Here is a 48,414-nt window from a genome sequence, read left to right as displayed (position 1 = left end):
GCGGCACTAGCTCAGTTGGTAGAGCGCGACCTTGCCAAGGTCGAGGTCACGAGTTCGAGCCTCGTGTGCCGCTCCAATTTCTCACCAAAGAAATTGAAGTATCGAATAAAATATAAAGCGGCACTAGTTCAGTTGCCAGAATGTAGGACGCGACCTGTCGCGCACCAACGGACAAATTACTGACAATCTATAAAGCGGCACTAGTTCAGTTGCCAGAATGTAGGACGCGACCTGTCGCGCACCAACGGACAAATTACTGACAATCTATAAAGCGGCACTAGCTCAGTTGGTAGAGCGCGACCTTGCCAAGGTCGAGGTCACGAGTTCGAGCCTCGTGTGCCGCTCCAATATCTCTAAATATCCCACTAAAATAAACACTTCTTTAAAACAATATTTTGATCTGATTTATACCTACGAAAATTATTTATAAATATTAAACGCACGAGTGGCCCCATGCCGCCGCGCGATATAAAGGGTTTTAAATAATGCGAAGTGACGTGGTAAAAGCTAGGGAGGGGAGGTCAATACAAGGTTAAAAGGTTTCGCCTTGCAAGGTCGCTATAATACGTCTTGCACCGCCAGCGTCGCGATGCTCGCCTAAGTAAATACCTTGCCATGTACCTAGCGCTAAGCGCCCATTGTTTATAGGAATACTTAATTCACACCCTAACGTACTGGTTTTTATATGGGCTGGCATATCATCATCACCTTCGTAATCGTGACGATAGTAAGGTTGGCGCTCGGGAACAAAATGGTTAAAGTGGCTTTCCATATCCATGCGCACTGTAGGATCGGCGTTTTCGTTTATGGTTAAACTTGCCGATGTGTGCTGAATAAACAAATGTAATAGGCCAACTTTATAATTAGCCAGCTCGCTCAGCTGCGCGAGTATTTCATCATCAATTAAATGAAACCCTCGAGCACGCGGTTTTAAGGTTATTTGAGTTTGTTGCCAGCTCATAACTTATCAAAGCTAACTTCTATATTTGCATCGCCTGCATCACAGCTAAATGGCATGATTATTTTTTTGCCTTTACTTTTATGTGTGATGGTGTGGCCTTTACCTGCAACTACAATTGGCGTAGCCATATCAAAGTCATAGCCTTTTTCGCCGAGTAAGTTTTTAGCTCCACCGGTAACCATATTAGTAATTTCCCCAACCATATCAGTTACTTCATCGTCTATGTTGTCAGGGCGCTCACCAAGCATGCGTTCCATGATGGTCAGAGCTAAGTTTTCATCAAAGGTAATTGAAAATGAGCCACGAGTTTGCGCGCCCACCATGCCAATTAAACCAGATACATCGCCACAGGCGACTTCGTCTGTTTTAATACGCGGCTTACCTGGTTTTAACTCGGTTTGTGCCATTGTAGATAACACATTGATCAAAGAAGATAAAAATGGATTAATGAACTCAACATTCATGTTAGGTACTCTTAAAATTGGTGCTAAAGTGGCTATCTAAATATGAGTATAGCTTTAAAACAAACTTTGGGTTTAGCTTCTACAAGACTCACACTTACCGTGTGCTTCAATAGTTTGCCCTGATACAACAAAGCCGCTTTCTGCTGCTAAGTTGTTTAGCTCGTGAGAAATAACCGTAGAGTGCAGCTCTTTTACAAAGCCACAACTGTCACAAATTAATAGCTGCACAGGATGAATATGATCAAAGTGATGGCAAAGCATAAATGCATTGGTGCTTTCTATTTTGTGAATAAAGCCCAGCTCTGATAAAAAGTCTAGCGCACGGTAAATTGTTGCAGGCTTTGCGCCTGTTTCTGTTACTTTTAATTGCTCAAGTAAATCGTACGCCCCAACGCCGCCTTGGGCGCTAGCTAATAGGCGAAATACTTTTTCGCGGATAGGCGTAAAACGCGCACCACGGTTGTCACAAACTTGTTTTGCTTTACTTACGAGTGATTCTATATTCATCATTCTCTTATCCTTACGCTACCATGATATACTAACATACTGTGTTGTACTTGCAGCGTTTTTATTAAACACTTTTTATCTAGGAACCCCATTAATGCATGAACTGGTAGCTATATTTATTTTCTTTTTTGCGGTGATAGACCCTATAGGTACAGTGCCTGTATTTATTGCTGTGACACGTGGGGAAGATGAAAAGTTTAAACGAAAAGTTGTTTTTAAAGCCGTGGGTGTATCCGCTGTGGTTTTACTCTTTTTTGTTATTGCCGGTGAGCAGCTATTAAATGCAATAGAAATACCGCTGTCGGCGTTTCAAATAGCTGGGGGCATAGTCCTGCTTATTTTTGCGCTTTCAATGATTTTTGGTGAAAGTAAGCCCGAGTCTGAGATTAAAAGTGTGCGCGACAGCACAGAAACCGCTATTTTTCCGCTAGCCATCCCCTCTATAGCAAGCCCAGGCGCCATGCTTGGCGCAGTACTGATGACCCGCAACGAAGAATACACGTGGGTTGAGCAAGTTACTACATCGTCGATGATGTTGGTTGTATTAGTTGTTGTGCTTGTGCTGTTGTTACTCGCAAATCATGTGCATAAATTAATAGGCGACAGTGGCGCAAGTATTATAAGTAGAATCATGGGGTTAATTTTAAGCTCTGTGGCAGTTACAAATATACTCAACGGTATCGCGCATTATTTTGGTTTACAAATATACAGCTAACATTGATGCTAATCAGGCTTTTGTGTAAAATACAGCGCCTTTTTATGGGCGCATTTACTTATAATCCCCGAGGCTTTTACATTGCAAAAACGCACATTAGATAATCCAACGTTAAACAGACGTTTTTCTGTTGCACCCATGCTTGATTGGACTGATCGTCATTGTCGCACTTTTCATCGTAAGATGAGTAAGCACGCTGTTTTATACACTGAGATGATCACCACGGGGGCGATTTTATTTGGTCGCGGCGATTACCTACACTTTAATCAGCACGAGGGGCCGGTTGCTTTGCAGCTGGGGGGTTCTGATCCCGAGGCGCTAGCAAAGTGTGCAAAGCTTGCTGGTGAGCGCGGTTACGATGAGATTAACTTAAATGTAGGCTGCCCTTCAGATAGAGTACAAAACGGGCGCTTTGGTGCATGCCTAATGGCCGAGCCTGAGCTGGTTGCACAGTGTGTTGCGGCAATGAAAAGCGAAGTTAGTATTCCTGTTACGGTAAAAACACGCATCGGTATTGATGAGCAAGACTCGTATGAGTTTTTATGCGCATTAATTGAAGCCAGCCATAAAGTTGGCTGTGATGACTTTATTATTCATGCCCGTAAAGCGTGGTTAAATGGTTTAAGCCCTAAAGAAAATCGTGAAGTACCGCCTCTTGATTACCCACGCGTTTACCAACTAAAAAAAGACTACCCACAGCTCGATTTAAGCATTAATGGCGGCGTTAAAACAATTGAAGAAAGCCTAGCGCATTTAGCGCATATAGACGGCGTTATGATTGGTCGCGAAGCATATAGTAATCCATTTATGCTTAATGAGGTGGATGAAAAGATTTACGGTGAGGTGGCTAATACTCAGACTCGTCACGATGTGGTGCGCGCTATGTATGATTACATAGAAGAAGAAATGCGTTTAGGTGCTAACTTTTGGCATATAGCACGCCATATGCTGGGGATTTTTCAGGGGCAGCCAGGGGCGCGCGGATTTAGACGTCACCTTTCAGAAAATGGTCACGGTAAACAGGCTGATTTGTCGGTAATGGATAAAGCATTAAGTTTTGTGCCTGAGTAATACTTAAGCGCTGAGCAGTTATAAAAAAACCACTTTTTAAAGTGGTTTTTTTATAACTAAAATTTAGTCAAAAGATAAATAAATTAGTGATTTTCGCTTATTAACATTCAGTTTTTAGTCAGTTTAAAATAACTTATTAGCTGTCTAACTGATTGAATTTAAATGCTTATAAATAACTTTTTGTTACTTGGCATAACTCTTGGAATCTTGTTGTTGTTATCAATTAAAAACAACAGGACAAAACAATGAGTATATTTAATCGCGTAAATGATGTTATCCAATCCAATATTGCTGCCATGCTGGATAAAGCAGAAGATCCAGAAAAACTCCTCAACCTTATGCTAAGTGAAATGCAAGAAGCGCTTAACGAATGTAGAAGCACAGCCGCAGCCTTACTGTGCGAAGAAAAAACGCTTAAACGCCAAATTGCACAAAAACAAAAAGACTTAACTTTGTGGCAAACAAAAGCTGAGCTGGCAGTTGCTAAAAACCGTGACGATTTAGCCAAGTCTGCGTTAGTAGAAAAACAGCGAGTAGATGAGCAAATTGCAGCAAAAAACACTCAGCTAAATACTCTAAAGGAGTCGATAGAGAAAATCACGGCAGATTGTGAGCGTTTACAGCAAAAAATGGCGCAAGCTAAAAGCAAACAAGCACAATTAATAAAACGCCACGATATTGTTGCTGCACGTGAAAAAGTGAACATGCAATTACACAGCGACAACGTCGCAAATGCTTTGTCTCGCTTTGAAATGATAGAGCAAAAAGTGGAAGGCATAGAAGCACAGGTTGATGCTTATGAACTTACAAATACAGCGCAATCAACCGCTGAGCAAATTGAGTCTTTAGTTAAAAATGAAAAAATAGATGCAGAGCTGGCTCGTTTAAAAGCCAGTGTTAAGCAAAGTAATACCAATACAACTGCGCCAAGCGCTTAAGGAGTAGAGTATGAGTAACTTTAAAACACAGCGTAGTTGGTACAAAGATTCACTGAATAAAAAAATATCGGGCGTATGCAGTGGGTTAGCGCGTCGCCTTGATTTTCCAGTGTGGTCAACACGCTTAGTAACAATTTTATTATTTATAAGTTTTCCGTTTGCAGTAGCGCTTGGTTATTTGATTGCTCACTGCTGCCTTGAAGAGCGTGCGTATTAGGAGAGGGATATGAAAACCTTAGCAATATGTGTTGTCGTATATGTGTTACTTTTTACTGATACTGTGTCGCTAATACATTTTGATTCATGGCAGTTTCCACTGTGGATTGCAGATATGAGCTGGGTAGGACTGGAGCTGGCTGGTGTATTAGTCGCTATTATTGCAGTGGTAGCCGTAATGGCTTTAGTGACCATGGGGTTAATAGGCGCCGGGATTGTCGCGCTGGTTGGCACCATTTTGGCACTGTTATTTGGTTCAGTGATGATAGCCTGGCCATTATTATTTGTAGCTGTACTGTGCTGGTTGGTGCTCGATAACAAAAAAGTAACCTCTTAAGCCTTAATTTAACTGACTATTATTAGTTAACTATGTTAAATTTAAAGTGAAATTTTATGCTTTCACAAGGAATAAAGCGATGATGAAGCAGTGCTTTTTTATGGCCTCGGCGTTAATGATTAATGTGTTTTCGTCATCGGTTGCTGCACATGCTGGGCACAGCCACGATACAGACGAAGCTAAGCTTGAAGTAAGCCATGCACAAGTAAGGGCGTTTTTGCCTGGTAGTAAGTCGAGTGTTGGCTATTTAACAATTTCTAACCACGGTGGTGGTGTTGCTAAATTAACTAAAGCAACCATCGAAGGTTTAGGGCGTGTAGAAGTACATGAGCACAAACATGTCAATGGCATGATGAAAATGCAACAGGTTAAAGCCGTTACTATTAAGGGTCATGAAAGCCTAAGCTTTGAGCCTGGTGGTTACCATTTAATGGTATTTGATCCACAAGAGCCACTAAAAGTAGGGCAAGAACGTAAACTCACGCTATATTTTAGTGACGGTAACCGCTTGTTTACTAATGCCCAAGTGGTTTCGCTTGAAGCGCAAGCTGCGCATTCAAAGCCATCTAAAAAACAACACGCTCATCACTAGGAGGATAAATGTCGCAACATAAAGGAAAAATAGCTGGTGCCTTGGTGGTACTACTTATTATTTTTTACGCTATTGCAGTTTATTGGAGCATTGAGCCGGCACGTTTTAACGTAGTAACTAATGCAAAAGAAACCGCGCAAGCACGCAGCGAAAAAATGGTAACAGGCTATACAACCACCTCAACGCTTATTACCGTTGCTAGCACATTACTTGATAAGCAAGGTGGGTATTTATCAAACGATGTAATGCCGCCAAGTGTGATAATGGATGACATGCCTGCGTGGGAATATGGCGCGCTTGAAATGGTGCGTGATTTAGCGCTATCAATGCGTAAAGACTTTAGCCGTTCACAGTCGCAATCTACCGAACATGAAGCCCTTAAAAAAGCGCAGCCACAATTTAATATTAGCTCTGAGGCTTGGGCATGGCCAAGTGCCGAGGGAGAGTACCAAAAGGGAATAGACTATCTTCTTGTGTACCGCTCACAAATTGCTAACGAGCATGAGCGCGATAGCCAATTTTATTCACGTGCAGACAATCTACGTAGCTGGTTAAAAGAAGCCGAAAAGCGCTTAGGCAGTTTAAGTCAGCGTTTAAGTGCAAGTGTTGGCCAGGACAAAGTAAATACCGATTTAGCCGGTAATTCTTCAAACACGCAAGCGACCTACACACCACTTCAGCAGCAAGTAAGAACGTCGTGGTGGGAAATAGACGACGTGTTTTACGAGTCGCGCGGTGCAACGTGGGCGTTATTACACTTTTTACAAGCAGTTGAGTATGACTTTGCTGATGTATTAGAAAAGAAAAATGCGCGTGTAAGCTTACAGCAAATCATACGTGAGCTTGAGGCAACACAAGAAACCGTGTGGAGCCCAATTATATTAAACGGGAATGGTTTTGGCTTTGTGGCAAATCATTCTTTAGTTATGGCAAATTATATTTCAAGAGCCAATGCGGCTTTAATCGAACTTAGCGAACTACTAGCTCAAGGATAAAAAATGAAAAAGTATTGTTTAGCAGCTGCCCTTTCAATGGCATGTTTAGCCCCTGCAGCACAGGCAGACACTCTATTAGGTTTATATGTAGGTGTTGATGGCTGGCAGTCAGATAACGACGGTCAGTTTTCTTACAAAGATAACGCACCACAAGATTTTAATTTTGAAGACGAAACCTTTATTAGCTACTACGCGGCACTAGAGCACCCAGTGCCATTAGTTCCTAACCTAAAGCTTAAATACACTGAGCTTGAGCTTAATGGCTCAGCAACCCTTACTGATACGTTTAGCTTTAATGGCTCAGATTACGTAGTTGGTACAACTGCAAATACATTAAGTGATTTAACTCACATTGATTACATTCTTTATTACGAAATTTTTGATAACGATTTAATTTCAATTGATTTAGGTTTAAACGCAAAGCAGTTTGACGGTGACATTGTTGTAACTGGTACCACTCAACAAGGTGGCACTAACTTCTCTGAGACTAAAGATTTTTCGGGCTTTGTGCCACTTGCGTATGGCCGTGCTGAAGCAGGCTTACCATTTACGGGTTTAAGTGTGTTTTTTGAAGGCAGCTTTTTGGCTATCGACGATAGTAAAGTACAAGACTACCAAGTAGGCGTAGCGTATGAACTTATTGATAACCTAGCGGTAGATGTAGCTATTAAAGCAGGTTACCGCTCAATGACCTTAGAGCTAGATGATGTTGATGATATTAATACCGATATTGACGCATCAGGCCCATTTGCGGGTATTCAAGTTCACTTTTAATTAGTGAGCTTACAGCGTGGTGTGTTATTTATTAACATGCCACGTTAAATCAAATTCTCCCTCCAATGCATTATTAATTAATTGCTTATACACCTTATTTACAGGGTAATTTATAAGCTTAGAAAGCTCATCGCCAGTTTGGGTAAACTTGTAATAGCTTAATACTAAGTCACTGCTTTTAGCTTTTAACGTCACTTTTTGCGATAAAAACGACAGGGTGAGCTCTTGGCCTGCTTTTAATACCGCCGATTCTATTTCTTTTCTGTAGAGTAAATTAAGATCCATTAGCGTTAAAATATCAGGAAAGCTGATCCCCGTTTTTCCTAAATTAAGCGATACCTTATTGCCTTTTCGTAGTAAGTCGAAAAGCGAAGGCTTTTTATAAAACCCTAATAAAATAAAGTGACTGTCGTCTTTAGCGTTGTAGCTACTCAGCGATACACACTTTTGTAATGCATCAGCTTCGCGTTGAGTCATATGCTTGAGTGTTTGTAAGCTTTTTATAGAAAATGTACCGGGGTTGAGGGTCTCGCCAGTTAAAATTTTAGCCCACAGTGTTTGCATCGATTCATTTGAGGTGTCTTCACATAGGGCAATAAAGCGTTCTATCCAGTCGGCATCTGGTTGCTTATTGCTTGCCACATCGGGGCAAAATCCCATTGCTTTAGCTAAAATGGTTTCTATATTTTGCTGCTGTTTTATAAGCAGTAAATCTTGGCGCTTTTGGGCGCGCGCTAAAATAGGGTTATCGCTATTTATGTGATAAAGCGGGTTTAGATCGCCTTTAGAGCCGTAACTTTGATCTGTACTTGGTTGCCCAGTATTTGTGGTTATTTTTTTTACGGGGTAGCCAAGTAAAGACTCAATTATATTGGCGAGGTTAATTCTCGCTTGGGCTGATTTTACTGTCATCGTTATCCAGCTGTGTTTTTTGGTCGCGTAATTGCGCCACTGTTTGTAAGTTATTTAAGCCAAGTGACACTGTATTGCTTAATACATACTCGCTAAAAATTGATAGATAACCCGAAATTAGCGGGGTATTGGTTTGGCCATTAATATTACACGTTACATTTACCACACCTTCTACTTCGGTAAATGTAATTTCACCTTCAATAATATGCTCATTTTTTAAAAGTGCATTAAAGGTCATTTTATTTTGCGAAAGCGAAGTAATGGTCATTTCTCCATACCCCCAGTCGCTTTGCCACGATTGATGCGCGCCTATGCCGCGACTAGGTTCGCCTAAAGTAAAAGTGATAGACGGATCTACTTTCCCCCAGGGCGACCATGTATGCCAAAGGCTAAAGTCAGACACCAGCGATTTAACGGTCGCTACATTGGCATTTATTTGTATGTTTTTATTTACGCTGTAATTTTGCGGCAGGGTTAAACCAATCAAAATAGCCACTAAAACTAACAATAAGAGCGTTTTTATAAGGATTTTAAAAAATTTAATAGGCACACCTTTTACGAGTTTTTTAGTTTGAAATATAACAACTTTTTATTAATCGACTATAGTATGAATTAGCCTATAAACCAAAAATATATTTTTAGCACATAGGTATGAGCTTATATAAGTATTAAAACTGATAAAGGGTAGATAATGTCGTCAGAGCAAAGCGATTTTTTATTTTTAGCGCCAGACAGCGAAGAAGAAATAACCCAAGAATTATCTGATTTCTGGGATGTTTTGATCGTTGATGACGATCCTGAAATACATTCAGTGACTAAGCTTGCGTTATCGGGCGTAGAGTTTTGGGGGGCAGGGCTGCGTTTTCACGATGCGTACTCTGGCAGCGAAGCCATCGAAATACTCAAAAACAATAATACAATTTCCGTTATTTTTTTAGATGTAGTGATGGAGTCTGATGATGCGGGTTTGCAAGTTGTAAAACGCGTACGCGAAGAGCTTAACAATCAGCATGTGCGAATTATTTTACGAACCGGCCAAGCGGGCAACACCCCAGAAGAAAAAGTAATTCGCGAATATGACATTAACGACTATAAAACAAAAACAGAGTTAACTCGTTCTAAATTAGTAACTTCTTTAATTACCGCTATTCGCTCGTACGAGCAAGTATGCCAACTTGAGTATCAAAGTGATGCGATGAACACCATTGTTTCGGCTTCAAAGTCTATTTTAGGGCTTACCGATATTAAAGTGTTGTGCAAAGAGATTATTAAACACTTGGGCATTATTTTAGAGTGTCAACAAGTTGGGTTGGTATGCAGTAAGCTAGATGGCGATAATTTTATTCAAGTATTGGGTGGTAGTGGTCATTATGAGAGCTACTTTGGTGAAAAGCTTGCTAATGTTGATAGCGTTGCGCTTGAACAAGTAGATCAGTGTTTTGAGTCGGCTCAGCATTGCCAAACTGATTCGAGCGTAACTTTTATTGTTAAAAGTAAGCACCGCCAGGCTGCTATTTATTTAGAGTGCGAGCATAAACCGAGTGATGCGCAGCTGCAATTTGCAGAGATTTTTCTTACTAATGTGAGTGTAGCCCTTGATAACGTAAGGCTGTTTGTAAAGCTAAGAGATGCGGCCTACAAAGATGTACTGACCGGTATTTCTAATCGTACTAATTTTATTGAGCGGGTGGTGCGTTATCAAAAACCACACGTTAATGACTACGTTTTTGTATTAATTGATGTGATTGGTTTTGCAGATATTAACAATGGCTTAGGACAAGAAATTGGCAATCATTTGTTAATTGAGATTGTAAAGCGGCTTAAAGATGCTTACCCAGACGCAAAGTTATTGTCGCGTATTGGCGCAGATGTATTTGGCTTTATTATTCGCCAAACGGAGTTTGACCTTGAACAATTTAACGACGTGCTAAGTGTGCCTTTTAGTGCTGGCGAGCATATTTTGCCTGTCGATTTTAGAATTGGTTTATGTCAGCAGCAAGACTTTCAAAGTACTGGGTTAGATACACTAAAAGTTGCCTATATTGCATTAAACCAAGCTAAAAAGCTTAAATGCAAAGAGGGTATTTACTACGATATTGATATGCAAGACAAAATGGCTTGGCGCTTAGGTATTATTAGGCAGTTACGTCATGACTTTGCTCGGCAAAAGCTCCAAGTGTGGTATCAGCCTCAGCTTTCACTCGATGATTTGTCTTTGATTGGCTGTGAAGCATTGCTGCGCTGGCCATCAGAAGATGGCTCGTTTATATCTCCTGCGGTGTTTGTGCCTTTAGCAGAGGATGCCGGTTTAATTGTTGATATTGGCCAATGGGTTTTAGAACAAGCTTGCCAACAGCAAAAACGCTTAGAGGCACTCGGTGAAGAAATTTGCATTGCTGTAAATGTATCTGTGCCGCAATTTAAGGTTAAAGGCTACGCTACAACAGTAAAAAACACCTTACAAAAGTACGATGTTAAACCCTGCAATATAGAGTTAGAAGTGACTGAAAGCGTGGTAATGGATGAATTAGAAACCGTGATCAATACCCTAAAAGAGTTAAAAGAATTAGGCGTAGAAGTGGCGATTGATGATTTTGGAACGGGCTTTTCTTCGTTAAGTTACTTACAAAGTTTACCGCTTGATAGGCTTAAAATAGACCGCGCATTTGTAAAAGATTTACCCGATAACGATACCGGTGCTATTGCTGCTTTAGTGGTGTCGCTTGGTGCCAAACTAGGATTAAAAACAATTGCTGAAGGTGTAGAAACACAGCAGCAGGCAGAGTTTTTGAAAAACTTAGGGTGTGATGAAGTACAAGGTTTTATGTACGCTAAGCCAATGCCTGAGCATGAACTTTTAGAGTTTATTAAAGAGCGAAATAAAAAAACTTAATATCAACAGACTTTACAGTAGGCGCGATATCTCTAGGTAATGTTGTATAAATAAGCAATGTATTAGGATATAATTCGCGCCTTTTGTTATTCTACGGCCAAAACTATGAGCTCCCTTAAAGCTGAACGCGCGCTATTTTCATACCCCAAATATTGGGCTGAATGTTATGGCACCGCCCCATTTTTACCTACCACTCGCGAAGAAATGGACGCTCTTGGCTGGGATAGCTGCGACATTATAATTATTAGCGGCGATGCCTATGTTGATCACCCTAGTTTTGGTATGGCGGTAATTGGCCGTGTACTTGAAGCGCAAGGCTTTAGAGTGGGTATAATTGCTCAGCCAGATTGGCAATCAAAAGATGCCTTTATGGGGCTTGGTAAACCAAACTTATTTTTTGGTGTAACAGCCGGCAACATGGATTCGATGATCAACCGCTACACGGCAGAAAAACGAATGCGCCATGACGATGCCTATACACCAGGTAATGTGGGTGGTAAGCGCCCTGACCGTGCGGTGATGATTTACTCTCAGCGCTTACGCGAAGCCTACAAAGGTGTGCCTATTGTTATTGGTGGTATTGAAGCAAGCTTGCGCCGTATTGCTCATTACGACTACTGGCAAGAAAAAGTACGCCGTAGTATTTTATTTGATGCCAAAGCCGACATCCTTATTTATGGTAATGCAGAGCGCCCGCTGGTGGAAGTAGCCCACCGTATAGCCGCTGGCGAAACTATGGATACAATTCAGGATATTCGTGGTACAGCGGTTATTCGTAAAGAGCCAATACCGGGCTGGCGCGGAAGTGATTCAACAGCGATTGATAAAATAGGCAAAATTGATCCTATCCCAAACCCCTATGGGGCTGATGATGTTGGGTGTAGTAAATCAGAGTTTAAGCAAGCCGGTATTGATTTAAAAGCCGAGGCCGCTAAACCCATTACCATTCAGCCTGCGCGCCCTAAACCGTGGGAAAAAACATACGTTAAACTGCCTGCATTTGAGCAAGTAAGCGTTAATAAACCGCTTTATGCTCATGCCTCGCGCATTTTGCACCAAGAGACCAATCCAGGTTGTGCTCGTGCGTTATTTCAGCGCCATGGCGATCGCTCTATTTGGGTTAACCCGCCGGCATTTCCGCTCGAAACCCATGAGATGGATGATGTATTTGGTTTGCCTTATCAGCGTATACCGCACCCAAGTTATGGTGATGCAAAAATACCAGCCTACGATATGATTAAAACGTCGGTTAATATTATGCGTGGCTGTTTTGGTGGCTGTTCGTTCTGCTCTATTACCGAGCATGAAGGACGTATTATTCAAAGTCGCTCGCAAGAGTCGATTATTGATGAAATAGAACAAATTAGAGATAAAGTACCTGGTTTTACCGGTGTTATTTCTGATTTAGGTGGCCCAACGGCCAACATGTATAAATTACGCTGTACGAGCAAAAAAGCAGAAAGTACCTGTAGACGACTTTCATGTGTTTACCCTGATATATGTAAGCACATGGATACAGACCATACACCTACTATCGATTTATACAAAAAAGCCCGTGAAGTGAAAGGCATTAAAAAGATTTTGATCGCCTCAGGCGTTCGTTACGATCTAGCCGTACAAGACCCTCGCTATGTAAAAGAGTTGGTGACGCATCATGTGGGTGGCTATTTAAAAATTGCCCCTGAGCACACAGAAGATGGCCCTTTGTCTAAAATGATGAAGCCGGGCATGGGTGCTTACGATCAATTTAAAGAACTATTTGATAAGTACTCAAAAGAAGCGGGTAAAAAGCAGTACTTAATACCGTACTTTATTTCAGCGCACCCAGGTACCAAAGACGAAGACATGGTTAATATGGCATTGTGGCTTAAATCTAACGACTTTAAGTTAGACCAAGTACAAAACTTTTACCCGTCGCCTATGGCCAATGCAACCACCATTTACCATACAGAAATGAACTCGTTGCGTAATATTAAAAACAACAAAGAGCAAGTACCCGTGCCAAAAGGAGCGCGCCAACGTCGCTTACACAAAGCAATATTGCGTTATCACGATCCATCGGGTTGGCCAATGATCCGCGATGCACTGCGTAGTATGGGGAAAGCCAATTTAATTGGTAAAGGCCCAAATTGCTTAGTGCCAGAAGAAGGCCGTGATGAAAAAGCACATAAAGGCGCTGGTAAAGGTAAAGGAGGGCGCCCAGCCTTAACGCGCCATACTGGGTTTAGCCAATTTAAAAAGGCTAACACTAAGCCTAAAGTGGGCGGCAATCGCCAGCGTGCTTCTCGCTAAGTGTTAAAACAAGTAAATAAAAAACCCGATACTGAGTAACAGTATCGGGTTTTTTTATTGCGTTAATTTACTGTTGTTAGGTGTACATTACACTTTAAAGTTTTCTACCGATATTCTTAGCTCTTCAGCAAGTTTGGCTACTTCTGAGCTTGAAATATTTGTTTGATTTGCACCCTCAGCTGTTTGCTCGGCTATGGCTACAATAGATTCTAAACGTTCACTAATTTCTTGTGATACTTGTTGTTGCTCTTGAGCAGCGGTAGAGATTTCTTCACTTACATCGTGTGCTTGCGATACGGCAAGTGTAATTGAGTCTAATGCGCTGCTTGCTAAGTCGCTTTGTTCAACACATGATTCTGCTTGCTGTTTACCTTTATCCATTGCTGTTACAGCCGCTTCTGCGCCACTTTGAAGCGATTCAATCATAGATTGTATCTCTTGGGTCGACTCTTGCGTTTTGCTTGCCAATGAGCGTACTTCATCCGCTACTACCGCAAAACCTCGGCCATATTCACCGGCACGTGCTGCTTCAATTGCAGCGTTAAGTGCTAATAGGTTGGTTTGCTCTGCAATGCCGCGTATTACATCTAAAATACTGCCTATAGATGCGCTGTCTTGATGAAGCTTATTAATAACACCTGATGCATCGTCCACCTCGCGAGCAAGTTGCTCAATAGTGGCTTTGTTTTGATGAGATATACCTTTTACACGTTCAGCTTCTTTATCGGCATTTTTAATTTCGTTAAGTGCCTGCTGTGCGCTGTTGCTTACTGTTTGCGACGTGCTGCTCATTTCGGTTGTGGCTGTTGCCGCTTGCTCTACTTGTGCTTGTTGGTTACGGATAGCTTGGCTTGACTCACCGGTAATGGCCGATGTTTGCTCAGACGCCGCTGCTAATTGAGTTGAGCGTGAAATAATGCCCTTAATTAAGCTACGTAGGCTATCTATAAGGGTGTTACAGCTTTTTGATAGCTCGCCAAATTCATCTTTTGCAGAGTCATCTAAGCGTTGGGTCATATCACCGCTGGCAACAATATCTAAAATCCGATTAACCTCAGCCAGTGGCTTAGTGATTCTATTAACGGTAAGAATCGCAATTGCAATTGCAATTAACGTTGCGATGATCATACCTGCCCATGTCCAGAGCGTCGCTGAGTCTACATCCTCGCGAACACCTTCTTGTAATTTGTAAGCTACAGTACTTGCTTGTGTTACTAAATCATCAATTTGCGACAGTGCCATAGTGGTCGCTTGCTCTGATTGGGCAAGTTCTTTTTCGGTAAGTGCGATAGCGTCAATAAGGCGCTGCTTATTGGCCGCTAGGCTATTATTACCGCTGATATTTTCTATCAGCGTATCAACGTATGCTTGTAAATCACTGTATAGGTCGTTGTTATCTTGCTCTATAGCTGGCTTTATTAACGTTAAAGTACGAATTACTTCGTCAAGGTAATAAGCTTGCTCATTTTTTACAATATCTAAGGTGTTTGTCGTCTTAACCGTGAGCATATCGGTACTGTTACTCACCACAGACATAAAGTTGTTTTCTAAGTTATTGGCGGCTTGGTAAGCGCGTGGGTGATTTTGCTCAAAGTTAGTAATATCTGTGATATCAAGCACGACTGAATTGGCATCTTCAGCTGCAATCTCAATTGTTTCAAGCTGTGCTGTGAGGGTTTTATTAAGTGCTAGTTGTTTATCTTTATCAGCTAATAGGTTTTCGACCGTACCTAAAAAGCTTAAGTAGGTTTTTTCTACAGCTTGGCTTTTTTGACTCAGTGATGCATCATTTTTTACAACACGTTGAAGGTCGGCGTGCAGCGAGTTGAATTTGTCTTTTTGCTCAAGTACTTTTTGTTTTATAGGGGTGAGCTGTGCGCTTGAGGTGGTATAAAAACTAGCTTGGGCTGCTTTACTCATTAAAATAAATTCAGCTTGTAGTTCTGAACTTTTATTAAGCGCGGGCAGTGATAACTGGTTTACCTGTTGGGTAGAGCGGTCAATGCTCGCAATTTTTATTAAAGAGTTACCACCAATGATTATGAGTAATAAGGTGATAAATATAAAACCACACCAAATTCGTTGGCTTACTGTCAGATTCATATGGATTTCCAATTAAAGTACTTCAATCACATCTTATCGGCTTTTTAACCAATAAGTTAAGCAATTAATATCTATTAATTTAAATTTAACATATGTGCTGGGGTTTTACAGTTTATTTAGATAAAAGCGTCGGCTTTTCTACTATTTTTTGCTTAGTTTGCAAGTCCATCATCGTTAAAGCACCGCCCCATACGCATCCGGTATCGAGCGCATGTATGTGATTGAGCTGAGTAACCCCTTCAAGAGCGGCCCAATGGCCAAATATAAGGTTGTTTTCTAATGCTTTTATATTAGGGTGAGTAAACCAGGCTGTTAACGTTTTATTATCGCTAATTGCGCCTTTCGCACTAAGCTCTAACGTGTTGTTGCTGGTTAAAAAGCGCATGCGGGTAAAGTAGTTAACAATGTATCTAAACTTATCAAATTCGTTTAAATCGTCATGCCATATAGCGGGGTGGGGCTGATACATTTTTTCAAAAAAGTGCTTAGCATTTGCCGATTGATAACAACGCTGAGCAAACTGTGCGTGTTTAAGTGCGCTTTCTATAGACCAATTAGGGTTAAGCCCTGCATGCGATATAAAGCTGCGGTGCTGTGCTAAATAAATAGCAAGCGGCTGAGTTTGCAAATAGGCGATATAGTGAGGAAGCTTTTTACTATCAAAAATAGCACCGAGTTTATCTTTGGGGTTGATTGGCTTATTAAGATAGTGACAGGCAACCATGTGTAAATCATGATTGCCTAAAGTAACACTCATGCTGTCTTGATGGCGATAAATATAATCTAGGCAGGCTAGGGAGTCCGGCCCACGTGCGACGATATCGCCCACTAAATAAAGGTGATCTTTGCTTGGGTTAAAGTCAACCCGTTTGAGCAAGCGGCTAAACTCTTTAAAGCAGCCTTGTAAATCACCAATTGCGTAATCAGCCATGGCGCTTTTTACTAATGTAAAATGTTAGGGCACGCTAAACGAAATACGCTTATAGGTGCTTCAAACTCAGAGCCAAACTCATTGCGCAGTGTGTAGTGTCCCTGCATGGTGCCAACAGGGGTGTCTAATATTGCGCCACTGGTGTATTTATAAGCTTCGCCTGGGCCTATAACGGGGGTTTCGCCCACAACGCCTTCGCCCTCTACTTCAACTTCTTTACCATTGGCATCGGTGATCAACCAATAACGGCTTAAAAGTGTAGCGCTGCAAAGACTGTGGTTTTTAATTGTCACTGAGTAGGCAAAAACGTACTTTTCTAGCTCAGGCTGAGATTGCCCTTCAACATAAAAAGTCTCTACAGAGACTTTTACAGGAGAGCCAATATTACTGCTTGTTGTCATAAATCCAATTAGCTATATCAATAAATTGTTGTAACGTTAGGCTTTCAGCACGCAAAGTAATATCAATACCAATGCTGGTAAGCTCATCTGCGGTGAGTAAGTTGCCTAAGCTGTTACGCAATGTTTTACGGCGTTGGTTAAAGGCTTCTAAACACACGGTGTTTAAAATTTTCACGCTTTTAGCGGTACGTTGCTCGGCTTTTTTAGGGATCAGACGAATAACCGCAGAGTCTACTTTAGGTGCTGGTTTAAAACACTCTGGCGGTACCTCAACCACGGGCATTGCGTGGCAGTAGTATTGCGTCATCACACTCAAACGGCCAAAGGTTTTGCTGCCTGGGCCTGCAACCATACGTTTTACTACTTCTTTTTGCAGCATAAAGTGCATGTGCTCAATATGATCAGCAAACTCAAAAAGATGAAACAGTAATGGCGTAGAAATATTGTAAGGCAGGTTACCAAACACTTTTAATTTTTTGTCATCGCGTACTAGGCTTGCAAAGTCAAACTTCATTGCATCGCCTTGGTTTACGTTTAATTTAGGACCTAAAAAAGGGTGCTCAATTAAACGCTGAGCTAAGTCTTTATCTAGCTCAACAACAGTAAGTTGGCCGCTTAAATCGGCAACAGGCTCGGTAATTGCGCCTAAACCTGGGCCAATCTCTACTAGGTTGTCTTGTGGTTTAGGATCGATTGCAGTCACTATTTTATCAATGATAGATTCATCAAATAAAAAGTTTTGCCCAAAACGTTTACGGGCGCGGTGTCCTAAATGTACTTTATCGGTCATTGATTCTGTGCTTTTTCATGGGCGAGCTTAATTGCTTCGCGGATCGCTAATTCAAAACTGCCAACTTCAGCGTCACCGGTGCCTGCTAAATCAAGCGCAGTACCGTGATCAACCGAAGTGCGGATAAATGGTAAACCTAAGGTTATATTTACCGAGTTACCAAATCCCTTGTATTTTAGCACAGGTAAACCCTGATCGTGATACATAGCAAGCACGGCATCGGCTTGAGAGAGGTATTTATCCTGAAATAGGGTATCGGCAGGAAGCGGACCAATTAAATTCATGCCTTGGCTGTTTAAGAGCTCAAGCGTAGGTGAAATTGTTTCTATTTCTTCAGTGCCTAAATGACCGTCTTCGCCGGCATGGGGGTTTAATCCACACACTAAAATTTTTGGTTGCTCAATACCAAACTTAGTTTGTAAGTCGTGGTTTAAAATACTAATAACTTTGGTTAAGCGCTCTTGTGTAATTGCACGCGATACATAAGCCAGTGGTATATGCGTTGTTACTAGGGCAACACGCAAGCCTTCAGTTGCTAGCATCATTACGACATCAGAGGTGCCCGATTGCTGAGCAAAGTACTCCGTGTGGCCACTAAAGGAAATACCGGCTTTATTAATAATCCCTTTGTGAACAGGGCCCGTGACAACGGCATCAAAGGTACCGTCCATATTTTTTTCGCTGGCAATACGTAAGGTATCAAGCACGTATTGGCCGTTTAAGTCGTCTAGTTCACCTAGCTTAACGTCAGTGCCTAAATCTACTTGGTGAATATAAATGCTACCTGCAGGCGCTTTAGCTGCAGGGGCATTTTCATCAAAATCAATTAGCTCAATATTAAGGCCCAAGTGTTGAGCGCGTTCTTTTAATAACTGTTTGTCGGCGATAGCGACCAGTTGAGCTTGCCATGGTTGCTGAGCTAATTGCAGCAGCAAGTCAGGGCCAATCCCCGCAGGTTCACCCGGGGTAATTGCAATTCGTAATGTCATAATTACTCGTCTATAGGGAAAATTTCAACATGGGCTTGTTCGCGCATTTCTTGCTGCCAGTTAAAACTTTCCTCTTTAAATTTACGATTAAACAACATGCCGTGCGCACGGTTACGTTTAGCTAGCTCGGTTTTATCTGCTACACGTTTATCTAAAAGTTGTACTATGTGCCAACCAAATTGTGTTCTAAATGGTTCACTAATTTGATTTTTATCAAGTGATAACAAAGTATCTTTAAACGCCGGTACATACGTTGTAGGGTCAGTCCAATCATACTCACCGCCTTTAAGGGCTGAGCCTGGATCTTCTGAGTATTCTTTAGCAAGCTCAGCAAAGTCTGCTTTTCCTGCGCGTAAATCTTTGGCAAATCCTGCTAGCATGCTACGTGCTTTTTCTTCACTTAAAATAATTGAAGGCTTAATAAGAATATGGCGTGAGCGTACTTCTGTGGTTTCTACTAATTGGCGACCACGTACATCTTGCACCTTAATTATGTGAAAGCCAGCACCCGAGCGAAGCGGGCCAACAATAGCGCCTTTCTTTTGACCTTTTACAGCTTCGGCAAATAACGAAGGCATTTCGTTGATACCCATATAACCGAGTTGTCCGCCTTCAAGCGCTTTTGAGCCACCTGATGATGAAATAGCGATGCGTTTAAACTCTTGGCCATCGTTTAATAGCTCAATAACTTTGTCAGCACGGGTTTTCGCACTGGTGATTTCATCTGCTGTTGCATCGTTAGGAATATCAATAAGGATGTGGCCAATATCATACTCTTCAGAGTTTTGACCTTGGCTTTCCATTATTTTTAACAGGTTATCTACCTCTTGTTGGCTAATATAGATTCGACGATCTACATTGGCACGGGTAACCTGTTGGGTGGTGATTTCTTTACGAATTTCTTCGCGGTAGGCTTGAAAGCTCTCGCCAGCGGCTTCAATGGTACGACGAAGATCGGCAATGCTGCCGCCTTGATCTTTTGCCATATTTGCGAGTGTTTGGTCTAACTGGCTGTCTGAAATTTCAAGGCCCATACGTTCAGCCATTTGCATCATAAGCGTTTGGTTAACTAAACGCTCAACGGCTTGTACGCGAAGCGTTTCGTCTTTAGGAAGTTGTTGGCCTTGCTCTGCGGCTTGCTTTTTAACACGATTAATTATGGTGTCTACTTCACTTTTTAAAATTACGCCTTGGTTTACAACACCAATTACTTTGTCGATTTCCTGTGGGGCGGCAAATGCGCCATGGCATAAGCTTAAGCTTAAAATAGCTGTTGATAATAGTTTTTTTAAATTCATATTCTTTTTACTACTCTTCTAATAGTACTGCTTTAAAACAGGGCGTACTGCATTTTAGGGCTTTAAAGTATCACCTTAATTGCTCGTTTGCCTTAATTATTAAGAAAATACGGTCTACGGTAGCCAAAAATACCTTGTTGTAATAATTTTTGTGCATCGTAACGGCTCTTACTGCCAAGCCCTTTTAATACAAAGTTTAAACTAATACCTGAATCAAAAGTGGCTTGTTGCTGCCCGATAGAATGATTTAAATCGGTTTCAATCTGACGGTGACCAGTAATTTGGATTGCCCAACAGCATGACTCATACTGTAATCCGCTTAAAAATTCGATGCTTCGATTATTTTCAAGGTCCCGGTGGTAGCTTGCAATAAATTGCCACTGATCACTAATTGGGATACTTGTAAATACACCCGTTTGCTCGATTGTATTTCCTGAGACATCATTTGCATAGCGATGGTTCAATTGAACTAGCTCATTATTGTCACCTTTGTAATCGAGGGTGACATTTGACTGGATCATTTGCTTACCATCTGTGTCGTATTGCATACCCGCTGAGAGGTACCAACGGCGGTGCCAATGTAGCATTGTTTGCGCTGCAAAAAGGGCGTTGTAGTTTGTCTCTGAGTCTAAATCTTGCTCGGTAGGTTTAGCCGAGTCGTTTAGGTAAAAAATTTGACCCGCGCTAAAGTTAAACACTTCTTCGTGTTTATTATCAAATAAGCGTGTTGTTGCACCTAACGTAAATTGGTTAGCTGCGGCTATACGGTCTACACCCGAAAAGCGCGTATCTCTAAATAGGCCAAAAAAGTCATCCTGTAGGCGAGTGGTGTCAAACAGGCCTATCTCAGATTGATCCTTATTAGGGGTATATAAATACTGTATTTGTGGCTCAAGAGTTTGAATGCCATCTTCAAAAAAGGTCGAGGTGTCACGTTCAAAGTTAAGCTGCGAGTACAAACGTACTTTTGGCAAGGTACGCGAAACGCTATCGCTATATTGAGTGCCCGTTAAATTACCACTTTGTTTGTAGTTAGTTTGTAATAAGCTCACTTCTGAGAGAAACGACCACGCATGTGTTGCGTAGTTAAAGCGCGCTTTTGGCTCTACGTGTACACGGGTAGCACTGTCTATGGCAATTTCTGAAGATTCGTTGGTAAAGTGGCTTACTTCACCCGACAAACTAAAGTCAAAGTTATCAAAACGCCATGGGGCGGTTTGTGTAAAGCTAATTTGTGGAACCGCGGCATACGACTCTAAGTGATCGCCCAGCACTTCAAAATTTTGAAATTTAATATCGGTACGCCATGTGTCGCCAAGGTGAGTCACAGAGCCGGTGCGATAAAGTTGGGTATCGGTTTTATTTGCGTAATTAGAGCTTAAATCGGTGATGTAGTTGTCATCACTGACGTTAGTTACATCAATATTGGCGCGCCAGTCTTCACTTAAATAGCTTTGTTGCTGCCAATGAAACATATAGCGCTCATCAAGGCTTGGCTCCGAATCATCGCTATCTAAATATTCAATACCGACTAAGCCTTCATGTTGCTCGCTCAGGTATCTAAACTCGGTTTGCAATTGTAAGCCTTTGCGCGACATATAACGTGGTGTAATAGTGGCGTCAAAATTAGGCGCAATATTCCAATAATAAGGTGTAACAGTTTCAAGGCCATAACGGTCGGAGCTTGAAATGCTTGGTGTTAATAAGCCCGACTTGCGTCGCTCATCCAGCGGAAACGTGAAATAAGGTAAATATAAAACGGGGGTATCAAGAATACGTAAAACGGCGTTATAGGTTTCGCCCCAGCCTTCTTCACGAGAGAGATTAATTTCGTCGGCTTCTATTTCCCACACTGGTGTATCGCTTGGGCAAGTAGTAAAGCTTGCATTCATTAACAATAAGCCAGACTCGTTGACAGTGAGTTTTTCGGCGCCACCTTTACCTTGTTGCGCTGTTAAGCTGTAATCGGCACCTAGTAGGCTTATTTCTGAATTATTTAAATCGGCATTTAAACCTGAGCTGTTTACTTGGCTTACACGGTCTTGATAAGTAATAGGGCCTGTTGCATTAAGTAAACCGCGCTGTTTATCTATAAGCGCAGTTTGTGCGGACAAACTCATATCAAGGGTGTTAATATCAACATTGCCGGTAAATTCAGCGCTTTGTGTGCCTAGGAGCTCTACATCGTCAGCTTGTATATCAACCGATCCTACCGCTAAATTTGGTAGAGGTTGCCAAGCTCTGGTTTGCATTGAAATGCCACATAAATTGTGTGCCAGTTCAGTTTCGGCAAGCGATGGTGCGCTAATTACGCCTAGCATCAATATGCCCCAGGTTTTGCTCATTTATCGACCTTAATGCTCTTTGGTTTATTATAAGCTAGACATAATAAAGGAAAACAATGGCAAATACAGTAATTGACCTATAAAAATAGACATCTTATATAATGACACGCTTTGATAATTTACAACTATTTATAAATACGTACTTTGATGCTAAACCACACTCCTTAGTAGCCATTACTGGGGATGCCAGCTTTCGCCGTTATTACCGTTTAAGCTGTGCCGGAAAAGCGTTTATTGTGATGGACTCCGACCCACAAAAAGTAAATAACGCTCCGTATATCTCTCTTAATAAAGTATTCACCGACAACGGCTTTTTATTGCCTGAAATAATTGCAAGCGATGAAGAACAAGGCTTTTTTGTGTTAAGTGACTTAGGAAATACACACTTAGCCGATAAGCTCGATGAGCCAAATAGAGATGAATATTACAAGCAATTAATCCGTTTAGCGGCAAGCTGGGCCAAAACCCCTGAATCAGCAGCTATGCAAAATTATAATAAAGAATTTATTCACCTTGAGCTGAATATTTTTAGCCAATGGCTGGTTACTGATTTTATTGGCTTAAAATTGAGTACTGAGCAACAAACGCTTTGGCAGCAAAGCTGTGAGCTATTAACGAACGCTATGCTAGCGCAGCCTACGGTCACGGTTCATCGTGATTATCACAGCCGTAATATTATGTATAGCAATGAGCAGTGGGCAATTATAGATTACCAAGATGCCGTGCGCGGGCCGCTGTGTTATGACTTAGTGTCGCTGCTACGTGATTGCTACTTTAAGTTGCCACAAGCACAGCTTAATCAGCTGCTTGAGTACGGCTATGAAGAATTTACAGCGCAAAAATTAATAACAGATACTTCTTTTGAGCAGTTTAAACAGTGGTTTGATTTAACGGGTATTCAGCGCCATTTAAAGGCAGCGGGAATATTTTGCCGGCTCTATTTACGCGATGGTAAAACCGGCTACCTTGATAATATTTTACCGACGTTGGATTACATTGTTGATGTTGCTAAAACCTATCCAGAGCTTGCAGCCTTAAGTGAGTGGGTAAGTAGCGCTGTAATACCGCAGGTAACACTAAAATTAGCTAAGGAGCGCACATGAAAGCCATGATTTTAGCAGCCGGGCGCGGCCAGCGAATGATGCCGCTTACACAAGCTATGCCTAAACCTATGCTAAAAGTGGCGGGTAAACCGCTGATTGAGCACCATATTAATAACCTTAAAGCCGCTGGCATTACTAACATTGTTATAAACCTAGCTTGGCAAGGGGATAAAATAAAAAGCTATTTTAAAAATGGTGCTGAGTTTGGTGTGCGCATTGTATATAGCCAAGAGGCTGAGGGCGGCCTTGAAACCGCAGGCGGAATTATTCAGGCGCTGCCATTACTAGGTGAGCAATTTATTGTAATTAATGGCGATGTATACACAGATTACGATGTGAATGCGCTTACACAATTGCACCTGCAAGACGGCGAGGCCCACATAGTGTTAGTAGAAAATCCACCGCATAACGAAAAAGGGGATTTTGCGTTAAGTCACTTATCGGCTGAGAGTCAAAAGTATACATTTTCGGGAATTAGCCGTTACCACGCTAATTTTTTTAAAGGTTTAGAGCCTGGCATACGCCCGCTTGGGCCAATATTGCGAGAAAAGCTCGCCCAACAGGTTATCTCAACTGAGCTTTATATTGGTCAGTGGGACGATATCGGCACACCACAGCGACTCGCGCAGCTCAACGAGCGCATACAAAACATACTTTAATAGAGGCAGTTAATTAGATGTGGGGAAAAATACTCGGTTTTTGTTTTGGCTTTATGTTTGGCAAAATTTTTGGTGCCATTTTAGGTTTATACCTCGGCCATTTATTTGATAAAAGCTTAAAAAACGATTTTGATAAAGCCGGGGGCTTTTCAGGTTTGTTTAAAGGTGATGATGTAAACGAGCGCCAAGCGTTGTTTTTTTCGAGCTGCTTTGCGGTTATGGGGCATATTGCAAAGTCGAACGGTCGCGTAAGCGAGGTGCATATAAAAGCGGCAAGTATGTTTATGGATGAAATGGGGCTAAAGGGCGATGAGCGCCGCGAAGCTCAGCATGCATTTCAATCAGGTAAAGACAGCGACTTTTCGATTAAAGAAACAGTACACGACTTTAAAGAACGCTTTGCAAAACGTTACGACTTACTGCAACTGTTTTTAGAAATTCAAATTCAAATGGCGTTTTCTGATGGCGTGCTCGCAGAGCAAGAAAAACAGCTGTTACAAGAGGTAAGTAAGCAATTAGGTATTTCTAAAACTCATTTTGCTTTTATTCTTAAGCGTTACCAAGCTGAATTTAGTTTTAGACAGCAGCAGCAACAGTATAGACAACAGCAGCAAGGTCAAAGTAGCAGTTACCGTGAAGGTTCTGGTCATCATGTGCCCCCTAATAACAGCATGAACCGCTCACAGGCCTTGGCTTTATTAGGGTTAAGTAGTGACGCGACGCAACGAGATATTAAAGTAGCGTATCGTAAATTAATGGCGCAGCATCACCCTGATAAATTAGTATCTCAAGGGCTGCCTAAACACATGATGGAAGTAGCAGTTAAAAAAAGCCAAGATATTCAAGCGGCTTACGAGTATTTAAAAAAGGCGGCGTAAAAAACCGTCTATCACTTTAGTTAACCGTGCATGCTGTTCTGGCGCATCGCGCAGGCCAAAGAGTTGGCGCTGGCGGTAATCAAATTTAGCATTTCGATTTACCCAGCGCTGGCGGTTTTTAAGGCTCATAAGTATATCGGTATTGTCATTTGCATAGTAAATATCAAGCAAGGCGGGGGTCACCAGCGATGTGGTTTGCGCTAAACCTTTATTGCGCTGTGTATTAGGTAAATAACTACTTAAGCTTATAAACGCATCTATTCGCGAGTCAGGAAAATCGGCATAGTATTCTAGCAATACTCCCGCACTGGTACCTTGTGCTATGACGACAATATTATTTGGCTCGCTCATCGCGTTTTGATAGAGCGCCTCATAACGCATTATTAAATTAGTTTTATAATTGCTTAGTACCTCATTACTCACCAAATCAATGGCATTAACAAAGTGTGGCTCTTGAGCCGTTGTAACAGCACCGTCGTTGTTACTTTGCGCCGTTTTTGTTGGATCTTCATTTTTCGCTTGCGTACTTGATTGGGCAGCTGCTTGTGCAGCCATGTTACTTGCTTGCCAATCTATATCGGGTACTGTCATGGCGTAGGTTGTGTAACCTAAATTAGTAAGCTCTTTTCGCAGGTAACTCATGCCAGCATTGCTGGTGGGGGTAGAATTCCAATCAGGGATGAGTAATACAATACCTCTAAAATCGCGGCTCATGTATTCGCTATACAAACTTAAAAACTCTGTATCACCAGCAAGTATGGGTTTAACTTCATCATTGGGTAGTAGACGTTTTATATCGCTATTTTCGATACTTGATAAAGAAGGTGGGGCTATATGCTCTGCAGCACTGGCATATGCGTTTAAGCATAACGCAGAGCAACAACATACACTTTGTAGCGTTTTTTTGATTAGCTGCGCAGATATCATAGTAAGCCCAAAACGTGAGTAATAACTAAGTATCGGCGCGATAAGGTAAAAGTTTAGTACTAACTTTGTGGGCTTTACCTATTAAAAGTCGGGCTCTACCTCAAAGGTCAGCACTTGCTCGGTCACGGGGTGTTTTAGTTGCAACATTTGCGCATGTAGTTGTAAACGTGGCGCCGCGGCTAGGGCCTCTTTATGGGCATAAAGTCTATCGCCCAGTATTGGGTGGCCAAGGCTTAGCATGTGCACGCGTAATTGGTGCGAGCGCCCCGTAATTGGCGTGAGCTCTACACGTGTTGCGCCCGCTTCTCGTGTAAGTATTTTAAAGTGGGTTAGCGAGGGCTTACCGTTTTCATAATCAACCATTTGCTTAGGGCGATTAGGCCAATCACAGATAAGTGGCAAATCAACCGATCCGGTATCTTGCTCAAGTTGGCCGTAAACACGTGCAATATAGCGTTTTGCAGTTTCACGTTCTTGAAACTGCATACTTAAATGCCTATGAGCTGCCTTATTCATAGCAAGGCAAAGTATGCCCGAGGTTGCCATATCTAGGCGGTGCACTATTTTAGCTGTAGGAAAAACACGGTTAACGCGATTAATTAAGCTATCGGCATGTTTTGGATCTTTACCTGGGACGGTTAAAAGTTCGCTGGGTTTATTAACGATGAGCAAGTCGTCATCTTGGTGCAGTATTGTTAAATACGGACTCATTGGGGGATTGTAATTAACTAACACGGCCGACCTCAGTAATTTTGCAGGGCGCTATTTTAGGGGAGCGAGAGCAAAGGCTCAAGGAAAAGATAAAAGTTTAATTGCGTATTTTTCATGCTGGAGTAAAACTGCACCAGCTTAAAGTTATAGGAACATATTATGGCAAGGCAAAGTATTTCACTTACTGAACAGAATGATTTATGGCTTCGTAATTACGTTGAAAACGTGGGGGGATTACACAAATAAAAGTGAATTGGTAAATGATTTAATTCGCCGTGCAAGAAGAGCAGAAGCAATAAATGGTAAGCTTGCTAACTCAGAAAAAAGCGGTTTTAGTGAACAATCGGCGTGCCGTTTGTGGCTCAGACAGCATTTTTTACAGAGTTACAGAAATAGATATTGAAATAATGGCTTTATTAGGTGGCCAAGATACTGATGAGTAATTGTAGAGGTGAATGTAAAAAGCACGGCCTGTAAACCGTGCTTTTTGAAGTGTAGTTTAGTTATATCTTGATCTAACTAACGGCTGATAGCTATAAACTAAACGCTCAAAAACCTTAGTGTGAAACTACGATTAAGCGTATCGCATCAAGTTTTAACTGGGCTTTTTCGATATGCGTTGTCAGCTCGCTGCGCTGCTTATCGAAGAAGGTAATTTCTTCTTGGCGAATATTAGGGTTAATTTGCTTAAGCGCTTCAAGGCGAGCTTGTTCTTCACCTAAGGTGCTTTGCATTTTTTCAAGTGACGCACTGCGAATAACCTCAAGCTGTTGCTGAGCCATCTCTTTTGCTGTGTTGATCATTGGGTGAACCGCACCTTGTAAAGCGCCTGCTAATTTACTTGCAGTTTGACGACCAACGGCTGAAAGCTGTTGGTTAAAGCTATCAAACGCCACGTTTTCGCCGAGGTTATTACTGGCTTTATCAAGTAATATGCGAATAGGCGTTGGCGGTAAAAAGCGACCTACTTGCAGGGCTTTTGGTGCCATAGCTTCGGCTACAAATATTAGCTCAACAAAAAAGGTACCTGGTGGTAATTTTTTGTTTTTAAGTAAAGCAACAGAGGCACTACCAAAGTCATCATCACAAATCATGTCCATTGTGCCTTGCACCATAGGATGATCCCAGCTAATAAAATGTACGTCTTCTTGCGAAAGGGCGGTATCGCGGTCAAAGGTAACCGTCATGCCATCTTCTTTTAAGCTTGGGAACGATGCACTTAGCATATGCTCTGTTGGCTTTAAAATAATGGTGTTTTCGCCTTTGTCTTCTTGGCTTACTCCAAATGTGTCGAATACGTTGATCATGTAACTTGGTAACTCAAATTGGTTATCAAGTGCTTCAATTTCTTCAACCAATGAATCGGCAGCGCCTTGGCCAGATGAATGCAGCTCTAATAAACGGTCACGGCCACTTTCCATTTGTTTGCGTAGCACGGCATTTTGCTTTGCTACTTGCTCAAGTAGAGGGTCGAGCTCTTCTTCATCACAATTATGGGCAGCAATGTAATCAAGTAGGTCTTCACTAAATTCTTTATACAATAGCTGGCCAGTGGTTGATGTGCTTTCAAATGCATCAAGGCCTTCGTTGTACCAACGCAGTAATACTTCTTGCGCTGTATTTTCAAAATACGGCACATGAATATTAACATCCTTTGTTTGCCCAATACGGTCTAATCGGCCGATACGTTGTTCAAGTAAGTCAGGGTTTAGTGGTAAATCAAATAACACTAAGTGATGCGAGAACTGGAAGTTACGTCCTTCTGAGCCAATCTCTGAACACAGCAGTATTTGTGCATTGTCGTATTCATCGGCAAAAAAGGCGGCTGCGCGGTCACGCTCTATAATCGACATGCCCTCGTGGAACACAGATGCTTTTATTGCTTCACGCTCACGCAAAATTTGCTCAAGGCTAATAGCGGTTTCGGCTTTGGCACAAATAAGCAGTACTTTTTCGTGCTTTAGGGTTTTAAGTGTTTCGATTAACCAATCTACACGTGGATCAAATGCGCCCCAGCTGGCACTTTCACCTTCAAACTCTTGAAAGATTTTCTCTGGAAACAGCGCGCGTTGTGCGCTTAACTCTGCACTTTGTATACCGCTCATGCTGCCAAGTACCGACATTGCTGTTTTATATTGCTTTGGCAGTGCCATTGGGTAAGCATGTAATTTACGGCTAGGGTAGCCATCAATTCCGCTGCGGCTGTTTCTAAACAAAATACGACCTGTGCCGTGGCGATCAAGCAGCATGTTAAGTATTTCTTTACGTGCCGGTAAATCACCTTGCTGAGCTTTTTCAAGCACATCAGTTATATCGGTTTCTTTTAATAGCTCAATGAGTGTGGCTTTGGCTGTATCATCAAGGGCTTGTGCTTGCAGTAGCTGATTTGCCGCTTCGGCAACGTCTTTGTAATTAGCTTCTTCTTCTTTGAATACGTCGTAGTCGTAAAATCTATCTGGGTCGAGCAATTGCAAGCGGGCAAAGTGGCTACGGTGACCAAGTTGATCAGGCGTTGCTGTTAATAGAATAAGACCCGGAATATCTTGGCTAAGCTCAGCCATGCGCTGATATTCGGTACTCGGCTTACCATTGTTAATACTCAGGTGGTGCGCTTCATCAACAACTAATAAATCCCAATCAGCAAGTGTTGCTTGTTCAAACCAGCGTTTTTTCTTGGTTAAAAACTCAAGGCTGGTAAGCACTAGCTGCTCGGTATCAAATACGTTTGGCGAGTCTGCAAAGGCTTCGTCGCAGCGCTCTTCATCAAAAATAGAAAAACGTAAATTGAAGCGGCGTAGCATTTCTACTAACCATTGATGTTGCAGGTTTTCTGGCACCACAATGAGTACACGGCTAGCACGGCCACTAATGATTTGTTGGTGTAAAATCATGCCAGCTTCGATGGTTTTACCAAGGCCTACTTCATCTGAGAGCAGTACCCGTGGGGCAAAACGTTTACCTACTTCTTGTGCAATATAAAGCTGATGCGGAATAAGGTTAGCGCGCTGGCCAATTAGGCCTTTAATAGGCGATTGCTGGCGCTCAAATTGGTGTTGCCATGTTTGGTAACGTAAGGTGTAGCGATCAAAGCGATCTACTTGGCCTGCAAATAAACGATCTTGCGGTTTATTAAACTTTATAAAATGATCTAAAAAGGTTTCTTTTAGCTTTGCTTCTTCGCCGGTATCAACGCGAGTACCTACGTAGCAAAGTAGTTCACCTTGCACTTCAATAGACTCTACTTCTAATTCCCATTCTTCAACGCTTTTGATCACATCACCTGGATTAAATGCCACACGGGTAACCGGTGCTTCTGCACTAGAATAAACACGGTTTTCACCACTGGCAGGAAATAAAATGCTGACCTGGCGGCCTTCAATGGCAACTACGGTGCCTAATCCTAAATCTGACTCTGTATCACTGATCCAACGCTGACCTAAGGAAAAATTCATGTATGTCTCGTCTATGAAGAAAAAGGCGGCTATGTTACCTGTTACATAACACCACTGCAAGGCGCTATTTGACTCACTTTTAATTAATTTTATAAGTGCGAATTAATCCCATTAACAGTGCTAACAAATGGCTCTTTTTTAGGTAAATAAAAACTATATCGTGTTTGTAATAAAACGGACTTTTATGACAAATAGACTAAACTTAGATTATGCCTTAGCAATTAAGTATTGCAGGTTTGAATTTAGGCCCGTTTTACTTAGTTATTTTGGTATAGCATAAAAATCATAAAACGTAAGGAAAGTGCTATGGAAAAAGCTTCGAACCTTGAAAGTAAAATGTATGTGCTAGACACCAATGTATTACTCCACGAACCCCTCGCTTATTTGTCTTTCCAAGAACATAACGTTGTCATTCCCATGACTGTTTTAGAAGAGCTTGACCACATTAAAGATAGAAAACACGACGTAAGCCGTGATGCACGAGTGGCTATTCGCGGCTTAGATGAGGTACTAAAAGACGCAACTCCAGAGCAAATGTTGCAGGGTGTTGCACTGCCTAGCAATAAAAAGGCAAATGCCAATTCAACCGGTACGCTCATTATTGTTAATGACCATCTTTTTGCAGATTCTATTTCTGGTTTACCGGGAGATGAAAACGATCACCGTATTATTAACTGCGCCGTGTATTTACAAAAACAGCACAGCGATTCAAAAATTGTATTGGTGACAAAAGATATAAACATGCGCCTTAAAGCAAAAGGTGCAGGCCTTAAATATGTTGAAGATTACCGTACCGACCAACTAATTGATGATATTGCTTTATTAACTAGCGGCTATAAAAAAATAGAGGGCGATTTTTGGCAGCACGTAGGGCAATGCGAAACACAGCAGCACGGCCGTGATACGTTTCATTATGTGGCTAAAAACTTAATTCCTGATGTGTTTTGCAATGAGTACATACTTGATGGCAGCGAGCACTTTGCTGCGCGGGTCAAATCTTACGATAACGAGCGTATTAAATTAAAAGATATTAGTGTTGAGCGTTTAATGCACCAGCAAGCATGGGGCGTAAAACCTAAAAATATTTACCAAGGTATGGCACTCGACGCCTTGCTTGACCCTAGTATTGAGCTGGTTATTTTAACCGGCCCAGCTGGGTGCGGTAAAACAGGTATTACTGCAAGCTTTTTTTCAATATTTGTGCAGACCTATCTACAGACCTTATTCTTACTGAATAAATTGAGTATTTATAACAGGCTAAGATCTAATCTCTCTAACATGTCATTAAGTGTGACTTAAAGAATAGAACCATTCATCAATAAATATAAATAACGGATTTAACCTGCAAGAGGCACAAACAAAAATAATAAAGCTAAGGTAAATCTAAAATGCTAATTAATGAAAATCGTTCTCAAAGGAGAACTAAAATGAATAATCCAAGTGAAAACAAAAACCCAAGAGTATTGGATACATCGGCACTAGTTCATGATCCAAAGTCACTTCTTGCGTACAGTGAAGACGTATACATCTGTCTAACAGTTCTAGAAGAATTAGATAACTTAAAAGAAAGAACTAACAAATCGGTTAGTGCTGATGCTCGTGTATGTATTCGTATGCTTGAAGATATAATAAATGGGCACAGTGCAGAAGAGATGGAAGCTGGTATTCCACTGCCTTCTACTGAAACAGCTAAACGAGGAAAACTGTTTATTGGAATTGATACCCAGCTCGATATGGCTAAAGAGTTAAAGCACGGTATTGGAAGTGACGCTGACAATAGAATAATTAACTATGCACTGTATCTTCAGAAGGACTTAGATAAAGACGTAATAATTGTTAGCCGTGACATTAATATGCGCTTGAAAGCTCGAACCGTAGGGGTCATGGCAGAAGACGTTGCCGTAGATAATCAAATATCAGATATTGATCTTTTATACACAGGGGTACAAGCCTTTAAAGGAGATCTTTTTGATCGAATTAAATCAGACAAAGACTTCAAGGTTTCAGGAGAAGTTTATACTTTCCCAATAAGTCTATTTAATGATGAAGTTCAGCCAAACATGTATTGGTACGATGAAGCTGGACACATTGGGCGAATTTCAGAAGTAACAGATACTGAGGTATTCACAAAGTTATTGCCTCGTAAACAAGAAAAAGTATGGGGCATTTTGCCTAAAAATCAGCGTCAGGCAGTAGCTTTAAGCCAATTAACAGATCCATATTATGACTTAAATATCATCCTTGGCCCTGCTGGCTCCGGAAAAACTTTTTTAGCAGTTGCTTCGGCGCTGCATCAAGTATTGGAGTTAAAAAAGTACAAAAAAATCGTTGTGGTGCGCTCCAGAGACTTTATGGACGATGATCCGGGGTTTTTACCCGGTGACCTGACAGAGAAATCAATGCCGTTATTAGCAGGTATAACAGATGCGCTTATATCAATGCATTCAGGTGATAACAATGAAGGTAATATTAGTGCAACTGTTGAGCATGTCATAGAGCGTGCCAATATAGAGTTTACTTCTATGGCTTATTTTCGAGGCAGGTCAATTGATGATGCTGTTTTAATTATTGATGAAGCACAAAATATGACCCGTGCTCAAATTAAAGGAATGCTTAGTCGTGGTGGCAAAAATTGTCGCACAATCGTGTTGGGCAACTTAGCCCAGATTGATGATAAGTTTGTAACACCTGCTTCTTCTGGTGCAAGTGCGGCTGTTAATGTGTATCGTCATTATGAAAAAGGATCAGTGCTAATTTTTGATGAAGTAGAGCGTAGTAGCTTGGCTGAATTCACTGAAAAGAATATGTAGGCATCAAACTACCATTCACATTTCCTTATAATATTGCGACAATAGCCACTGCTTTTTGCAGTGGCTTTTCAGAGAAGCCCGTTCCCACGAAAACAGGACGAAATGGATTTACTCTGAACTAAAAGATTAAATATTCACAAAAACTGAGTGACATAGGTGCGTGGCCTAGCATTGCCGTTTTTTGGTGTATTGATGTCTTTTAATAAAGAAGACCTGCTAGTAAATATAAAAAGGCAGGTAAAACGATTATCTAAATTATTAACTATTCCCCTTGGACAATCCCAAGAAGCCCTAGCTATTTGTCTTTACGGCTGTGACAGTTACAGCGATTTACTAGTAAAAATAAAAGCTGAATCCTTTGACAACCCATTGATAGCACTGTCTGCACTCTCACCAAACTCGGAAATATTTTTAGTAAAAATATTAGCTAGCCACCTAGATAGCATTATTGGAAATTTTGAAAAAAAATTTCCCGGCTCCAATATAAATGAAGAGATGGTCGTATCCCTATTTGGGCTTAGCTTTTCAGAGTTCAAACTCAAAATATCTACCTAAAGTTGTACAAATACGTAAGTTGTCATTTTGTTTTTTGGCGATATTATAAGATGAAGGCTGAACGGACAGCCTACGCCAACACATGTTTTTCGCCTTGAAAAACGTGAACAGTGAAGCGGAGCATCCGTAAAAATTTGGTTATTTGAACAATAAATAAAGCAATGTGTTGGTAGGCCATTGTTTATTGGAAAGTTGTTTGGAGAACTAAATGATCTCACTTTATCAATTAAAGAATAAGCTCAATAAATAAGCAAAAGAGTTTGCTGAGTTATTAGAGTTTCCTGATCTTTACGCCCAAGGCCTGTGGGCTAGAGGTGTTTATAACTGCCCTTATTTTTCTGATACCCATAAATATCTCTCTGAAGTATTTGAAAAGAAAAAGCTGGACTCAATTCTAAAGCACGATTCCCTGAAATATTTAATGATCAACGAATACGATGATCAAGAAATTATTGAATCGCTTCATAAAGAAATTGAGTCAATGGCAAACCGTATTGAAAGCCTGATGCTGGTAGATATCGAAACATTAGAGTTAGTTTCAGTGATATACCAAGTTTTAGGGTTGCCTGAAGATGCCAAGTTTATTGTAAATACAGGTGCAGACTTCCGCTTAGAGTGGCGACCATACTTTGATGCCTTTGATGATCCGTTGATAGTTCAATATGCAGATTTAAAAGTTCATGGTTGTTATTTCAGGCTAATCGCTTGCAAGTTTCCGTTTGAAGAGCTTTCCTTGGATGACATTAGAAAATACATGTACATCAATCATGTAAACCATAATGGTGAGTTTGAAGGCTGTATTTCTGAAGGAAATACATTTTCTAAGCATGTGCACTGGCTGGTGTTGACACTTGAATTATTCAGTAGCGGCAAAGTAAATAAGGCTCAGTTCAATCCAACAACCTTCAAAATCGAAGGTATGCGCTATTTGGTATATGGCTTCCCATTGATTCCTTCCTTTGTATCTGATTGGCACAAACCTGATTTATGTCTACGAGTCAAAAATCTAGATGGCGATCAGAAGTTCATTGTTCGTATCGAACAGCAAGATCTTGTTTTTTATGCGAGGCGCGTTGATACCAACTTTTTTAACACAATCGATTATGAAAAATACATTTCGTTGTATCAATCTAGTGTTCTGTCACATTTTGATGCTGACAACAATTTGCTTAAAGTTGATGGGGTTAAATATCTAAGTTTTTTTCGTCCTTTTTCTGTAGAAGATATGAAAGGAGTTCAAGCATGAGACCTAGAGTAAAACTAACCAACGCAAAACTTATCTCAATTCAATCTGATACAGAGGAAAAAGTTGAACGGGTGCTTTACGGCACATTTGCTGACGAAAATGAAAATGGTAAAGAAGGAGATGCTTTATTCACGATAAAGGTTTTGGAAATCAATGGTCTAGAAAGTAAGTGCTTTGGTGTTGACTTTTATATCTTAGATGCTGAATCTAAAGAGTTTGATGTAAATGCATTTGAGTTTAATTTAATGCATGAGTGTATGTATTCTCCTAATGAGTTATTAGAGCTGCGAGATATGCTCCCGGCTAGTTATTAGTAAGGGAATACGTTGGATAGAATATATTTAAAGGATGCCTACATAGTATCTGTTTACGACTATAAAGAATTTGAAAAAATATTTCTTGGCGAGTTTTTATCAGGGGGGGTTATTGAAGATGAAACATTCAGGTTTCGGCCATTTCAGCAAATCGTGACTTCAAAGATTGTTAGCAAATCTGCTGATGAAGATAAGTTAGAAATATACACACATAGTGGGAGTTGTTATGTGATTGATGCTGACCATAAGTTAATTGATATTTCATTTGTTGAACTGGTTGTTATGAGAGCAGGAGCTTATTCGGCAGATCGAGTTTTAGAAATGAGAGAGCAACTTAAGTCTCAAAATAAAAGCCATTGAATAGCGAAGATAAGAAGTCTGATGAGATTATTATTTGTCACTTACCTCTTTGAAAAATTTGACGATAATCAAATATTCATAAATGTTTATACAGCATCAATTGACTTAGTCAAAAATTTGCATTAGTATTAGAGATGTATATTTGTAAGAGAATTTTATGTCTAAAGCATTTTCAAAAGTCTTAGTAATGACGCTTATGCTGGTTGCCTTTGTAGGGCAAGCATTTGCGTATTCTGCTATGCCTTGCGAAATGTCATCAGGTTCTCACGAATCACACATGAACATGAACATGAACATGAACATGGATCATGGTGATATGAATAAAAGCAGTAATGGTCAATCAGAAGATTGTTGTGACGTTGAATGTATTTGTCCTGCAAATGCTTGCTCATCTACGACAGTCCTAAATTCCAGTATTGATTCGACAGATATTCAAATATTCAGTGAATCTGTAGCTGCTCTGCAATCTAAACAACCTCATTCAATTTCCACTTCCCTTTATCGTCCACCAATTTTTGCCTAATACAGGATTAGTGCGTCCAAATTTCTCGCACATGTAATTAATTTTTCTGTTAGTCAATATAGCGTCGTAGCGCTATAGATATTTTCCAGCGATGTCTGGGGGCAAAAATGATCAATAAGTATTTAAAAATAGCAGTAGTAATGCTGCTTTCACCTGCGTTTGCAAACGCCAACGAACATAACCATGCAGACAATCACGACGTAACACCTTTGGAGTTAATCGTTTATAAAACCCCTACTTGTGGGTGTTGTAAAAAATGGATAACTCATATTGAAGACAAAGGGATCGTTGCGCATTCCAAAGATTTCCGAAACATCGGCAACATCAAAACTAAGTATGGTATCAAACCTAATTACCGTTCATGCCACACGGCAGTGAGTAGAAATGGATTTGCCTTTGAAGGTCATATACCTGCTAAATTTATTCAGCAGTTCTTATCAGAAGAACATCCCAATGCGATTGGGCTTTCAGTTCCAGCAATGCCAGTTGGCTCTCCCGGTATGGAAGTCGATGACCGCTTTATGCCATACAACGTGTTAATTCTATTTAAAGATGGAACGAGCAAAGTCTATGCAAAAGTTAAGACATACGAGGAGCAATTCTAATGAAATTGAACTCTTCAAACCTTACTTCACTTTCAACTGCATTAATACTCGGCTTATCTGTATTCTCAGCTCAAGCTGAGAAAGTAGTGTCGCTTGAACAAGCTATCACCTTAGCTCAGCAAAATGATCCTTGGCTTCATGGTAGCCGATTGAAACAAAGTGCAGTTGAAAATAGAAGTATTGCTTCAGGTACTTTGCCTGATCCGAAAGTATCGCTAGGGATAATGAATTTACCAACAGATACTTGGGATTTAGATCAGGAAGGAATGACTCAGCTAAAGGTTGGCGTCTCTCAAATGTTTCCGAGAGGCGACAGTCTAGAGATCAAGAAAGACCAGTTACAAATTGAGTCCACGAAATTTCCACTGTTACGAGAGGATCGTAAAGCTAAGTTGAAAAGCCAAGTGTCACAACTTTGGTTAGATGCTTACTTAGCCCAACAAACTATTAAATTGATTGAAGATGATTGGTCTCTCTTTGAGCAGATGGCGGAAGTGGCTAAAGCTAGCTATTCAAACGTTGTTGGTAAAACTAGACAGCAAGATGTTATTCGTGCTCAGTTGGAAATCGTGCAGTTAGATGACAGATTAACTTCGCAAAAGCAGAAACTAGAAACGACAATCGCTCGTCTCAATGAGTGGCTTCATATTTACGATGCGGATCGTTTGAATGAATCATTCAACTTTGACGCGCAACCATTAGAGTTTAGGGTTTCTAAAAAGTTACCTGCAATTACTCTGAATAATCCAACAGTCCTAAAAGCATCTAATTACTCAAGAAATCTATTGGCTCAGGAGCTTTCGAATCACCCAGCCATACTTGCAATTGATATAAAACGCAAAGCTTCAGAAAAAGGAATTGAGTTAGCCAAACAGCAATATGAGCCGCAATGGGGTGTTAATGCTAGTTATGCCTATCGCGACAATATGCCCTCTGGTGATAGCCGAGCTGATTTATTTTCTGTTGGGGTAACGTTTGATTTACCCTTGTTTACCGAGAACAGACAAGATAAGCAAGTTGCAGCTTCTATTGCAGATTCAGAGACTATTAAAACCGAGAAACTATTACTGACAAAGCAAATGATCAGTGTTTTAGAAAAAGAACTAAGACAGCTTAAACGCTTATCAGATAGACAATCTATCTATCAAGAACAACTCCTTAAACAAACTCATGACCAAGCAGAAGCGTCATTGACAGCCTACACAAATGATGATGGCGATTTTGCCGAAGTTGTTCGAGCAAGAATTGCCGAATTAAATACCAGAATATCAGCTTTAAGAATTGATGTTGATGCACTTAAAACAGTTACTCGCATCAACTATTTCTTTGCGCATTCTCAATCTAAATCAAATGCTGAACATAAGCCATTGCACACTTCGCACAAAACTAATCAGCACTTATCCAATAAGCAATTTGGAGAAAAATAATGTCAACGAATACGAAAACAATTATTGCCGTCATTATTGGGGCAGCACTAGGTGCAGGAGCATTGAGCTTATATCAAGGTGCAGGCTCAAACAGTGATACTGATGAAGCTACATCAGCAGAGAAACAACCGCTGTATTGGGTTGCACCGATGGATTCTAATTACCGCCGGGACAAGCCCGGTAAGTCGCCTATGGGGATGGACCTAATTCCAGTGTATGAGGAAGGATCATCTGGTGATGACTTTGGCCCCGGAGCAGTAAAAATTGCGCCTCATGTAGTGAATAACCTTGGGGTTCGCACTGCACCTGTTGAACTGAAAAATATGCATACTGAAATCTCAACGGTAGGTTACGTTCAATATGATGAAGATAAGCTAATTCATATCCACCCACGGGTTGATGGCTGGATTGATAAACTTTACATCAAAGCAGCAGGTAACCCTGTAGAGAAAGGGCAGCCTCTTTATACACTATATTCTCCTCAGTTAGTTAACGCGCAAGAAGAACTGTTAATAGCGTTAAAGCGCAACAATAGTTCTTTAATTTCAGCAGCCAAAGATCGCCTAAAAGCGTTACAGCTTTCAGCAGACTTTGTTCAAAAGCTAGAAAAGACACGAAAGGTTCAGCAAACAATTACCTTTTATTCACCGCAAGCAGGTGTTGTCGATGGTTTGAAGGTTAGAGAAGGTTTTTATGTAAAGCCGGGAAACACCTTATTAAGCATTGGCCAGCTAGATCAAGTTTGGGTTGAAGCAGAAGTGTTTGAACGTGACGCAGCCTTAATTAAAAAAGGACTTCCTGTATCAATGACACTGGATTATTTACCCGGTGAGGACTGGGCTGGTGTCGTTGATTATGTTTATCCAACATTGAACAGTAAAACACGCACACTCCGAGTGAGATTGAAATTTGATAACACAGACTATCAATTAAAACCAAATATGTTTGCACAAGTCTCTATTCACGCTAATCAAGCTGATAGCACCATCCTCGTGCCTAAAGAAGCCGTTATTAGAACAGGTAAACAGGACAGAGTAGTACTTGCGTTAGGTGATGGGCAATTTAAATCTATTGAAGTGACTATTGGCCGGGTTGATATCGACAGCATCGAAATATTAGACGGCTTAAATGAAGATGACGTTGTGGTGACATCTGCCCAATTCTTGATTGATTCTGAATCAAGTAAAAGCTCTGACTTTAAACGAATGACTCATGATGAAGTGCCTAACTCTGTTTGGATGCAAGGGGATGTTAATAGTGTTATGGCAGGGCACCGCATGGTTAATATTTCACATGGCCCTGCTGAAGCTTGGGATTGGCCTGAAATGGTTATGGATTTTACTGTGGCTGAAAAAGTCGATATTGACTCATTAAAGTCAGGTCAATCTTTGCACTTTGAAGTGAGCAAAACCGAAGACGGTGGATATGAAATTACTGGAATTCATATCATGAGTGAGCCTGAAGTATCATCAGCAACAGTATCAGGTTTAATTAATGCGATTGATATTGATACACGGATTCTAAATATTAGCAGAGGCCCAATAGAGAAATGGGATAGACCTGCTGCGACGATGGATTTTATCGTCGCGGACAATATAGAAATGGTTGATTTCAATGTCGGTGATAATGTCACTTTCACTTTTGAGGTTAGAGATGACTTAGTTATCACTGACATTTCTCTTGAATCAGATGAACAACACGGCAAGGAAAATAAAGCTGCTGTTGATCATTCTAATCATTAAGTGGGAGAAAAATAATGATTGAATCAATTATTAGATGGTCTATCGGCAATCGTTTCTTTGTTTTGTTGATTACCTTAATTATCGCGTTTGGTGGTTTGTATTCATTACAAAAAACACCAGTAGATGCACTCCCCGATCTTTCTGATGTGCAGGTGATAATTAAGACGAGCTATCCGGGACAGGCACCACAAGTAGTGCAGGATCAAGTGACATTTCCTCTTACTACAGCGATGTTATCAGTGCCGGGGGCGCAAACTGTTCGTGGTTACTCATTTTTTGGTGATTCCTACGTCTACATTATTTTTGATGACGATACTGATTTGTATTGGGCTAGAAGCAGAGTACTTGAATACTTAAGCCAAGTAGCATCAAGCCTGCCTGATTCGGCAAAACCTCAATTAGGACCTGATGCAACAGGTGTGGGTTGGGTATACATTTACGCTTTAACAGATAAGTCTGGAAACCATGATCTAAGCCAATTAAGAAGCATTCAAGACTGGTTCTTAAAGTATGAACTACAAACTGTTCCGGGCGTGTCCGAAGTTGCCGCCGTTGGTGGTATGGTTAAGCAGTATCAAGTGCAAGTAGATCCTGATAAATTGAGAGCTTACGATATTCCTCTAAGTTTAATACAAATAGCCTTACAAAAAGGGAACAAAGAAACTGGCGCATCCGTTGTGGAAATGGCTGAAGCTGAATATATGGTTACCGCAACGGGGTATATTCAATCAGTTAGTGATATAGAGAAAATCCCACTTGGTATTAACGAACAAGGCACGCCATTGCGTATTGGTGATGTTGCTACCGTTAATTTAGGGCCTCAAATGCGCCGTGGTATCGCAGAGCTTAATGGTGAAGGCGAAGTTGTTGGTGGTGTTGTCGTTATGCGCTTTGGTGAAAACGCTCAACAAACCATAAACGGGGTAAAAGAAAAACTTGAATCGCTTAAATCTTCTCTACCAGAGGGGGTGGAGATTGTCCCTGTTTATGACAGATCGAAGTTAATAGATCGTGCTGTTGATAATCTTTGGAGCAAGTTGCTAGAGGAGCTTGCAGTCGTTGCTATTGTCTGTGTGGCTTTCCTATTTCATCTTCGCTCATCTATTGTGGCAGTTGTTACTCTGCCATTAGGTATCTTGGTGTCGTTCATTATCATGTATATGCAAGGCATCAATGCCAACATTATGTCTTTAGGCGGTATCGCTATTGCGATTGGTGCGATGACTGATGGTGCAATAGTGATGATTGAAAATATGCACAAGCATATGGAGAAAACACCACTAACAGATGAAAATCGCTGGCAAATTGTTGCTAAGGCTGCGAGTGAAGTAGGCCCTGCACTATTTTTTAGCTTACTGATCATTACAGTCTCATTCTTACCTGTATTTATCTTGGAAGCGCAAGAAGGAAGAATGTTCTCTCCGCTCGCCTATACAAAAACCTATGCAATGGCGGCATCAGCAGGTTTGGCGATCACATTGGTGCCTGTTTTGATGGGCTACTTTATTCGAGGCAAAGTTGTTTCTGAAAAGAAAAACCCGTTAAACCGATTATTGATTGCTATCTACATGCCTGTTTTAAAGCAAGTCATGAAGTTTCCAAAATCGACAATAGTAGCAGCAATATTAGTGACTATCGTTGGCTTTTGGCCTGTCGATAAAATTGGTAGTGAATTCATTCCGCCATTGGATGAAGGCGATCTCATGTATATGCCTACTACCTATCCCGGTATTTCAATTGGTAAAGCAAGGGAGTTATTGCAGCAAACAGACAAGCTTATTCGCACTGTGCCAGAAGTTGAAACTGTATTTGGTAAAGTAGGAAGAGCTGAAACTGCAACCGATCCTGCACCTTTAACCATGATTGAAACCTTTATTCAATTGAAGCCACAAGAGCAGTGGCGAGAGGGTGTGACTACTGAATCGTTAAAAGCTGAGTTTGATAAATTGGTTAAGTTTCCGGGCTTAACGAATGCTTGGGTTATGCCAATCAAGACCCGAATCGACATGTTAGCAACAGGCATAAAAACGCCTGTGGGTATTAAAGTCGCCGGACCAGAGCTTGATGTGATTCAGGAAATCGGCCAACAAATAGAGCAAATTTTACCCGAAGTTACAGGCACAGCATCAGTTTACTCAGAGCGAGTTGCAGGTGGACGATATATCAAGGTTGATATTTCACGCGATAAGGCAAGTCGCTTTGGGTTAAACATCGAAGATGTTCAACAAGTGGTTTCTACAGCTATTGGTGGTATGAACGTTACCCAAACGGTAGAAGGTCAAGAGCGTTACCCTGTTAACTTACGCTATCCGCAAGACTATCGAGACTCTCCTGAGCAGCTATCACGATTACCTGTTGTAACACCAAGTGGTCAACGCATTGCACTAGGTGATGTCGCAGATATTCGAGTTGAGAACGGTCCGCCGGGAATTAAGAGTGAAAATGCTCGTTTAAATGGCTGGACGTTTATCGATATAGACGGTGTTGACGTAGGTACTTATGTTGAAAGTGCAAAAATACACTTGGCTAATAATCTAAAACTACCAGCAGGTTATTCAATTACTTGGGCTGGGCAATACGAATATATGGAAAGAGCGAAAGAAAAGCTCACCTATGTATTGCCTTTAACACTCGCCATTATTGTTATTCTACTTTACTTAAACTTCAGAGCGTTTAGTGAGGTGGCTATCATTATCGTTACCTTGCCGATGGCAATGATCGGTGGCTTATGGTTGATGTATCTAGAAGGGTTTAATTTCTCAGTAGCTGTTGGTGTGGGCTTTATCGCTCTAGCTGGTGTTGCGGTTGAGATTGGCGTGATAATGCTGGTTTATCTCAATCAAGCACTTGCTGAGCTTAAGGAAAAAGCGGTGGAGCGAGCAGAACTCATCTCAGATGATGCATATCAAGATGCATTATTGCACGGTGCTGGCTTACGAGTTCGTCCAGTAATGATGACGGTAGCTACAATCATTATAGGTTTAATGCCTATTTTATATGGTACTGGTACAGGTTCTGAGGTCATGAGCCGCATTGCTGCTCCTATGGTAGGCGGAATGACAAGCGCTGTGCTGCTCACGCTTATTGTACTCCCTGCAATTTACTCAATCATTAAAAAGCCTGAAGTAAATGCCTTTAACAAAGAGCTTTCTAACGTGGAGCCTGAGAATAATGCTTAGCACGGCTAGAAAATATCACAAATGGCTAATGGCATTTGTCGGAATACAATTCCTCTTCTGGTCTATTACAGGCGTGTATATGGTGACTATGGATATTCACTATATACACGGCGAAACCTTGGCTAAGAGTGAGGAAGCCAAAATAGATTTAGCAAGTATGGATTACTCCATTGTAAAGCTAGCTGCGGATTATCCTAAAGCTAGCCAAGTTACACTTACTCAAAGTATGGGCCGTCCTTTGTATTCTTTTATTAATGGAGAAAATGGAAAAGTAGCAATAGATGCTAAAACTGGAGCTGTTCAGGCCCTTGTAGATGAAATCAAGGCTAAAGAAATCGCACAATACCATTATGCGCTGAATCATCAAATCGACAGCGTAAGGTTGATTAAGTCAGCGACAAACTTGCCTGCTGAGTTGTCCCCAAGGCATTTACCTGTTTGGAGAGTGACGTTTGAGCAATTCTCCACACCGACATTTTATATAAGTCAACAAACAGGATCACTTGTTGCCAAGCGTCATGATTACTGGCGATTGTTTGATTGGATGTGGCGTTTTCACATTATGGATTACGATGATGGAGAAAACGTATCTAACTGGTTTTTGTTCTTGGTCGCAACTCTAGGTCTAATGGGCGCAATTACTGGCGCTGTATTGACTTATTACCGAGTGCTTTCCCCAAATAAAAAGGGAGTCATTTGATGCGACTATTTAAGTTAAATACAACGATACACAAGTGGCTTTCTTTATTTGTTGGTTTACAACTGCTTATTTGGTTGGGAACGGGCCTTTACTTCAATTTGATGGATCACAGTAAAGCCAGTGGTAATGAACTTAGAGTTCATTCTCATCATGAAGGTAGCATTACAGGCTTTGACCTATTCCCTATTAAAGAGATTACTAGTAATGCTCCGCAGGAAGTAAACCTTATATGGGTTTTACATCAGCCTTACTATCATTTTGTGTTCGATAAGGGGCAGCATAGCTATCAAGAACGCCACTCAAAGCTATTTGATGCTGTAACAGGAAAGCCATTTAATTTGTCTGAAGAACAAGTACTAACTTTGGCAAAAAACTCCTACTCAGGACAGGGTAAGTTAACTACTCCAGTGTTATCTCAACCTCCGTTTTCTGATCACGTAAGGCAGCAAAATCCTATGTGGCAAGTTGCCGTTGAGGATGAGAACAATACAACTATTTATTTAGATAGTATTACAGGTCAAGTACTTCGCCATGCCAATGATGATTTCAGATTGAAAGATCTGATGATGAAGCTTCACTTTATGGACTATGGCAATTCTGGAGGATTTAACCATTGGTTGATCATTGCATTTGCTTTTGCAACGCTATTCCTTTCAATTACTGGTGTTACTTGGCTGATACAACAGTATCGAAGTGGTTTACTGAAGCTAGGTTGGGGCACTAACAAGCAAAAAGTGGCAGTGACGTTTTCCAATGAAAATACTATTACTGACATCTCAGCAGTTGGTCGCTCAACTGTACTAGAAGGGCTAGCTAGTTCACATGTATACCTTCCTTCAGGTTGCGGTGGTGGCGGTACTTGTGGCAAATGCGTGTTCTTAAGTTCAACTAAATTACCTATCACACTATCTGAACAGGAACATTTATCTCAGGAGCAACTTAAGGAAGGTTATCGGCTTGGATGTCAGCATAGGTTCTCTGAAATTAGTTCGATTGAAGTTAATACTGATCGCAATATTGAAAATCATGAGCTAGTTGTGGTTGCGACTAATTTCATTACTCCTTTTATCAAGGAAGTGAAATTTAAGCTGAAATCAGGCAAACAGTTGGCATTTAAAGCTGGTGCATATATGCAATTTGATGTGCCAGCAGGGATGAATAGCTTACGTCCAGATGATATGCCAGAGTGCTATGAAAAATACTGGGATAGCTACTATCATGGAAAATTTTCTCATAACGGTGCAACTCGCCACTACTCATTAGTTAACTTTGACGAGGAGTCTGATGAGTTAATGTTTAATATCCGTTGGCAGACCGCAAAGAATGGTTTTAAAGCAGGAATAGGTTCAAGTTATTTAGGTTCACTCCAAGTAGGTGAAACGATAACTGCAAAAGGCCCTTTTTCTGATTTTTATGCCACTTCAAATAAAAAAGTTAGTCGCGTGTTTATTGGTGCGGGTTCAGGACTTGCACCACTGAGGTCTATTATTTTTGAACAGTTGAAAAAGCATAAAGATAAAAGTGGTTTGACTCTTATCTATGGTGCGCGAACTGAAGATGACTTGCTATACCATAATGAATTGAAGTCACTGAGTGAGAAGCATAAAAACTTCTCTTATATTCCTACTCTTTCTAATCCTTCAGAAGAATGGCAAGGGCACTCAGGCTATGTTCAAAAAGTACTTCTGCCGTATATGAACCAAAAATCAGAACTGCTTTTGGCTGAGTTTTACTTGTGCGGTCCAGAAGCAATGATGAGTGAAGTGGAAAAAATAATTACAGATGCTGGGATTCCAAGTAATCAAATTTTCAAAGATAAATTTAGTCGTTAATCCATTAAATAAATAGAGGTATATATGAAAACATTAATTAAACTTTTAACCATAATCAGTGTTGTTTTTAGTAGTGCAGTATTTGCACATGTGCATCTTGAAAAAAGCGTGCCTGCTGATAATGCAATGCTAATGAATACTCCAGAAGAGTTAACTTTGGTGTTCACCAAGGAGGTACGGGTTGTAAAAGTTTCATTGGCCAATAAACAAGGCGAAGAATTTAAATTTGGATTCGAGCCTTCTAAAGTCGCTACTAGCAAATTTACATGGAAACTACCTAAATTAGCTCCTGCAAACTATGCTGTGGATGTAACCTTCTTAGGTAACGATGGTCATAAAATGAAACATAGCTTCGGCTTTATGGTTCACTAAAATAGGCGGTGTGATTGATATGGAAATGTATATCTGGAATACAGTCATTGTACTGTCAAAAATTGTATTTTACATCGGCTTTGCCTGTATTGCTGGTTATACATTTTTCAGGCAAATATTTGAGAATAATGAATCTCATACTAATGCTGTAATAGCGAATTTAACGTGGACAAGAACTTATATAGTTATGGCTTTGATCGCTAATATTACTTGGTTCTTTGCCAGTACTGGTGCAATGGCAGAAGAGGGAATTCAGGGGGCGATAGACGCTGATATATTGGCTATTATGTGGGACTCCTCTGTCGGCACTGGAGCTTTGCTTCGAGCGCTTGGGCTAGTTACCGCAATAATCGCTTTAGCTTTAAGGTTCAAACTCGCTGTGAACTCGTACTTAAAACAAAGCGCTTTAATGTTGAGTTTATTAATCCTTGCATACTCATTCACGTTACTGGGTCATATTTCTGAGTTAGGCACAATTGAAAAAGGCTTGCTTATTTTGCATGTGCTCGTTATGGCATGGTGGTTTGGGGCGTTATTGCCACTAAAACAGGCTTGCCAAAAGCTAGATTATGTAGAACTTCATTTACTGATGGAAAACTTTGGTAAACAAGCAAGTATTGCCGTGAGTTTATTGTTAATTGCTGGCCTATGGTTAGCTATTCAATTAGTCGGTAGTGTTGAAGCACTGTTGATTTCAAGTTACGGGCAAACTTTGTTATTTAAGCTGTTTCTCGTTGTTTCCATATTGGCTATCGCCGCTAAGCATAAACTAAAACTTGTTCCACAACTTAAAAACAATGATGGCAGAGAAGCCCTATCTAAGTCTATCACGATAGAAATGATAGTTGCTCTCGCCATTTTAACCGTTACGGCTGGGCTTACTAGTGTTGTTGGCCCAGCATATTAAAACCTAAAAAAGAGAATCAAAATGAAAATAATAAATGTATTACTTGTTTTATCAATGATGTTTAGTTTCGCGGCAAACGCTCACGGAGATAAACACAAAGGCAAAGGATTATTTAAAGGGATAGATACGCCTGCTGCAAAGGTAGTGTTGGCGTTCCACGAGGCACTTGAAACTGGCAATAAGAAACAAGCTAGAGCGCAGTTAGCGGATGATGTCACCATTTATGAGGGCGGTCGTGTTGAAAGAAGTGCTGATGAATATGCCCATCACCATATGCTGTCGGATATGAAATATCTAGCTTCTATGAAGAGCGAAACGCTTGAACATCAAGTGACGATACTTGGAAATACCGCTATCTCTGCCTCGCGTAGTCAAACTAAAGGTACTTACAATGGTGAAGAACGTGATTATCAAGGGATGGAAACGATGGTGCTGGAAAAACAAAATGGTGAATGGAAAATTAAGCATATTCATTGGTCACACTAATTTATTGGTCAAACCTCGGAGAGTAAAATGAGAATTAAAGATCCATTACATCAAATTTCTACACCGCGTAGACGCTTTGTACAAGGTTTAGCTGCTGGCGGTATATTAGCTGCTTTTCCAAGTGTTCTTCATGCAGCTTCATCTTTAGTGGCTGGAACAATAACAGGTACTGTGCCCGAACTAAGTGGAGAAATAATAGATCTGGTGATAGATGAGTCACCCGTAAACTTCACAGGTGTTGTAAGAATGGCTACAACAATCAATGGCTCAATACCAGCTCCTACCTTGCGCCTCAGAGAAGGTGATGACGTTACTATCAGGGTAACTAATAAATTATCAGTGCCGAGTTCAATTCATTGGCATGGGATCATTCTTCCGTATCAAATGGATGGCGTACCGGGTATTAGCTTTAAAGGTATAATGCCGGGTGAAACCTTTGTTTATAAATTTAAGCTGCAACAAAGCGGCACATATTGGTATCACTCACACAGTGGCTTTCAAGAAATGACAGGTATGTACGGCGCATTAATTATTGAGCCAAGAGAAAAGGATATTATTAGTGCTGACAATGAGCATGTTATCCAATTGTCTGATTGGACTGATGATGACCCAATGGATTTGTTCCGCAAGTTAAAAGTACAGAGCGATGTATTTAACTTTAATCAACCTACTGTTCCAGAGTTTTTTGATGACATTTCAAATAGCAGCGTTTCAAATGCGCTACAACGCCGGGAAATGTGGAATAAAATGAGAATGAACCCTACAGATCTTGCAGACTTATCAGCATCTGCAATGACTTTTTTAATGAATGGTTGTGCGCCTTTGACAAACTGGCGTGGAATGTTTAAAGTTGGAGAAAAAGTAAGACTTAGGTTTATTAATGGCTCAAGCAATACTTTTTTTGACGTTCGTATTCCCGAACTAAAACTAACAGTTGTACAAGCTGATGGGCAAAACGTTGAACCAGTGACAGTAGATGAATTTAGATTCGGCCCTGGTGAGACCTACGACGTAATTGTTGAGCCTAAAAATGATGCCTATACGATTTTTGCTCAAAGTATGGATCGCTCTGGTTACGCAAAAGGAACTTTATCAAGCTCGC

44 protein-coding genes, 2 tRNA genes and 1 pseudogene are annotated in these 48,414 nt (G+C 40.9%); 32 read left to right on the top strand and 15 right to left on the bottom strand.

Annotated elements, in window-relative coordinates; genetic code table 11:
- Both PSH50_RS20235 and PSH50_RS20230 read left to right on the top strand, forming a co-directional pair.
- Nucleotides 1–76: transfer RNA gene (locus tag PSH50_RS20235), tRNA-Gly, on the top strand.
- Between the two features lie 195 nt (nucleotides 77–271).
- Nucleotides 272–347: transfer RNA gene (locus PSH50_RS20230), tRNA-Gly, on the top strand.
- 185 nt (nucleotides 348–532) lie between these two features.
- Here PSH50_RS20230 and PSH50_RS20225 read toward each other — a convergent pair.
- The 3 genes from PSH50_RS20225 to PSH50_RS20215 all read right to left on the bottom strand — a co-directional run bounded on the left by PSH50_RS20225 (nucleotide 533) and on the right by PSH50_RS20215 (nucleotide 1,932).
- On the bottom strand, nucleotides 533–961 hold the full coding sequence (locus tag PSH50_RS20225; protein WP_024031503.1) for a secondary thiamine-phosphate synthase enzyme YjbQ: 429 nt from the start codon (nucleotides 959–961) through the stop codon (nucleotides 533–535).
- Nucleotides 958–1,425, bottom strand: a complete 468-nt coding sequence (locus PSH50_RS20220; protein ID WP_029773279.1) for a chemotaxis protein CheX — start codon at nucleotides 1,423–1,425, stop codon at nucleotides 958–960. The genes PSH50_RS20225 and PSH50_RS20220 overlap by 4 nt, the downstream gene beginning before the upstream one ends.
- A 72-nt stretch (nucleotides 1,426–1,497) precedes the next feature.
- Nucleotides 1,498–1,932 (bottom strand): transcriptional repressor, encoded by a 435-nt coding sequence (locus PSH50_RS20215; RefSeq protein WP_029773280.1) that lies wholly within the window; start codon nucleotides 1,930–1,932, stop codon nucleotides 1,498–1,500.
- A gap of 94 nt (nucleotides 1,933–2,026) precedes the next feature.
- On the opposite strand from PSH50_RS20215, the gene PSH50_RS20210 reads away from it, so the two are divergent.
- The 8 genes from PSH50_RS20210 (at nucleotide 2,027) to PSH50_RS20175 (ending at nucleotide 7,570) form a co-directional block, all read left to right on the top strand.
- Nucleotides 2,027–2,647, top strand: coding sequence for a MarC family protein (locus tag PSH50_RS20210; RefSeq protein WP_004589061.1), 621 nt, complete (start codon nucleotides 2,027–2,029; stop codon nucleotides 2,645–2,647).
- Between the two features lie 81 nt (nucleotides 2,648–2,728).
- Entirely contained in the window at nucleotides 2,729–3,718 is a 990-nt protein-coding gene (dusA, locus tag PSH50_RS20205) for a tRNA dihydrouridine(20/20a) synthase DusA (protein ID WP_096041166.1), read from the top strand.
- 245 nt (nucleotides 3,719–3,963) lie between these two features.
- Complete coding sequence (locus tag PSH50_RS20200) at nucleotides 3,964–4,656, top strand: PspA/IM30 family protein (RefSeq protein ID WP_138577954.1); 693 nt, start codon at nucleotides 3,964–3,966, stop codon at nucleotides 4,654–4,656.
- Between the two features lie 10 nt (nucleotides 4,657–4,666).
- Nucleotides 4,667–4,873, top strand: coding sequence for a PspC domain-containing protein (locus tag PSH50_RS20195; protein WP_273586725.1), 207 nt, complete (start codon nucleotides 4,667–4,669; stop codon nucleotides 4,871–4,873).
- Nucleotides 4,874–4,882: 9 nt separating this feature from the next.
- On the top strand, nucleotides 4,883–5,209 hold the full coding sequence (locus PSH50_RS20190) for a hypothetical protein (protein WP_024031509.1): 327 nt from the start codon (nucleotides 4,883–4,885) through the stop codon (nucleotides 5,207–5,209).
- A 79-nt stretch (nucleotides 5,210–5,288) separates the two neighbouring features.
- Nucleotides 5,289–5,801 (top strand): copper chaperone PCu(A)C, encoded by a 513-nt coding sequence (locus PSH50_RS20185; protein ID WP_273586726.1) that lies wholly within the window; start codon nucleotides 5,289–5,291, stop codon nucleotides 5,799–5,801.
- A gap of 8 nt (nucleotides 5,802–5,809) precedes the next feature.
- Entirely contained in the window at nucleotides 5,810–6,796 is a 987-nt protein-coding gene (locus tag PSH50_RS20180) for a DUF2333 family protein (protein ID WP_273586727.1), read from the top strand.
- A 3-nt stretch (nucleotides 6,797–6,799) separates the two neighbouring features.
- Entirely contained in the window at nucleotides 6,800–7,570 is a 771-nt protein-coding gene (locus tag PSH50_RS20175) for a TIGR04219 family outer membrane beta-barrel protein (RefSeq protein ID WP_004585848.1), read from the top strand.
- A gap of 24 nt (nucleotides 7,571–7,594) precedes the next feature.
- On the opposite strand, the gene PSH50_RS20170 is transcribed toward PSH50_RS20175, so the two are convergent.
- Together PSH50_RS20170 and PSH50_RS20165 are read right to left on the bottom strand one after the other, a co-directional pair.
- Entirely contained in the window at nucleotides 7,595–8,482 is an 888-nt protein-coding gene (locus PSH50_RS20170) for a TIGR03899 family protein (RefSeq protein WP_064385742.1), read from the bottom strand.
- Nucleotides 8,451–9,032: an SRPBCC family protein gene (locus PSH50_RS20165; protein WP_004585850.1), complete on the bottom strand. Its 582-nt coding sequence runs from the start codon at nucleotides 9,030–9,032 to the stop codon at nucleotides 8,451–8,453. Before PSH50_RS20165 ends, PSH50_RS20170 begins: the two co-directional genes overlap by 32 nt.
- A gap of 141 nt (nucleotides 9,033–9,173) precedes the next feature.
- On the opposite strand from PSH50_RS20165, the gene PSH50_RS20160 reads away from it, so the two are divergent.
- Nucleotides 9,174–11,375: an EAL domain-containing protein gene (locus PSH50_RS20160; RefSeq protein ID WP_273586728.1), complete on the top strand. Its 2,202-nt coding sequence runs from the start codon at nucleotides 9,174–9,176 to the stop codon at nucleotides 11,373–11,375.
- 105 nt (nucleotides 11,376–11,480) lie between these two features.
- Entirely contained in the window at nucleotides 11,481–13,667 is a 2,187-nt protein-coding gene (locus tag PSH50_RS20155) for a YgiQ family radical SAM protein (protein WP_024031514.1), read from the top strand.
- 87 nt (nucleotides 13,668–13,754) lie between these two features.
- Here the strand turns inward: PSH50_RS20155 and PSH50_RS20150 are convergent, their stop codons facing one another.
- From PSH50_RS20150 to lptD, 7 genes are all read right to left on the bottom strand, one after another.
- Nucleotides 13,755–15,770 carry a methyl-accepting chemotaxis protein gene (locus PSH50_RS20150; RefSeq protein WP_004585853.1) on the bottom strand — a complete coding sequence of 672 codons (2,016 nt, stop codon included), beginning with the start codon at nucleotides 15,768–15,770 and terminating at the stop codon, nucleotides 13,755–13,757.
- 112 nt (nucleotides 15,771–15,882) lie between these two features.
- Nucleotides 15,883–16,701 (bottom strand): symmetrical bis(5'-nucleosyl)-tetraphosphatase, encoded by an 819-nt coding sequence (locus tag PSH50_RS20145; protein ID WP_273586729.1) that lies wholly within the window; start codon nucleotides 16,699–16,701, stop codon nucleotides 15,883–15,885.
- Between the two features lie 11 nt (nucleotides 16,702–16,712).
- Complete coding sequence (gene apaG, locus PSH50_RS20140; RefSeq protein ID WP_273586730.1) at nucleotides 16,713–17,102, bottom strand: Co2+/Mg2+ efflux protein ApaG; 390 nt, start codon at nucleotides 17,100–17,102, stop codon at nucleotides 16,713–16,715.
- Nucleotides 17,086–17,892, bottom strand: a complete 807-nt coding sequence (rsmA, locus tag PSH50_RS20135) for a 16S rRNA (adenine(1518)-N(6)/adenine(1519)-N(6))-dimethyltransferase RsmA (RefSeq protein WP_004585856.1) — start codon at nucleotides 17,890–17,892, stop codon at nucleotides 17,086–17,088. The genes apaG and rsmA overlap by 17 nt, the downstream gene beginning before the upstream one ends.
- The gene (gene pdxA, locus PSH50_RS20130; protein ID WP_029773297.1) at nucleotides 17,889–18,881 is read right to left on the bottom strand and encodes a 4-hydroxythreonine-4-phosphate dehydrogenase PdxA; all 993 of its coding nucleotides are present in this window, start codon (nucleotides 18,879–18,881) and stop codon (nucleotides 17,889–17,891) included. Before pdxA ends, rsmA begins: the two co-directional genes overlap by 4 nt.
- A gap of 2 nt (nucleotides 18,882–18,883) precedes the next feature.
- Nucleotides 18,884–20,179: a peptidylprolyl isomerase SurA gene (gene surA, locus PSH50_RS20125; protein WP_004585858.1), complete on the bottom strand. Its 1,296-nt coding sequence runs from the start codon at nucleotides 20,177–20,179 to the stop codon at nucleotides 18,884–18,886.
- A 92-nt stretch (nucleotides 20,180–20,271) separates the two neighbouring features.
- Nucleotides 20,272–22,524 carry an LPS assembly protein LptD gene (lptD, locus tag PSH50_RS20120; protein ID WP_029773298.1) on the bottom strand — a complete coding sequence of 751 codons (2,253 nt, stop codon included), beginning with the start codon at nucleotides 22,522–22,524 and terminating at the stop codon, nucleotides 20,272–20,274.
- Nucleotides 22,525–22,625: 101 nt separating this feature from the next.
- Between lptD and PSH50_RS20115 the strand changes: the two genes are divergently transcribed.
- From PSH50_RS20115 to djlA, 3 genes are read left to right on the top strand one after another with little or no spacing between them, the layout of a single operon-like run.
- The gene (locus PSH50_RS20115) at nucleotides 22,626–23,627 is read left to right on the top strand and encodes an aminoglycoside phosphotransferase family protein (protein ID WP_273610006.1); all 1,002 of its coding nucleotides are present in this window, start codon (nucleotides 22,626–22,628) and stop codon (nucleotides 23,625–23,627) included.
- Nucleotides 23,624–24,286: an N-acetylmuramate alpha-1-phosphate uridylyltransferase MurU gene (murU, locus tag PSH50_RS20110; protein ID WP_273602736.1), complete on the top strand. Its 663-nt coding sequence runs from the start codon at nucleotides 23,624–23,626 to the stop codon at nucleotides 24,284–24,286. Before PSH50_RS20115 ends, murU begins: the two co-directional genes overlap by 4 nt.
- Nucleotides 24,287–24,303: 17 nt before the next feature.
- Nucleotides 24,304–25,164 carry a co-chaperone DjlA gene (djlA, locus tag PSH50_RS20105; protein WP_029773301.1) on the top strand — a complete coding sequence of 287 codons (861 nt, stop codon included), beginning with the start codon at nucleotides 24,304–24,306 and terminating at the stop codon, nucleotides 25,162–25,164.
- On the opposite strand, the gene PSH50_RS20100 is transcribed toward djlA, so the two are convergent.
- The 3 genes from PSH50_RS20100 to rapA form a co-directional block, all read right to left on the bottom strand.
- Entirely contained in the window at nucleotides 25,147–26,091 is a 945-nt protein-coding gene (locus tag PSH50_RS20100) for a DUF3530 family protein (protein WP_273586735.1), read from the bottom strand. The genes djlA and PSH50_RS20100 overlap by 18 nt on opposite strands.
- A gap of 81 nt (nucleotides 26,092–26,172) precedes the next feature.
- Nucleotides 26,173–26,826 carry a bifunctional tRNA pseudouridine(32) synthase/23S rRNA pseudouridine(746) synthase RluA gene (gene rluA / locus PSH50_RS20095; RefSeq protein ID WP_096739103.1) on the bottom strand — a complete coding sequence of 218 codons (654 nt, stop codon included), beginning with the start codon at nucleotides 26,824–26,826 and terminating at the stop codon, nucleotides 26,173–26,175.
- Nucleotides 26,827–27,359: 533 nt separating this feature from the next.
- Nucleotides 27,360–30,254 carry an RNA polymerase-associated protein RapA gene (gene rapA / locus PSH50_RS20090; protein ID WP_096041176.1) on the bottom strand — a complete coding sequence of 965 codons (2,895 nt, stop codon included), beginning with the start codon at nucleotides 30,252–30,254 and terminating at the stop codon, nucleotides 27,360–27,362.
- 306 nt (nucleotides 30,255–30,560) lie between these two features.
- On the opposite strand from rapA, the pseudogene PSH50_RS20085 reads away from it, so the two are divergent.
- From PSH50_RS20085 to PSH50_RS20005, 17 genes and pseudogenes are all read left to right on the top strand, one after another.
- A pseudogene (locus PSH50_RS20085) lies at nucleotides 30,561–31,424 on the top strand (PIN domain-containing protein); the annotation flags it as partial.
- A 257-nt stretch (nucleotides 31,425–31,681) separates the two neighbouring features.
- Nucleotides 31,682–33,064, top strand: a complete 1,383-nt coding sequence (locus PSH50_RS20080) for a PhoH family protein (protein WP_029773033.1) — start codon at nucleotides 31,682–31,684, stop codon at nucleotides 33,062–33,064.
- 192 nt (nucleotides 33,065–33,256) lie between these two features.
- Entirely contained in the window at nucleotides 33,257–33,619 is a 363-nt protein-coding gene (locus PSH50_RS20075) for a hypothetical protein (protein WP_273610005.1), read from the top strand.
- A gap of 421 nt (nucleotides 33,620–34,040) precedes the next feature.
- Nucleotides 34,041–34,865: a hypothetical protein gene (locus PSH50_RS20070; RefSeq protein WP_273610004.1), complete on the top strand. Its 825-nt coding sequence runs from the start codon at nucleotides 34,041–34,043 to the stop codon at nucleotides 34,863–34,865.
- Nucleotides 34,862–35,179, top strand: a complete 318-nt coding sequence (locus PSH50_RS20065) for a hypothetical protein (RefSeq protein ID WP_008109627.1) — start codon at nucleotides 34,862–34,864, stop codon at nucleotides 35,177–35,179. Before PSH50_RS20070 ends, PSH50_RS20065 begins: the two co-directional genes overlap by 4 nt.
- 12 nt (nucleotides 35,180–35,191) lie before the next feature.
- Complete coding sequence (locus PSH50_RS20060) at nucleotides 35,192–35,539, top strand: hypothetical protein (protein WP_016899198.1); 348 nt, start codon at nucleotides 35,192–35,194, stop codon at nucleotides 35,537–35,539.
- Nucleotides 35,540–35,696: 157 nt separating this feature from the next.
- Nucleotides 35,697–36,062 carry a hypothetical protein gene (locus PSH50_RS20055; RefSeq protein WP_010558035.1) on the top strand — a complete coding sequence of 122 codons (366 nt, stop codon included), beginning with the start codon at nucleotides 35,697–35,699 and terminating at the stop codon, nucleotides 36,060–36,062.
- Nucleotides 36,063–36,169: 107 nt separating this feature from the next.
- Nucleotides 36,170–36,667 (top strand): DUF411 domain-containing protein, encoded by a 498-nt coding sequence (locus PSH50_RS20050; RefSeq protein WP_036956660.1) that lies wholly within the window; start codon nucleotides 36,170–36,172, stop codon nucleotides 36,665–36,667.
- Nucleotides 36,667–38,094 carry a TolC family protein gene (locus tag PSH50_RS20045; RefSeq protein ID WP_138611110.1) on the top strand — a complete coding sequence of 476 codons (1,428 nt, stop codon included), beginning with the start codon at nucleotides 36,667–36,669 and terminating at the stop codon, nucleotides 38,092–38,094. Before PSH50_RS20050 ends, PSH50_RS20045 begins: the two co-directional genes overlap by 1 nt.
- Entirely contained in the window at nucleotides 38,094–39,836 is a 1,743-nt protein-coding gene (locus PSH50_RS20040; RefSeq protein ID WP_262976102.1) for an efflux RND transporter periplasmic adaptor subunit, read from the top strand. The genes PSH50_RS20045 and PSH50_RS20040 overlap by 1 nt, the downstream gene beginning before the upstream one ends.
- 14 nt (nucleotides 39,837–39,850) lie before the next feature.
- A complete protein-coding gene (locus PSH50_RS20035; RefSeq protein WP_273610003.1) occupies nucleotides 39,851–43,015 on the top strand; it encodes an efflux RND transporter permease subunit in 3,165 nt (1,054 codons plus the stop codon).
- On the top strand, nucleotides 43,008–43,715 hold the full coding sequence (locus PSH50_RS20030; protein WP_273610002.1) for a PepSY domain-containing protein: 708 nt from the start codon (nucleotides 43,008–43,010) through the stop codon (nucleotides 43,713–43,715). Before PSH50_RS20035 ends, PSH50_RS20030 begins: the two co-directional genes overlap by 8 nt.
- Nucleotides 43,715–45,547, top strand: coding sequence for a 2Fe-2S iron-sulfur cluster-binding protein (locus PSH50_RS20025; RefSeq protein ID WP_273610001.1), 1,833 nt, complete (start codon nucleotides 43,715–43,717; stop codon nucleotides 45,545–45,547). Before PSH50_RS20030 ends, PSH50_RS20025 begins: the two co-directional genes overlap by 1 nt.
- A gap of 24 nt (nucleotides 45,548–45,571) precedes the next feature.
- Complete coding sequence (locus tag PSH50_RS20020) at nucleotides 45,572–45,919, top strand: copper resistance CopC family protein (RefSeq protein ID WP_273610000.1); 348 nt, start codon at nucleotides 45,572–45,574, stop codon at nucleotides 45,917–45,919.
- A gap of 19 nt (nucleotides 45,920–45,938) precedes the next feature.
- Entirely contained in the window at nucleotides 45,939–46,826 is an 888-nt protein-coding gene (locus PSH50_RS20015) for a copper resistance D family protein (RefSeq protein WP_273610007.1), read from the top strand.
- Nucleotides 46,827–46,847: 21 nt separating this feature from the next.
- Nucleotides 46,848–47,312, top strand: coding sequence for a nuclear transport factor 2 family protein (locus PSH50_RS20010; RefSeq protein ID WP_273609999.1), 465 nt, complete (start codon nucleotides 46,848–46,850; stop codon nucleotides 47,310–47,312).
- Between the two features lie 27 nt (nucleotides 47,313–47,339).
- On the top strand, nucleotides 47,340–48,414 hold a 1,075-nt coding region (locus tag PSH50_RS20005; RefSeq protein WP_273609998.1), incomplete at its 3' end, for a copper resistance system multicopper oxidase.

Origin of the sequence: Pseudoalteromonas sp. Angola-7, assembly GCF_028599255.1 — a bacterium.
GTDB lineage: Bacteria > Pseudomonadota > Gammaproteobacteria > Enterobacterales > Alteromonadaceae > Pseudoalteromonas > Pseudoalteromonas atlantica.
The sequence above is the reverse complement of the archived record's forward strand: the minus strand, read 5'-3'. Positions and strand labels throughout refer to the sequence as shown.

Excerpts from the sequence above, each read along its gene's own strand:
- PSH50_RS20225 (WP_024031503.1), bottom strand. The coding sequence starts at position 961 with ATGAGCTGGCAACAAACTCAAATAACCTTAAAACCGCGTGCTCGAGGG.
- PSH50_RS20220 (WP_029773279.1), bottom strand. The coding sequence starts at position 1,425 with ATGAATGTTGAGTTCATTAATCCATTTTTATCTTCTTTGATCAATGTG.
- PSH50_RS20215 (WP_029773280.1), bottom strand. The coding sequence starts at position 1,932 with ATGAATATAGAATCACTCGTAAGTAAAGCAAAACAAGTTTGTGACAAC.
- PSH50_RS20210 (WP_004589061.1), top strand. The coding sequence starts at position 2,027 with ATGCATGAACTGGTAGCTATATTTATTTTCTTTTTTGCGGTGATAGAC.
- PSH50_RS20200 (WP_138577954.1), top strand. The coding sequence starts at position 3,964 with ATGAGTATATTTAATCGCGTAAATGATGTTATCCAATCCAATATTGCT.
- PSH50_RS20195 (WP_273586725.1), top strand. The coding sequence starts at position 4,667 with ATGAGTAACTTTAAAACACAGCGTAGTTGGTACAAAGATTCACTGAAT.
- PSH50_RS20190 (WP_024031509.1), top strand. The coding sequence starts at position 4,883 with ATGAAAACCTTAGCAATATGTGTTGTCGTATATGTGTTACTTTTTACT.
- PSH50_RS20185 (WP_273586726.1), top strand. The coding sequence starts at position 5,289 with ATGATGAAGCAGTGCTTTTTTATGGCCTCGGCGTTAATGATTAATGTG.
- PSH50_RS20180 (WP_273586727.1), top strand. The coding sequence starts at position 5,810 with ATGTCGCAACATAAAGGAAAAATAGCTGGTGCCTTGGTGGTACTACTT.
- PSH50_RS20175 (WP_004585848.1), top strand. The coding sequence starts at position 6,800 with ATGAAAAAGTATTGTTTAGCAGCTGCCCTTTCAATGGCATGTTTAGCC.
- PSH50_RS20170 (WP_064385742.1), bottom strand. The coding sequence starts at position 8,482 with ATGACAGTAAAATCAGCCCAAGCGAGAATTAACCTCGCCAATATAATT.
- PSH50_RS20160 (WP_273586728.1), top strand. The coding sequence starts at position 9,174 with ATGTCGTCAGAGCAAAGCGATTTTTTATTTTTAGCGCCAGACAGCGAA.
- PSH50_RS20155 (WP_024031514.1), top strand. The coding sequence starts at position 11,481 with ATGAGCTCCCTTAAAGCTGAACGCGCGCTATTTTCATACCCCAAATAT.
- PSH50_RS20150 (WP_004585853.1), bottom strand. The coding sequence starts at position 15,770 with ATGAATCTGACAGTAAGCCAACGAATTTGGTGTGGTTTTATATTTATC.
- PSH50_RS20145 (WP_273586729.1), bottom strand. The coding sequence starts at position 16,701 with ATGGCTGATTACGCAATTGGTGATTTACAAGGCTGCTTTAAAGAGTTT.
- apaG (WP_273586730.1), bottom strand. The coding sequence starts at position 17,102 with ATGACAACAAGCAGTAATATTGGCTCTCCTGTAAAAGTCTCTGTAGAG.
- rsmA (WP_004585856.1), bottom strand. The coding sequence starts at position 17,892 with ATGACCGATAAAGTACATTTAGGACACCGCGCCCGTAAACGTTTTGGG.
- pdxA (WP_029773297.1), bottom strand. The coding sequence starts at position 18,881 with ATGACATTACGAATTGCAATTACCCCGGGTGAACCTGCGGGGATTGGC.
- surA (WP_004585858.1), bottom strand. The coding sequence starts at position 20,179 with ATGAATTTAAAAAAACTATTATCAACAGCTATTTTAAGCTTAAGCTTA.
- lptD (WP_029773298.1), bottom strand. The coding sequence starts at position 22,524 with ATGAGCAAAACCTGGGGCATATTGATGCTAGGCGTAATTAGCGCACCA.
- PSH50_RS20115 (WP_273610006.1), top strand. The coding sequence starts at position 22,626 with ATGACACGCTTTGATAATTTACAACTATTTATAAATACGTACTTTGAT.
- murU (WP_273602736.1), top strand. The coding sequence starts at position 23,624 with ATGAAAGCCATGATTTTAGCAGCCGGGCGCGGCCAGCGAATGATGCCG.
- djlA (WP_029773301.1), top strand. The coding sequence starts at position 24,304 with ATGTGGGGAAAAATACTCGGTTTTTGTTTTGGCTTTATGTTTGGCAAA.
- PSH50_RS20100 (WP_273586735.1), bottom strand. The coding sequence starts at position 26,091 with ATGATATCTGCGCAGCTAATCAAAAAAACGCTACAAAGTGTATGTTGT.
- rapA (WP_096041176.1), bottom strand. The coding sequence starts at position 30,254 with ATGAATTTTTCCTTAGGTCAGCGTTGGATCAGTGATACAGAGTCAGAT.
- PSH50_RS20080 (WP_029773033.1), top strand. The coding sequence starts at position 31,682 with ATGAATAATCCAAGTGAAAACAAAAACCCAAGAGTATTGGATACATCG.
- PSH50_RS20075 (WP_273610005.1), top strand. The coding sequence starts at position 33,257 with ATGTCTTTTAATAAAGAAGACCTGCTAGTAAATATAAAAAGGCAGGTA.
- PSH50_RS20070 (WP_273610004.1), top strand. The coding sequence starts at position 34,041 with ATGATCAACGAATACGATGATCAAGAAATTATTGAATCGCTTCATAAA.
- PSH50_RS20065 (WP_008109627.1), top strand. The coding sequence starts at position 34,862 with ATGAGACCTAGAGTAAAACTAACCAACGCAAAACTTATCTCAATTCAA.
- PSH50_RS20055 (WP_010558035.1), top strand. The coding sequence starts at position 35,697 with ATGTCTAAAGCATTTTCAAAAGTCTTAGTAATGACGCTTATGCTGGTT.
- PSH50_RS20050 (WP_036956660.1), top strand. The coding sequence starts at position 36,170 with ATGATCAATAAGTATTTAAAAATAGCAGTAGTAATGCTGCTTTCACCT.
- PSH50_RS20045 (WP_138611110.1), top strand. The coding sequence starts at position 36,667 with ATGAAATTGAACTCTTCAAACCTTACTTCACTTTCAACTGCATTAATA.
- PSH50_RS20040 (WP_262976102.1), top strand. The coding sequence starts at position 38,094 with ATGTCAACGAATACGAAAACAATTATTGCCGTCATTATTGGGGCAGCA.
- PSH50_RS20035 (WP_273610003.1), top strand. The coding sequence starts at position 39,851 with ATGATTGAATCAATTATTAGATGGTCTATCGGCAATCGTTTCTTTGTT.
- PSH50_RS20030 (WP_273610002.1), top strand. The coding sequence starts at position 43,008 with ATGCTTAGCACGGCTAGAAAATATCACAAATGGCTAATGGCATTTGTC.
- PSH50_RS20025 (WP_273610001.1), top strand. The coding sequence starts at position 43,715 with ATGCGACTATTTAAGTTAAATACAACGATACACAAGTGGCTTTCTTTA.
- PSH50_RS20020 (WP_273610000.1), top strand. The coding sequence starts at position 45,572 with ATGAAAACATTAATTAAACTTTTAACCATAATCAGTGTTGTTTTTAGT.
- PSH50_RS20015 (WP_273610007.1), top strand. The coding sequence starts at position 45,939 with ATGGAAATGTATATCTGGAATACAGTCATTGTACTGTCAAAAATTGTA.
- PSH50_RS20010 (WP_273609999.1), top strand. The coding sequence starts at position 46,848 with ATGAAAATAATAAATGTATTACTTGTTTTATCAATGATGTTTAGTTTC.